At 60.5% G+C, this 56,100-nt stretch carries 57 protein-coding genes, 1 tRNA gene and 1 pseudogene (1 of these 59 only partly in view); 36 read left to right on the top strand and 23 right to left on the bottom strand.

Annotation, left to right across the window (positions count from 1 at the left end; translation table 11 throughout):
• Together pta and P3C29_RS22170 are read left to right on the top strand one after the other, a co-directional pair.
• A protein-coding gene (gene pta / locus P3C29_RS22175; protein WP_010176998.1) for a phosphate acetyltransferase crosses the window boundary here: on the top strand, positions 1-1,869 show its 3' portion. 231 nt of this gene lie to the left of the window's left edge; only the last 1,869 of its 2,100 coding nucleotides appear in the window; its start codon lies beyond the left edge, outside the window; it ends in the stop codon at positions 1,867-1,869.
• Complete coding sequence (locus tag P3C29_RS22170) at positions 1,870-2,769, top strand: acyltransferase (protein ID WP_275965444.1); 900 nt, start codon at positions 1,870-1,872, stop codon at positions 2,767-2,769. It begins immediately after the preceding gene.
• A 170-nt stretch (positions 2,770-2,939) separates the two neighbouring features.
• Here P3C29_RS22170 and cysN read toward each other — a convergent pair whose 3' ends face one another.
• The 3 genes from cysN to P3C29_RS22155 all read right to left on the bottom strand — a co-directional run bounded on the left by cysN (position 2,940) and on the right by P3C29_RS22155 (position 6,683).
• Positions 2,940-4,838 carry a sulfate adenylyltransferase subunit CysN gene (gene cysN, locus P3C29_RS22165; RefSeq protein ID WP_010177001.1) on the bottom strand — a complete coding sequence of 633 codons (1,899 nt, stop codon included), beginning with the start codon at positions 4,836-4,838 and terminating at the stop codon, positions 2,940-2,942.
• Positions 4,839-4,847: 9 nt separating this feature from the next.
• Positions 4,848-5,765 carry a sulfate adenylyltransferase subunit CysD gene (gene cysD / locus P3C29_RS22160; RefSeq protein WP_005784641.1) on the bottom strand — a complete coding sequence of 306 codons (918 nt, stop codon included), beginning with the start codon at positions 5,763-5,765 and terminating at the stop codon, positions 4,848-4,850.
• A gap of 159 nt (positions 5,766-5,924) precedes the next feature.
• On the bottom strand, positions 5,925-6,683 hold the full coding sequence (locus P3C29_RS22155; RefSeq protein WP_063033108.1) for a Nif3-like dinuclear metal center hexameric protein: 759 nt from the start codon (positions 6,681-6,683) through the stop codon (positions 5,925-5,927).
• A gap of 103 nt (positions 6,684-6,786) precedes the next feature.
• Between P3C29_RS22155 and algW the strand changes: the two genes are divergently transcribed.
• The 3 genes and pseudogenes from algW (at position 6,787) to P3C29_RS22140 (ending at position 10,894) form a co-directional block, all read left to right on the top strand.
• Positions 6,787-7,941 (top strand): Do family serine endopeptidase AlgW, encoded by a 1,155-nt coding sequence (gene algW / locus P3C29_RS22150; protein WP_010177003.1) that lies wholly within the window; start codon positions 6,787-6,789, stop codon positions 7,939-7,941.
• Positions 7,942-8,049: 108 nt separating this feature from the next.
• A pseudogene (locus P3C29_RS22145) lies at positions 8,050-10,162 on the top strand (TonB-dependent siderophore receptor).
• A gap of 12 nt (positions 10,163-10,174) precedes the next feature.
• A complete protein-coding gene (locus P3C29_RS22140; protein WP_010177007.1) occupies positions 10,175-10,894 on the top strand; it encodes a DUF4198 domain-containing protein in 720 nt (239 codons plus the stop codon).
• A 133-nt stretch (positions 10,895-11,027) separates the two neighbouring features.
• Here the strand turns inward: P3C29_RS22140 and hemH are convergent, their stop codons facing one another.
• Complete coding sequence (gene hemH, locus P3C29_RS22135) at positions 11,028-12,053, bottom strand: ferrochelatase (RefSeq protein WP_275965443.1); 1,026 nt, start codon at positions 12,051-12,053, stop codon at positions 11,028-11,030.
• A 14-nt stretch (positions 12,054-12,067) separates the two neighbouring features.
• Positions 12,068-12,967: a TIGR01777 family oxidoreductase gene (locus P3C29_RS22130; RefSeq protein ID WP_201121759.1), complete on the bottom strand. Its 900-nt coding sequence runs from the start codon at positions 12,965-12,967 to the stop codon at positions 12,068-12,070.
• Between the two features lie 209 nt (positions 12,968-13,176).
• On the opposite strand from P3C29_RS22130, the gene P3C29_RS22125 reads away from it, so the two are divergent.
• The 12 genes from P3C29_RS22125 (at position 13,177) to P3C29_RS22070 (ending at position 23,191) form a co-directional block, all read left to right on the top strand.
• Positions 13,177-14,163 (top strand): FAD-dependent oxidoreductase, encoded by a 987-nt coding sequence (locus P3C29_RS22125; protein ID WP_010177010.1) that lies wholly within the window; start codon positions 13,177-13,179, stop codon positions 14,161-14,163.
• Positions 14,160-14,375, top strand: a complete 216-nt coding sequence (locus P3C29_RS22120; protein WP_010177011.1) for a TIGR02450 family Trp-rich protein — start codon at positions 14,160-14,162, stop codon at positions 14,373-14,375. The genes P3C29_RS22125 and P3C29_RS22120 overlap by 4 nt, the downstream gene beginning before the upstream one ends.
• A gap of 113 nt (positions 14,376-14,488) precedes the next feature.
• Positions 14,489-15,460, top strand: coding sequence for a DUF523 and DUF1722 domain-containing protein (locus P3C29_RS22115; RefSeq protein WP_275965442.1), 972 nt, complete (start codon positions 14,489-14,491; stop codon positions 15,458-15,460).
• A gap of 3 nt (positions 15,461-15,463) precedes the next feature.
• Entirely contained in the window at positions 15,464-16,402 is a 939-nt protein-coding gene (locus tag P3C29_RS22110) for a MerR family transcriptional regulator (RefSeq protein ID WP_010177013.1), read from the top strand.
• Positions 16,403-17,848 (top strand): deoxyribodipyrimidine photo-lyase, encoded by a 1,446-nt coding sequence (phrB, locus tag P3C29_RS22105; protein ID WP_201121761.1) that lies wholly within the window; start codon positions 16,403-16,405, stop codon positions 17,846-17,848.
• Positions 17,841-18,263: a nuclear transport factor 2 family protein gene (locus P3C29_RS22100; RefSeq protein WP_275965441.1), complete on the top strand. Its 423-nt coding sequence runs from the start codon at positions 17,841-17,843 to the stop codon at positions 18,261-18,263. Before phrB ends, P3C29_RS22100 begins: the two co-directional genes overlap by 8 nt.
• Entirely contained in the window at positions 18,260-19,042 is a 783-nt protein-coding gene (locus P3C29_RS22095; RefSeq protein WP_010177017.1) for an SDR family NAD(P)-dependent oxidoreductase, read from the top strand. The genes P3C29_RS22100 and P3C29_RS22095 overlap by 4 nt, the downstream gene beginning before the upstream one ends.
• Entirely contained in the window at positions 19,039-20,286 is a 1,248-nt protein-coding gene (locus P3C29_RS22090) for an FAD-dependent oxidoreductase (RefSeq protein ID WP_275965440.1), read from the top strand. The genes P3C29_RS22095 and P3C29_RS22090 overlap by 4 nt, the downstream gene beginning before the upstream one ends.
• On the top strand, positions 20,283-21,089 hold the full coding sequence (locus P3C29_RS22085; RefSeq protein WP_010177019.1) for a DUF1365 domain-containing protein: 807 nt from the start codon (positions 20,283-20,285) through the stop codon (positions 21,087-21,089). Before P3C29_RS22090 ends, P3C29_RS22085 begins: the two co-directional genes overlap by 4 nt.
• Positions 21,076-22,347, top strand: a complete 1,272-nt coding sequence (locus tag P3C29_RS22080; RefSeq protein ID WP_275965439.1) for a cyclopropane-fatty-acyl-phospholipid synthase family protein — start codon at positions 21,076-21,078, stop codon at positions 22,345-22,347. Before P3C29_RS22085 ends, P3C29_RS22080 begins: the two co-directional genes overlap by 14 nt.
• Complete coding sequence (locus P3C29_RS22075; protein ID WP_275965438.1) at positions 22,340-22,831, top strand: DUF2878 domain-containing protein; 492 nt, start codon at positions 22,340-22,342, stop codon at positions 22,829-22,831. The genes P3C29_RS22080 and P3C29_RS22075 overlap by 8 nt, the downstream gene beginning before the upstream one ends.
• 54 nt (positions 22,832-22,885) lie before the next feature.
• Entirely contained in the window at positions 22,886-23,191 is a 306-nt protein-coding gene (locus P3C29_RS22070; protein WP_003208416.1) for a YkgJ family cysteine cluster protein, read from the top strand.
• Between the two features lie 134 nt (positions 23,192-23,325).
• On the opposite strand, the gene P3C29_RS22065 is transcribed toward P3C29_RS22070, so the two are convergent.
• From P3C29_RS22065 to hemA, 6 genes are all read right to left on the bottom strand, one after another.
• On the bottom strand, positions 23,326-23,844 hold the full coding sequence (locus P3C29_RS22065; protein WP_169387103.1) for an acyloxyacyl hydrolase: 519 nt from the start codon (positions 23,842-23,844) through the stop codon (positions 23,326-23,328).
• A gap of 111 nt (positions 23,845-23,955) precedes the next feature.
• Positions 23,956-24,750 carry a glutamate racemase gene (gene murI, locus P3C29_RS22060; RefSeq protein ID WP_275965437.1) on the bottom strand — a complete coding sequence of 265 codons (795 nt, stop codon included), beginning with the start codon at positions 24,748-24,750 and terminating at the stop codon, positions 23,956-23,958.
• A complete protein-coding gene (locus tag P3C29_RS22055; protein ID WP_169387101.1) occupies positions 24,743-25,498 on the bottom strand; it encodes a molybdopterin-synthase adenylyltransferase MoeB in 756 nt (251 codons plus the stop codon). The genes murI and P3C29_RS22055 overlap by 8 nt, the downstream gene beginning before the upstream one ends.
• Positions 25,495-26,322, bottom strand: coding sequence for a peptide chain release factor N(5)-glutamine methyltransferase (gene prmC / locus P3C29_RS22050; protein WP_177120332.1), 828 nt, complete (start codon positions 26,320-26,322; stop codon positions 25,495-25,497). The genes P3C29_RS22055 and prmC overlap by 4 nt, the downstream gene beginning before the upstream one ends.
• Positions 26,323-27,405, bottom strand: a complete 1,083-nt coding sequence (prfA, locus tag P3C29_RS22045) for a peptide chain release factor 1 (RefSeq protein ID WP_169387099.1) — start codon at positions 27,403-27,405, stop codon at positions 26,323-26,325.
• Positions 27,402-28,691 carry a glutamyl-tRNA reductase gene (gene hemA / locus P3C29_RS22040; RefSeq protein WP_008432265.1) on the bottom strand — a complete coding sequence of 430 codons (1,290 nt, stop codon included), beginning with the start codon at positions 28,689-28,691 and terminating at the stop codon, positions 27,402-27,404. Before hemA ends, prfA begins: the two co-directional genes overlap by 4 nt.
• Positions 28,692-28,873: 182 nt before the next feature.
• On the opposite strand from hemA, the gene P3C29_RS22035 reads away from it, so the two are divergent.
• The 18 genes from P3C29_RS22035 to P3C29_RS21950 all read left to right on the top strand — a co-directional run bounded on the left by P3C29_RS22035 (position 28,874) and on the right by P3C29_RS21950 (position 43,352).
• Positions 28,874-30,598: a tetratricopeptide repeat protein gene (locus tag P3C29_RS22035; RefSeq protein WP_201121775.1), complete on the top strand. Its 1,725-nt coding sequence runs from the start codon at positions 28,874-28,876 to the stop codon at positions 30,596-30,598.
• A 4-nt stretch (positions 30,599-30,602) separates the two neighbouring features.
• On the top strand, positions 30,603-31,220 hold the full coding sequence (gene lolB / locus P3C29_RS22030; protein ID WP_008432261.1) for a lipoprotein insertase outer membrane protein LolB: 618 nt from the start codon (positions 30,603-30,605) through the stop codon (positions 31,218-31,220).
• A 1-nt stretch (position 31,221) separates the two neighbouring features.
• Complete coding sequence (gene ispE, locus P3C29_RS22025) at positions 31,222-32,073, top strand: 4-(cytidine 5'-diphospho)-2-C-methyl-D-erythritol kinase (protein WP_275965436.1); 852 nt, start codon at positions 31,222-31,224, stop codon at positions 32,071-32,073.
• Positions 32,074-32,109: 36 nt separating this feature from the next.
• A tRNA-Gln gene (locus P3C29_RS22020) sits at positions 32,110-32,184 on the top strand.
• A gap of 45 nt (positions 32,185-32,229) precedes the next feature.
• A complete protein-coding gene (locus P3C29_RS22015) occupies positions 32,230-33,171 on the top strand; it encodes a ribose-phosphate pyrophosphokinase (protein WP_003208392.1) in 942 nt (313 codons plus the stop codon).
• A gap of 138 nt (positions 33,172-33,309) precedes the next feature.
• On the top strand, positions 33,310-33,909 hold the full coding sequence (locus P3C29_RS22010; RefSeq protein ID WP_010177032.1) for a 50S ribosomal protein L25/general stress protein Ctc: 600 nt from the start codon (positions 33,310-33,312) through the stop codon (positions 33,907-33,909).
• Positions 33,910-34,074: 165 nt separating this feature from the next.
• The gene (gene pth, locus P3C29_RS22005; RefSeq protein WP_003208389.1) at positions 34,075-34,659 is read left to right on the top strand and encodes an aminoacyl-tRNA hydrolase; all 585 of its coding nucleotides are present in this window, start codon (positions 34,075-34,077) and stop codon (positions 34,657-34,659) included.
• Positions 34,660-34,682: 23 nt separating this feature from the next.
• Positions 34,683-35,783 carry a redox-regulated ATPase YchF gene (gene ychF / locus P3C29_RS22000; RefSeq protein WP_010177033.1) on the top strand — a complete coding sequence of 367 codons (1,101 nt, stop codon included), beginning with the start codon at positions 34,683-34,685 and terminating at the stop codon, positions 35,781-35,783.
• Positions 35,784-36,194: 411 nt separating this feature from the next.
• Positions 36,195-37,133 (top strand): sigma 54-interacting transcriptional regulator, encoded by a 939-nt coding sequence (locus P3C29_RS21995; protein WP_201121777.1) that lies wholly within the window; start codon positions 36,195-36,197, stop codon positions 37,131-37,133.
• Between the two features lie 482 nt (positions 37,134-37,615).
• Positions 37,616-37,984 carry an EscI/YscI/HrpB family type III secretion system inner rod protein gene (locus P3C29_RS21990; RefSeq protein WP_275965435.1) on the top strand — a complete coding sequence of 123 codons (369 nt, stop codon included), beginning with the start codon at positions 37,616-37,618 and terminating at the stop codon, positions 37,982-37,984.
• A 5-nt stretch (positions 37,985-37,989) separates the two neighbouring features.
• The gene (gene sctJ, locus P3C29_RS21985; protein ID WP_201121782.1) at positions 37,990-38,790 is read left to right on the top strand and encodes a type III secretion inner membrane ring lipoprotein SctJ; all 801 of its coding nucleotides are present in this window, start codon (positions 37,990-37,992) and stop codon (positions 38,788-38,790) included.
• A 13-nt stretch (positions 38,791-38,803) separates the two neighbouring features.
• Positions 38,804-39,352, top strand: a complete 549-nt coding sequence (locus tag P3C29_RS21980; protein ID WP_201121784.1) for a type III secretion protein — start codon at positions 38,804-38,806, stop codon at positions 39,350-39,352.
• An 11-nt stretch (positions 39,353-39,363) separates the two neighbouring features.
• Positions 39,364-39,957, top strand: a complete 594-nt coding sequence (sctL, locus tag P3C29_RS21975; protein WP_275965433.1) for a type III secretion system stator protein SctL — start codon at positions 39,364-39,366, stop codon at positions 39,955-39,957.
• A 61-nt stretch (positions 39,958-40,018) separates the two neighbouring features.
• Entirely contained in the window at positions 40,019-40,237 is a 219-nt protein-coding gene (locus tag P3C29_RS21970) for a hypothetical protein (protein WP_201121788.1), read from the top strand.
• Complete coding sequence (locus P3C29_RS21965; RefSeq protein WP_345952311.1) at positions 40,221-40,631, top strand: type III secretion protein; 411 nt, start codon at positions 40,221-40,223, stop codon at positions 40,629-40,631. The genes P3C29_RS21970 and P3C29_RS21965 overlap by 17 nt, the downstream gene beginning before the upstream one ends.
• A gap of 14 nt (positions 40,632-40,645) precedes the next feature.
• Positions 40,646-42,787, top strand: a complete 2,142-nt coding sequence (gene sctC / locus P3C29_RS21960; RefSeq protein WP_275965432.1) for a type III secretion system outer membrane ring subunit SctC — start codon at positions 40,646-40,648, stop codon at positions 42,785-42,787.
• Entirely contained in the window at positions 42,784-42,987 is a 204-nt protein-coding gene (gene hrpT / locus P3C29_RS21955) for an HrpT family type III secretion system protein (protein ID WP_201121792.1), read from the top strand. Before sctC ends, hrpT begins: the two co-directional genes overlap by 4 nt.
• A 5-nt stretch (positions 42,988-42,992) precedes the next feature.
• Positions 42,993-43,352, top strand: a complete 360-nt coding sequence (locus tag P3C29_RS21950) for a transcriptional regulator (RefSeq protein ID WP_201121794.1) — start codon at positions 42,993-42,995, stop codon at positions 43,350-43,352.
• A 3-nt stretch (positions 43,353-43,355) separates the two neighbouring features.
• Here the strand turns inward: P3C29_RS21950 and sctU are convergent, their stop codons facing one another.
• The 11 genes from sctU to sctW all read right to left on the bottom strand — a co-directional run bounded on the left by sctU (position 43,356) and on the right by sctW (position 53,570).
• A complete protein-coding gene (gene sctU / locus P3C29_RS21945) occupies positions 43,356-44,453 on the bottom strand; it encodes a type III secretion system export apparatus subunit SctU (RefSeq protein ID WP_275965431.1) in 1,098 nt (365 codons plus the stop codon).
• Positions 44,450-45,238: a type III secretion system export apparatus subunit SctT gene (sctT, locus tag P3C29_RS21940; RefSeq protein ID WP_275965430.1), complete on the bottom strand. Its 789-nt coding sequence runs from the start codon at positions 45,236-45,238 to the stop codon at positions 44,450-44,452. Before sctT ends, sctU begins: the two co-directional genes overlap by 4 nt.
• Positions 45,239-45,248: 10 nt before the next feature.
• The gene (gene sctS / locus P3C29_RS21935) at positions 45,249-45,512 is read right to left on the bottom strand and encodes a type III secretion system export apparatus subunit SctS (protein WP_010177045.1); all 264 of its coding nucleotides are present in this window, start codon (positions 45,510-45,512) and stop codon (positions 45,249-45,251) included.
• Positions 45,513-45,519: 7 nt separating this feature from the next.
• A complete protein-coding gene (sctR, locus tag P3C29_RS21930) occupies positions 45,520-46,173 on the bottom strand; it encodes a type III secretion system export apparatus subunit SctR (RefSeq protein WP_275965429.1) in 654 nt (217 codons plus the stop codon).
• Positions 46,170-47,183, bottom strand: coding sequence for a FliM/FliN family flagellar motor switch protein (locus tag P3C29_RS21925; RefSeq protein WP_275965428.1), 1,014 nt, complete (start codon positions 47,181-47,183; stop codon positions 46,170-46,172). The genes sctR and P3C29_RS21925 overlap by 4 nt, the downstream gene beginning before the upstream one ends.
• A complete protein-coding gene (locus tag P3C29_RS21920) occupies positions 47,180-47,638 on the bottom strand; it encodes a type III secretion system HrpP C-terminal domain-containing protein (RefSeq protein ID WP_201121805.1) in 459 nt (152 codons plus the stop codon). The genes P3C29_RS21925 and P3C29_RS21920 overlap by 4 nt, the downstream gene beginning before the upstream one ends.
• A complete protein-coding gene (locus P3C29_RS21915) occupies positions 47,635-48,063 on the bottom strand; it encodes a YscO family type III secretion system apparatus protein (RefSeq protein ID WP_201121807.1) in 429 nt (142 codons plus the stop codon). The genes P3C29_RS21920 and P3C29_RS21915 overlap by 4 nt, the downstream gene beginning before the upstream one ends.
• Entirely contained in the window at positions 48,050-49,408 is a 1,359-nt protein-coding gene (locus P3C29_RS21910; RefSeq protein WP_201121809.1) for a FliI/YscN family ATPase, read from the bottom strand. Before P3C29_RS21910 ends, P3C29_RS21915 begins: the two co-directional genes overlap by 14 nt.
• Complete coding sequence (locus P3C29_RS21905; RefSeq protein WP_275965427.1) at positions 49,405-50,304, bottom strand: FHA domain-containing protein; 900 nt, start codon at positions 50,302-50,304, stop codon at positions 49,405-49,407. The genes P3C29_RS21910 and P3C29_RS21905 overlap by 4 nt, the downstream gene beginning before the upstream one ends.
• Before the next feature lie 84 nt (positions 50,305-50,388).
• A complete protein-coding gene (gene sctV / locus P3C29_RS21900) occupies positions 50,389-52,485 on the bottom strand; it encodes a type III secretion system export apparatus subunit SctV (protein ID WP_275965426.1) in 2,097 nt (698 codons plus the stop codon).
• Positions 52,482-53,570 (bottom strand): type III secretion system gatekeeper subunit SctW, encoded by a 1,089-nt coding sequence (sctW, locus tag P3C29_RS21895; RefSeq protein ID WP_201121978.1) that lies wholly within the window; start codon positions 53,568-53,570, stop codon positions 52,482-52,484. The genes sctV and sctW overlap by 4 nt, the downstream gene beginning before the upstream one ends.
• A gap of 269 nt (positions 53,571-53,839) precedes the next feature.
• On the opposite strand from sctW, the gene P3C29_RS21890 reads away from it, so the two are divergent.
• Positions 53,840-54,391, top strand: a complete 552-nt coding sequence (locus P3C29_RS21890) for an RNA polymerase sigma factor (RefSeq protein ID WP_201121815.1) — start codon at positions 53,840-53,842, stop codon at positions 54,389-54,391.
• 108 nt (positions 54,392-54,499) lie between these two features.
• Here the strand turns inward: P3C29_RS21890 and P3C29_RS21885 are convergent, their stop codons facing one another.
• Positions 54,500-55,717 carry an MFS transporter gene (locus P3C29_RS21885; RefSeq protein WP_169387095.1) on the bottom strand — a complete coding sequence of 406 codons (1,218 nt, stop codon included), beginning with the start codon at positions 55,715-55,717 and terminating at the stop codon, positions 54,500-54,502.
• Between the last annotated feature and the right edge of the window lie 383 nt (positions 55,718-56,100).

The following is a 56,100-nucleotide window of genomic DNA, read 5'->3' as shown; positions in this document are numbered from 1 at the left end:
GGCGACGGCCAGCTGGATGAGCTGCTGGAGGAAATCATCACCCTTTACCAGCAAGCCGCCGTGGGCAAGGACGTGTTGATCGTCGAAGGCATGGTGCCGACCCGCAGCGCCAGCTATGCGGCCCGGGTCAACCTGCACCTGGCCAAGAGCCTGGACGCCGAAGTGATCCTGGTCTCGGCCCCGGAAAACGAAGTGCTCACCGAACTCTCCGGCCGCGTGGAACTGCAGGCCCAGCTGTTCGGCGGCCCGAAAGACCCAAAAGTGCTGGGCGTGATCCTCAACAAGGTGCGCACCGACGAAAGCATGGAAGCGTTCTCGGCGCGGCTCAAAGAGCATTCGCCGTTGTTGCGCAGCGGCGATTTCCGCCTGTTGGGCTGCATCCCGTACCAACCGGAACTCAACGCCCCGCGCACCCGCGACGTGGCCGACCTGATGGGCGCGCAGATCCTCAACGCCGGTGATTACGAAAGCCGGCGCATGACCAAAATCATCATCTGTGCGCGCACCATGCGCAACACCGTGGAGCTGCTCAAGCCCGGCGTATTGGTCGTGACACCCGGCGACCGCGACGACATCATCCTCGCCGTCAGCCTGGCCGCCATCAACGGCGTGCCGCTGGCCGGTTTGCTGCTGACCAGCGACACCCTGCCCGACCCACGGATCATGGACCTGTGCCGGGGCGCCTTCCAGGCCGGGCTGCCGGTGTTGTCGGTGAGCACCGGCTCCTACGACACCGCCAACCAGCTCAACAGCCTGAACAAGGAAATCCCGATTGATGACCGCGAACGTGCGGAGATCATCACCGACTTCGTCGCCAGCCACCTCGACGCCCGCTGGCTGCACCAACGCTGCGGCACGCCGCGGGAAATGCGCCTGTCGCCGGCGGTGTTCCGTTATCAACTGATCCAGCGCGCCCAGGCTGCCAACAAGCGCATCGTGCTGCCCGAAGGCAGCGAGCCGCTGACCGTGCAGGCCGCGGCCATCTGCCAGGCACGCGGGATTGCCCGTTGCGTGCTGCTGGCCAAGCCGGCCGACGTGGAAGCCGTGGCCCGCGCCCATGGCATCGAGCTGCCCGAAGGCCTGGAGATTCTCGACCCCGACCTGATTCGCCAGCGTTATGTGGAACCGATGGTAGCGCTGCGCAAAACCAAAAGCCTCAACGCGCCGATGGCCGAGCAACAACTGGAAGACACCGTGGTGATCGCCACCATGATGCTCGCCCTGGATGAAGTCGACGGCCTGGTCTCCGGCGTCATCCACTCCACCGCCAACACCATTCGCCCGGCCTTGCAGCTGATCAAGACTGCACCGGGCTGCACCCTGGTTTCGTCGGTGTTCTTCATGCTGTTCCCGGAGCAAGTGCTGGTGTACGGCGACTGCGTGATGAACCCGCACCCCAGCGCAGCAGAGCTGGCGGAAATCGCCCTGCAAAGTGCCGACTCGGCCGCCGCATTCGGTATCACGCCGCGAGTGGCGATGATCAGTTATTCCAGTGGTGACTCCGCCACGGGAGAAGAGGTCGAGAAGGTCCGCGAAGCCACGCTGCTCGCCCACGAAGCCCAAAGTTCGCTGTTGATCGACGGCCCGTTGCAATACGACGCCGCCGCCAACGAAACCGTGGCCCGGCAACTGGCGCCCAACAGCCTGGTAGCGGGCAAGGCCACGGTGTTTGTGTTCCCCGACCTGAACACCGGCAACACCACCCACAAGGCGGTGCAGCGCAGCGCCGATTGCGTGAGCCTCGGGCCGATGCTGCAAGGCCTGCGCAAACCGGTCAACGACCTGCCCCGTGGGGCGCAGGTGGACGACATCGTGTACACGATCGCATTGACCGCGATTCAAGCCGCCAACCGACCTATGGATGTCTAAATGCTGGATTTTCTACCTGCCGCCGTGCGCGGGGTGATCGCCTCGCTGTTGCTGGCGTTGAACACGATCCTGCTGTGCTCGTTCCTGTTTATCGTGGCGCTGTTCAAGGCGTTGCCGTTTGCCAAGCGCTTCAGCGAGTGGCTGATGAACCAGACCCACGAGGCCTGGATCAGCAACAACAAGGCCTGGATGAACCTGGTGCGCCGCACCCGCTGGCACATCAAGGGCCTCGAAGGCCTGGACTATCAGCACTCGTACCTGGTGACCAGTAACCACCAGAGCTGGGTCGATATCATGGTGCTGCAATACGTGCTCAACCGGCGTATTCGTCCGCTGAAGTTTTTCCTCAAGCAGGAGCTGATCTGGGTCCCGGTGATCGGCCTGGCGTGGTGGGCCCTGGGCTTCCCGTTCATGAAGCGCTACACCAAGGCGTACCTGGAAAAGCACCCGGAGAAGAAAGGCAAAGACCTGGAAACCACCCGCAAGACCTGCGCGAAGTTTCGCCACAACCCGGTGGGCATCTTCAACTTTGCCGAAGGCACGCGATTTACCCCCGGCAAGCATGCGCAGCAGAAGTCACCGTTTCGTTATCTGCTCAAGCCCAAGGCGGGCGGCATTGCGTTTGTGCTGGATGCCATGGGCGAGCAGTTGAAGTCGCTGGTGAACGTGACCATTCACTACCCTGCCGGGCGCCCGGGTTATTGGGCTTTGCTCTGCGGCAATGTGAAGGACGTTGTCGTGCAGTTTGAAGAGGTGCAGATTCCGCCCGGTTTTATCGGCAAGAATTATGAGCAGGATGGGGAGTATCGGTTGGCGTTCCAGGGCTGGATCAACCGGTTGTGGGAAGAGAAGGACGAATTGCTCGCCAAATTGCACACAGATTATCCCGCCAGTCACTGATCAAAATGTAGGAGCGGGCTTGCTCGCGAATGCGGTGTGTCCGTTTATGCCTGTGGCGGCTGACACTCTGCTTTCGCGAGTAAGCCCGCTCCCACATTTGACCGAGTTGTTTTCAAGGCTCCATAAAAAAGCCCGCCAACGTGGCGGGCTTTTTTGTGCGGATCTAAAGCTTAGATCGCGCCGCGCTGACGCAGCAGCTCCAGCACTTGCTTGACGCTGTCTTCCAGCGACAGTGCCTGGGTATCGATCACCAGGTCGGCGTTCAACGGCACGTCATACGGGAAGGATTCGCCCGGGATGTTATCCCCGCCCGCCGCGTACAAGCCTTGCGGATCGCGCTCGGCGCACACCAGCGGCGAAGCCTGCACGTACACGGTCAGCAGACGATCACCGCCGATCAGTGCCTTGGCCTGTTCGCGCCCTTCAGCATCCGGGGCAACGAACGCAGCCAGGGTCAGCAAGCCCGCTTCGTTGAACTGACGCGCCACGTGGGCGGCACGACGCCAGTTCTCGGTACGCCCGGCACGGTCCTGCGGCAGGCCCTTGTTCAGGTCATGGCGCAGGTTCTGGCCATCCAGCACAAACACCGCACGGCCCATGTCGAACAACTTGCGCTCGACCGCGTAGGCCAGGGTGCTTTTGCCGGCGCCCGACAAACCGCTGAACAACACGGTCGCCGGTTGCTGGCCGAAGCGCTGGGCACGTTCTTCGGTGGCCACGTGGGCCAGCTTGCCATGCTGAGCCGCGCTGCCATGGGTCACCGGCGGCGCGATGATCATGCCCGCGGCCACAGTGCCGTTGGTCAAACGGTCGATGACGATGAACGAACCGGTGGTGCGGTTGCTCGCGTAACCGTCCAGGGCGATGACAGCGTCGAGGCTGACCTTCACCCGGCCGATCTCGTTCAACTGCAAGGCGCTCGCCGGGCCTTCTTCCAGGGTGTTCACGTCCACGCGATGCACGATGCTGGTGATGGAACCCGGCACGTAGCTGGTGGCGCGCTTGATGTCGTATTTCTTGCCCGGCAGCATCGGTTCTTCAGCCATCCACACCAGCATGGCGTCGAAGGCGTCGGTCACTTGCGGCACGTTGTCGGCGTGTACCAACAGGTCGCCACGGGAAATGTCGATCTCGTCTTCCATGGTCAGGGTCACGGCCTGGCCAGGACCTGCGTTTTCCAGTTCACCTTCAAAGGTGACGATGGATTTGACGCGGCTACTCTTGCCCGACGGCAGCACCACGACTTCGTCGCCCTTGTGCACGATGCCGCTGGCCAGGGTGCCGGCGAAACCACGGAAGTTCAGGTTCGGACGGTTGACGTACTGCACCGGGAAACGCAGGTCGGTGTAGTTGCGGTCGTTGGCGATCTCGACGGTCTCGAGGATTTCCATCAGCGACTGGCCGGTGTACCAGGGCGAACGCTCGCTCTTGTTCACCACGTTGTCGCCCTTGAGCGCCGACATGGGTACGAAGGCCAGGGTGCTCGGCTTGAACGCGATACCGTCGGCGAACTTCAGGTAATCGGCCTTGATCGACTCGAACACGCTTTGGTCAAAGCCGTTGATGTCCATCTTGTTGATGGCCACCACGATGTGTTTGATGCCCAGCAACGAGGCGATAAAGCTGTGGCGACGGGTCTGGGTCTGCACGCCGTAGCGGGCGTCGATCAGGATGATCGCCAGGTCACAGGTAGACGCACCGGTGGCCATGTTGCGGGTGTACTGCTCATGGCCGGGGGTGTCGGCGATGATGAATTTGCGCTTGGCGGTGGAGAAGTAGCGGTAGGCAACATCGATGGTGATGCCCTGCTCACGCTCGGCCTGCAGGCCGTCGACCAGCAAAGCCAGGTCGATATCGTCGCCAGTGGTGCCGGATTTTTTCGAATCGCGGGTGATGGCTTCCAGATGGTCTTCGTAGATCATCTTGGAGTCGTGCAGCAGGCGCCCGATCAGGGTGCTCTTGCCGTCGTCGACGTTGCCACAGGTCAGGAAGCGCAACATTTCCTTGCGCTCGTGCTGGCCCAGGTAGGCGAGGATGTCCTCGCTGATCAAATCAGATTGATGCGACATGACAGCCCCTTAGAAATAGCCTTGACGTTTTTTATCTTCCATCGAGCCTGCACCATCGTGGTCGATGACACGGCCCTGGCGCTCGGAAGTTCGCGTCAGGAGCATTTCCTGAATGATGTCCGTCAGCGTCTCGGCTTCGGACTCCACCGCGCCCGTCAACGGGTAGCAGCCAAGGGTACGGAAACGTACTTTCTTTTTGACGATTCGGGCTTTGTCTTCGTCGGACAGGTGCTCGAGGATCCGGTCGTCGTCGATCATGATCAACGTGCCGTTCTTCTCGATCACTTCACGCTCGGCGGCGAAGTACAGCGGAACAATCGGGATGCCTTCCAGGTAGATGTACTGCCAGATGTCCAGCTCGGTCCAGTTGGACAGCGGGAACACACGAATCGACTCGCCCTTGTTGACGTTGCCGTTGTAGACGTTCCACAGCTCCGGGCGCTGGTTTTTCGGGTCCCAGCGGTGCTTGCTGTCGCGGAACGAGTACACACGCTCTTTGGCGCGGGACTTTTCTTCATCACGACGGGCACCGCCGAATGCAGCGTCGAAGCCATGCTTGTCGAGCGCCTGTTTCAGGCCCTCGGTCTTCATGATGTCGGTGTGCTTGGCGCTGCCGTGGGTGAACGGGTTGATGCCCTGCGCCACGCCGTCCGGGTTGACGTGGGTGATCAGGTCCAGGCCCAGCTCTTCGACCATTTTGTCGCGGAACTTGTACATCTCCTGGAATTTCCAGCGGGTGTCGACGTGCATCACCGGAAACGGCAGCTTGCCCGGGAAAAATGCCTTGCGCGCCAGGTGCAGCATCACGGCGGAGTCTTTACCGATCGAGTAGAGCATCACCGGGTTATCGAACTCGGCGGCGACCTCGCGGATGATGTGGATGCTTTCCGCCTCCAGCTGTTTCAGATGCGTCAGTTTGTCGACCATGGTTACTCACGGAAAAACGATCTTATGGACGGCCAGCGGGCCGTGTTCGAGCGGGGCATGCTAGCACAGCGCCTGATTCTATTGAGGGAGCCAGCTAGATCGAAACGGTATATGAATATACCGCCGGGTTTGGCTCGACTCGATCAAATGTGGTGTTCGTTAGATCGGGTTAGGGCAATCAATGAACAGGTGTTCCAAGGCAAAACGCCTTGCCAGGTAATCACCCAACGCCTGCACACCATATCGCTCAGTGGCGTGATGCCCGGCCGCGATAAAGCTGATGTCGTTTTCCCGGGCACTGTGGAACGTCTGCTCCGACGCTTCGCCACTCAGGTACAAGTCCACCCCGGCCAGTACCGCCTGGTCGATATACCCCTGGCCACCCCCGGTGCACCAGCCGACGCGGCGAATCATCTCGCTGCCTTCGATCAGCAGCGGCTCGCGGCCCATGGCTTCCTGCACGCGGCGGGCGAAGTCGCGGGGCGACACCGGCTCGGCCAGGGAACCCACCAGCCCGACGATCTTGAGGTTGTCCGGGTCCAGCGGGCCTTCGACGGTGATGTCCAGTTGCCGGGCCAGTTGCACGTTGTTGCCGACTTCCGGGTGCAGGTCCAGGGGCAAGTGGTAGGCCAGCAGGCTGATGTCGTGCTTGAGCAGGGTTTTCAGGCGGCGCTGCTTCATGCCGGTGATGCACGGGCTTTCGCCTTTCCAGAAATAACCGTGGTGCACCAGCACCAGGTCGGCCTGGGCTTCGACGGCGGCGTCCAGCAATGCCTGGCTGGCGGTCACGCCGCTGACGATGCGCAGCACCTGCGGCCGACCCTCGACCTGCAGGCCGTTGGGGCAGTAATCGGCGATTTTTGCACTATTAAGGTAGCGGTCCGCTTCCTCGACTAAGGTGCTCAGGGCTACGGCCATAAAAGACTCCTAAATATCCCGTTCAGAGGCGCTCACGGCCTCGTATAATGCGCGACATTATGGGCGCTCTCCCGTCCCCTGCAACCTGTCAGGATTTTTCTTAATGCTCAAGGCACTGCGTTTTTTTGGATGGCCATTGTTGGCTGGCGTGCTGATCGCGATGCTGATTATTCAGCGTTATCCACAACTGGTCGGCCTGCCGACTTTCGATGTCAACCTGCAACAGGCACCGCAGACCAGCGCGGTGGTACAGGGCCCGGTGACTTACGCCGACGCGGTGGTGATCGCCGCGCCCGCCGTGGTCAACCTGTACACCACCAAAGTCATCAACAAGCCGGCGCACCCGCTGTTTGAAGACCCGCAATTTCGCCGCTATTTCGGCGACAACGGGCCCAAGCAGCGGCGCATGGAATCCAGCCTCGGCTCCGGCGTGATCATGAGCCCGGAAGGCTACATCCTCACCAACAACCACGTGACCACCGGCGCCGACCAGATCGTGGTGGCCCTGCGCGATGGCCGGGAAACCCTGGCCCGTGTGGTCGGCAGCGACCCGGAAACCGACCTCGCGGTACTGAAAATCGATTTGAAAGGCCTGCCTTCGATCACCATCGGCCGCTCCGAAGGACTGCGCGTGGGTGACGTGGCGCTGGCCATCGGCAACCCGTTCGGCGTCGGCCAGACGGTGACCATGGGCATCATCAGCGCCACCGGGCGTAACCAGCTGGGCCTCAACAGCTACGAAGACTTTATCCAGACCGACGCGGCGATCAACCCGGGCAACTCCGGCGGCGCGCTGGTGGATGCCAACGGCAACCTGACCGGTATCAACACCGCGATCTTCTCCAAGTCCGGCGGCTCCCAGGGCATCGGTTTCGCCATCCCGGTGAAGCTGGCCACTGAGGTGATGAAGTCGATCATCGAGCATGGCCAGGTGATTCGCGGCTGGCTGGGGATTGAAGTGCAGCCGCTGACCAAGGAACTGGCCGAGTCGTTTGGCCTGACCGGACGCCCTGGCATCGTGGTCGCCGGGATCTTCCGCGACGGCCCGGCGCAGAAAGCCGGCCTGCAACTGGGTGACGTGATCCTCAGCATCGACGGCGAACCGGCCGGCGATGGCCGCAAGTCGATGAACCAGGTGGCGCGGATCAAGCCGACCGACAAGGTGGCGATCCAGGTGATGCGCAATGGCAAGGAAATCAAGCTGCAGGCAGAAGTGGGCCTGCGTCCGCCGCCTGCGCCGGTGAAAGAAGAAGAATAACGGCTTCGGGAGCCCGCTCGCGGGCTCCTGTTACCTAATATTTCAGCGGAAAATTATTCTCATTAGAGATGTTATATTGTTTCAATATTGCTATTGGAACGCTCTATCATGCCGTCTCGAAGATTTGCCCCACTGGCCGGAATCGCCTTGGGTTTACTGGTAGAACCGGCCTACGCCGAAGACAACACCCCGCTTGAACTGGACGCCACCCGCATCACCAGCGAGGCGTACGAATCGGCCACCGGCCAGGTCAAGGGCTATCGCGCCACCCGCTCCGCCAGCGCTACCAAGACCGACACCGCCCTGCGCGATATCCCACAGTCCATCAGCGTGATTCCCGCCTCGGTGCTCAAGGACCTGGGCAGCACCCACGTCGAGCGTGCCCTGGAGTTTGCCGGTGGCGTGTCCAAACAGAACAACTTCGGCGGCCTGACGCTTTACGAATACAGCGTTCGCGGCTTCACGACGTCAGAGTTCTACGTGGACGGTTTCAGCGCCAACCGCGGTTACCCGAGCACGCCGGACGCGGCCAATATCGAACGCATCGAAGTGCTCAAGGGCCCCCGCAGCCAGCCTTTATGGCCGGGGCGATCCGGGCGGCACGGTGAACATCGTCAGCAAAAAGCCGCAGCCCGAGGCCTTCACCATCCTGCAGACCAGCGCCGGTAGTTGGGACCGCTATCGCACCGCGCTGGACGTGAACACACCGCTGGACAGCGAGGGTAATGTCTTGTCGCGGGTCAACCTGGCGGTGGAAGACAACCACAGCTTCCGCGACCACGTGGACGCCAAGCGGGTCTTCGTCGCGCCCTCCATCAGTTGGCAACTGGACCCGGACACCCGCCTGCTGGTGGAAAGCGAATTCGTGCGCCACCGTTCCACTTTCGACCGTGGCATCGTCGCCCCGAATAACCACTGGAGCGGCGTCTCCCGCTCGACCTTCCTCGGCGAGCCCAACGACGGCGATATCCGCAACCACAACAACCGCCTGCAAGCCACCCTTGAGCATCACCTCAACGATGCCTGGCAACTGCGCCTGGCCAGTCATTACAAACAAGGCAGCCTGTGGGGCGACGCTTCGGAAAACCGCCCGCTGGATGCCGATGGCCACACCCTCAGCCGCCGCTACCGCGAACGCTCCACCGGTTGGCACGACAGCATCACCCAGCTCGAACTGCGCGGGCGGTTCGACATCGGCAGTTGGCAGCATGAGTTGCTGATCGGCACCGAGTACGAGGACTACCGCAAGAAAGAACGGGTGACCACCATCGCCGGCGGTCCCTATGCCGTAGACCTGTATAACCCGGTCTACGGCCAGCCAAAACCCAACGACAAACGCTCCGGCACCGACTTCTTCGAACAGGTGAAAAGCCAGGCGCTGAACCTGCAGGACCAGATCGTCTTCACCGACCGCCTGCGCGGGATGATTGGCGCGCGTTTCGAACACGTTGAGCAACACACCGACGACTTCGCCCGCAACCATGCGAAAAGCCGGCAAACCCACGACGCCCTGACCCAACGCGCCGGCCTGCTCTACCAGCTGACGCCTGAAGTGGGCCTGTTCGCCAATGCCTCCACCTCGTTCAAACCCAACAATGGCCTGGACGCCGGCGGCAAATCCTTCAAGCCGGAAGAAGGCGTGGGCTATGAAATCGGGATCAAGAGCGAGTTGTTCGACGACCGCCTGAGCACCACCCTCGCCGCCTTCCATATCGAGAAGGAAAATGTCCTGGCCCTGGACCCGGCCACCGACACCCAGCGCGCCATGGGCAAGGCCCGCAGCCAGGGCTTTGACCTGCAACTGACCGGGCAAGTGTCCGACGCCGTACGGGTGATCGGTGCCTTTGCCTACATCGACGCCGAAGTGACCAAAGGCGACAAAGTCATCCCCACCGGCAGCCGGATTCTCGGCGTGGCCAAACGCAGCGGCAGCTTGCTGGGGGTGTATGAATTCCAGGATGGCCTGCTGCGTGGCTCAGACCTTGGCGCGGCCTTTACCTACGTTGGCGATCGCTCGGGTGAAGCCGGTGGGCGCTTTGAGTTACCCGCCTACCACACCGTCGATTTGCTGGCCCATTACAAGGCCAGCGATAACGTCACCGTGGGCCTGAACCTCAACAACCTGTTCGATGAAAAGTACTACGAGCGCTCCTACAGCAATTACTGGGTCAACCCCGGTGAGCCGCGCAATTTCACCGTCAGCCTGACCCTCAACCTGTAAAAGGACGTCACCATGCAAGCCTTCAAATCCCTGGCCGTGCTCGGCCTGCTATTTGCCACCCAGGTCTCGGCCCACGGTCTGTGGACCGAACAACGACGCGGCAATATCGAAGTGATCTACGGCCACGGTGCCGAAGACAATGCGTTCAAGGCGCAGAAAATCAGCGGCGCCTGGGCTTATGACGCCAGCGGCAAAATGATCCCGGTGACCGTGGAACGCCTGCCCGACCATGCGCGCCTGAAGCCGCTCAAGTCGCCGGCCGTCTTGGCCGTGGCGCTGGATAACGGAATGTGGTCGCAGACTGCTGACAAGAAGTGGATCAACCAAGGCCGCAGCAAAGTGCCGGGGGCGATCGAGTCGACCCAGACCTTCAAGTACAGCCTGGCGATTTACCAGCCGGGGGCGAAGTTGCCCAAGCTGGATCAGATCAAGCTGCTGATCTTGCCGGAAGTTGATCCGCTGACCGTAGGGCCGGGCAAGTCACTGCCGGTGCGGGTGCTGCTGGATGGCAAACCCGCGGCGGGGATCAAATTGATTGGGGATTATCGCAATGCACCGAACACCTTGAGCACAGAGACCGATAAGGACGGCCGCGCCCAGGTGCTGGTGAGGAATGAAGGGTTGAATGTGATTGCGGCGCAGGTGGAGATCCCGCTGAAGGACAATGCCGATGTAGCGACTCGCGGACTGTTCAGTTCACTGACCTTCCTGGGCGAGCCGCATCACGAATAACCCCGCAAAACAATGTAGGAGCCGGGCTTGCCCGCGATGGCGATTTTTCAGTCGAGGCATCTGGTGACTGATCCACCGCTATCGCGGGCAAGCCCGGCTCCCACATTTGATCTCTATCGTTTCGACAATCGGATCACAGTGCAACCGGCGCTCTTTCACACAAGGTATTGAGCGCCACCGCCCACTGCGGGTCGTCATTCAAGCAAGGCACCAACACCAACTCCTCGCCCCCCGCCTCGCGGAACTGTTCCAACCCGCGATCACCAATCTCTTCCAACGTCTCGATGCAGTCCGCGACAAACGCCGGGCACATCACCAGCAGCTTCTTCACGCCTTGTTGAGCCAACGCTTCAAGGCGTGCCTCGGTGTAGGGTTCGATCCACTTGGCCCGGCCCAGACGCGACTGGAACGCCACCGACCACTTGCCCTCCGGCAAACCCAGGCGCTCGGCGAAATCCCGCGCCACGCTGAAGCATTGGGCGCGATAGCAGGTGGCAAGCACTTCGGGAGAGGCGTTCTGGCAGCAGTCGGCATCCTTGAAACAGTGTTGCCCGGTAGGGTCGAGCTTTTTCAGGTGACGCTCGGGCAAGCCGTGGAAACTCAGCAGCAGATGATCGAAATCCTGCTCCACGTAGGCCCTGGCACTGTTGGCCAGCGCATCAAGGTATTCCGGCTGATCGTAAAACGGCTGCAGAATCGAAAACTCGATCGCCAGCTTTTTGTCCCGCACCACGCGCCGGGCTTCTTCAATCACCGTGGTCACGGTGCTGTCGGCAAACTGCGGGTACAACGGCGCCAGGGTGACTTTCCTGATGCCCTGGCCGGCCAATCGCACAAGCACCGTTTCAATCGACGGTTCGCCATAACGCATCGCCAGTTCCACCGGGCCCTGGGTCCATTGCGAAGTCATTTGTTGTTGCAAGCGACGGCTGAGGACTACCAGCGGCGAGCCTTCGTCCCACCAGATCGAGGCGTAGGCATGGGCCGACTGCTCGGGGCGCTTGATCAGGATCAGCGACACCAGCAAACGCCGCACCGGCCACGGCAGGTCGATGACATAAGGGTCCATCAGGAATTGATTAAGGTAGCTGCGCACATCCGCCACCGATGTGGACGCCGGTGAACCCAGGTTGACCAGTAACAACGCGTGATCCGTCATGCAACATCCTATTTCTAGAGGCGGCTGGACAAGTCGTCCAGGGCCGCGTGCAACTCAGTGAACTGGAAAGTGAAACCGGCTGCCAACAGCCGCTGCGGCAACGCCCGCTGGCCACCCAGCAACAAGCCCGACAACTCACCCAGGCCGATGCGCAAGGCAAACGCCGGCATGGGCATGAACGCCGGGCGGTGCAGCACCTTGCCCAGGGTCTTGGCGAACTCAAGGTTGCGCACCGGGTGTGGCGCGCAGGCATTATAAGGACCGCTGGCGCCTTCCTTGTGCAGAAGAAAATCAATCAGGGCGATTTGATCCTTTATATGGACCCACGGCATCCACTGCCGACCATTGCCGATAGGCCCGCCCAGCGCCAGTTTGAACGGCAGCAACAGCCGCGACAAAAAGCCGCCCTCGGCCGCCAGCACCAACCCGGTTCGCACCAGCACCACGCGGATCCCCAATGCTTCGGCGCGCTGGGCCGTTTCCTCCCAGGCGATCGATAGCTGGCTGCCAAAGTCGTCCTGCACCGGGCCACTGTCTTCGGTCAGCTCACGCTCGCCGCCGTCGCCGTACCAACCCACCGCAGAGCCGGAGATCAACACCGCCGGTTTTTGCTCAAGGCCCTCAAGCCAGGCCAACAACGTTTCGGTGAGACCGATACGGCTGCTCCACAGCAGCGCCTTGCGTTTATGGGTCCAGGGGCGGTCGGCAATCGGCGCGCCGGCCAGGTTGACCACGGCGTCCAACGGCTCGTTTACATCTTGCAGGCGGGCAATGCCGTGCACCTGGGCACCGCACAATTTAGCCACTTGTTCGGGATGGCGGCTCCAGACCGTAAGGCGATGGCCCTGGGCAAGCCAGTATTGGCAGAGTTGACGGCCGATCAAACCCGTACCGCCGGTCAGCAAAATGTGCATGAGTTGTTCCTCGTGTAACGTTCGCCGACCACCGTTAGTCTATTTTATAGACAGGGATGTTTTAATCGGGCGCAACGCTGGTTAAACCTTCAGGTTTAACCATAGGTCACGCCAAACGATCAGGTACGCCAAAACTTATACCAAAAAACAATATTGTACAGCTATTGGTGTCGGCGTAGTCTGTACCCAACGGTAAAACGAGGCCTCCCATGACTGTTCCCATCGCGATCATTGGCACCGGCATCGCCGGTCTCTCCGCCGCCCGAGCGTTAAAAGACGCGGGGCACGCTGTACAACTCTTCGATAAAAGCCGCGGCAGTGGCGGTCGCATGTCCAGCAAGCGCAGCGATGCCGGGGCACTGGACATGGGCGCGCAGTACTTCACCGCCCGCGACCGGCGCTTCGTCAACGAGGTGCAACGCTGGCAGGCCCAGGGTTGCGCCGAGCAATGGAAACCGCAGCTGTACAACTTCAAGTCCGGGCAACTCACGCCCTCCCCCGATGAACAGATCCGCTGGGTCGGCACGCCGCGCATGAGCGCGATCACCCGCGCCCTGCTGGATGACTTGCCGGTGCACTTCGGTTGCCGCATCACCGAAGTGTTCCAGGGCAAACACCACTGGAACCTGCTGGACGCCGACGGTGAAAACCATGGCCCGTTCAGCCACGTGATCATCGCCACCCCGGCGCCGCAAGCCACCGCTTTGCTGGCCGCCGCGCCCAAGCTGGCAAGTGCCGCCGCCGGGGTGAAGATGGACCCGACCTGGGCCATCGCGCTGGCCTTCGACAAGCCGTTGGACACCCCCATGGAAGGCTGCTTCGTGCAGGACAGCCCGCTGGACTGGCTGGCCCGCAACCGCAGCAAACCAGGGCGCGACACCACCCTCGACACCTGGGTGCTGCACGCCACCAGCACCTGGAGCAAGCAACACCTGGACCTGTCCAAGGAAGCGGTGATCGAACACCTGCACGGTGCCTTCGCCGAACTGCTGCACAGCGCCATGCCGGCGCCGTCCTTCACCCTCGCCCACCGCTGGCTGTATGCGCGGCCGTCCACCAGCCACGAATTTGGCGTGCTGGCCGACGCCGACCTGGGCTTGTACGTGTGCGGTGACTGGTGCCTGTCGGGCCGTGTGGAAGGCGCCTGGCTCAGCGGCCAGGAAGCGGCGCGGCGATTGATCGAGCACCTGCAGTGAACCGCATCAATCCCGCCAAATTGCTGCTGTCGAAGTGGACGGCAGCCCGCCCGCAGCACAAGGAAAAACACTTCCTGGTGACCCAGTTGCTGCGCGACGACGAAGGCGATGTGCAGGAAATCGAGCTGGAAGCCGTGATCAGCCATCGCGTGCAGCGCCTGCCCTGGCAAACCCTGCAAAACGCCGAAGACTGGAAAATCGGCTGGAAATAGTCATTCCGAAAATACCTGTACAAATTATTTGACTTGTACAGCTTCAAATCTATGATGAGATTAAGTTGTACAGAAATTTAACTCTGTACAGGATTTTTCATAGAGGTTTGGCCATGCCCAGCACCCTGCCCGCCACCGGCAAACCGAAAATCGCCATCAGCGCGTGCCTGTTGGGCGAGAACGTGCGCTTCAACGGCGGGCATAAACAATCCCAGCTGTGCAGCCAGACTCTCGCCGAATATTTCGATTTCGTGCCGCTGTGCCCTGAAGTCGCCATCGGCCTGGGCATTCCCCGCGAGCCCATCCGCCTGGTGGGCGACCCGCTGAACCCTCAGGCCGTCGGCACCGTGCACCGCGAACTCAACGTGACCCGGCCGCTGGACGATTACGGCCAACAAATGGCTGCTGAACACACCGACCTCTGCGGCTACATCTTCATGCAGAAATCCCCGTCCTGCGGCCTGGAGCGGGTCAAGGTCTATCAGGACAACGGCATGCCCATCGACGGCGGCGGGCGCGGCATCTACGCCCAGGCTTTTTGCGCGCGCCACCCCAACCTGCCGGTGGAAGAAGACGGTCGGCTGAACGACCCGGTGCTGCGGGAAAATTTCCTGACCCGGGTGTTCGTCTACGCCACCTGGCAGCAACTGCTCGCCGAAGGCCTGACCCGCCACCGCCTGCTGGAATTTCACTCACGCTACAAATACCTGCTGATGGCCCACAGCCCGGTGCATTACAAAAGCCTGGGCAACCTGCTGGGCGGCATGCGCAAGGACGTCGACCTCGACGCCCTGGCCACCGGCTATTTCAGCGAACTGATGACGGCCCTGAGCAAGTGCGCCACGCGCGGCACCCACACCAACGTGCTGCAACACATCAGCGGCTACCTCAAGCAAGCCATCAGCGCCGAAGACAAACAGGAAGTGCAGACCCTCATTGGCCAATACCGCCAGGGCATCGTGCCGCTGGTGGTGCCACTGACCCTGCTCAAGCACCACTTTCGCCAGCATCCGGACCGCTACATCGCGCAGCAGGCCTACCTGCAACCGCACCCGGAAAACCTCAGCCTGCGTAATGCGATTTAACCCATGAATGTTTCCCTGCAAGACGACAATGACCCCGGCGAAGATTTCGCCCAAGCCCTGCAAGAAGGCTGGCTGCCGATCCGCGAAGTGGCGCGCCAGACCGGCGTCAACGCGGTGACCCTGCGCGCCTGGGAGCGACGCTACGGCCTGATCGTGCCCCAGCGCACGCCCAAGGGGCACCGGCTGTTTTCCGCCGAGCACGTGCAGCGCATCCATACCATCCTGACCTGGCTCAACCGCGGTGTGCCGGTCAGCCAGGTCAAGGGCCTGATCGACACCGCGCACAGCACCAGCGAACCGCCGGTGGAAAACGAATGGCACAACCGGCGCCAGCAGCTGTTGCAGGCCATCAGCGAACTGGCCGAGCGCCGGGTAGATGACGCCTTCAACCAGGCCATGGCGCTGTACCCGCCGCGCACCCTGTGCGAGCAACTTCTGCTGCCGTTGCTCAAGGAGCTTGAACTGCGCTGGCAAGGCCAATTCGGCGCGCAGATGGAACGGGTGTTTTTCTATTCCTGGCTGCGCAGCAAATTCGGCGCGCGGATGTATCACAACAATCGCCAGCTCAACGGTGCGCCGTTGCTGCTGGTCAATCATTCCGACCTGCCGCTGGAGCCGCACCTGTGGCTCACCGCCTGGCTGGCCAGCAGCGCCGATTGCCCGGTGGAAGTCTTCGACTGGCCGTTGCCGGCCGGCGAACTGGCCCTGGCCGTCGAGCACCTGCAACCCCGCGCGGTGTTGCTGTATTCGAGCAAGGCGCTGCATGTGCCGGCGCTGGGCAAACTGTTGAGCGGGTTCAGTTGCCCAAAACTGATAACCGGACCAACGGTATGCATCCACCAGGCCGAGCTGTCCGTATTAACCCAAGACATTCCTGAATTGCTCCTGGCCGAAGACCCGTTGTCGGCCCATCAGGTACTGATCCAGCGTGGACTTATTTAAATGCACTTGATCTGGCTGCGCACCGACCTGCGCCTACATGACAACACCGCCCTCGCCGCCGCTGCACAGCGCGGCCCGACAGCGGCTGTCTACCTGATCAGCCCCGGGCAATGGCTGGCCCACGATGACGCGCCGTGCAAAGTCGACTTCTGGCTGCGTAATCTGCAGAGCTTGAGCGTGGCACTGGGCGAGCTGAACATTCCGCTGTTGATCCGCCATGCCTCGACCTGGGACCAGGCACCGCAAGTCCTGGCTGACCTGTGCCAGGAGCTGTCGGTGGAGTCGGTGCACGTCAATGACGAATACGGCATCCACGAAGAGCGTCGCGACACAGCGGTGGCCACGGCCCTCGAAGCCCAGGGCGTGACGTTCCACAATTATCTGGACCAATTGCTGTTCCAGCCCGGCAGCGTACTGACCAAGACCGGCACGTACTTCCAGGTGTTCAGCCAGTTTCGCAAAGTCTGCTACAGCCGCTTGCACGGCGCGCTTCCCCGCCTGATCGCCGCCCCCAAGGCGCAGGCGCCGCTCAAACTCAAAAGTGACCCAATCCCCGATCAGGTCGACGGTTTTGCTACCCCGAGCGAAGCCTTGCGCGCGCTGTGGCCTGCCGGTGAAACCGAAGCCCGGCGCCGTCTCGACCAGTTTGCCGACGCACAAATCAGCTACTACAAGGACGAACGCGACTTCCCGGCCAAGCCCGGCACCAGCCAGCTCTCGGCTTACCTGGCCGCCGGTGTGATTTCGCCGCGCCAGTGCCTGCACGCCGCGCTGCAAAGCAACCAGGGCGAATTCGAAAGCGGCGACATTGGCGCCATCACCTGGATCAACGAGCTGCTGTGGCGCGAGTTCTACAAACATATCCTGGTGGGCTACCCCCGGGTCTCCCGCCACCGCGCCTTCCGCCCCGAGACCGAAGCCGTGGCCTGGCGCAACAGCCCCGAAGACTTGAAGGCCTGGCAGGAAGCCCGCACCGGCCTGCCGATCATCGATGCGGCCATGCGCCAATTGCTGGAAACCGGCTGGATGCACAACCGCCTGCGTATGGTGGTGGCGATGTTCCTGACCAAAAACCTGCTGATCGACTGGCGTGAAGGCGAGCGTTTTTTCATGCGCCACCTGATCGACGGTGACCTCGCGGCCAACAACGGCGGCTGGCAGTGGAGTTCGTCCACCGGCACCGATTCGGCGCCGTACTTCCGGATTTTCAGCCCCTTGAGCCAATCGGAAAAATTCGACGGCGAAGGCGTGTTTATCAAGCACTGGCTGCCGCAACTGGCGGCGCTGAACAAAAAAGAAGTGCACAACCCCGACGCCGTGGGCGGCCTGTTTGGCGTGGCGGACTATCCTCGTCCTATCGTCGATTTGAAAAAATCCCGCGACCGCGCCCTCGCCGCCTTCCGTAGCCTGCCTTCACGCCAGGCGGCTGGAGGCAGCTATGAGTGATTTCCTGCGCCGCTTCGCCCAAGCCTTTGCCAGTGTGGACAAACACAACCTGCACCTGCTCGACAGCCTGTACAGCAAGGACATCAGCTTCACCGACCCGCTGCACGAGGTGCATGGGCTGACGGCGCTGCACCGTTACTTCGCCGAGCTGTACGACAACGTCACCCAGCTGCGCTTTGACTTCCATGGCTTCGATCAGGTGGCTGAAGGCGAAGGCTACCTGCGCTGGAAAATGAGCTTCTGCCACCCGCGCCTGGCCAAGGGCGAAGTGATTCGCGTCGAAGGCTGCTCGCACCTGCTGTGGCGCGACAAGGTGTACCAGCATCGAGATTATTTCGACGCAGGTGCACTGCTGTATGAGCACGTGCCGGTCCTCGGCGGCGTGGTCAGTTGGCTGAAAAGGAGAATGGGATGAACCTTGTGCCGCCCCGTCGTTATTGGTTGACCGGTGCCAGCAGTGGCATCGGTGCCGAACTGGCCAAAGCGCTGCTCGACAGCGGCGCCCATGTGGCCGTCAGCTCCCGCTCCAAGGCGCCGCTGGAGCAACTCGCCCAGCAATATCCGGGGCAAGTGCTGGTGGTGGCAGGCGACCTGACCAACAGCCAGACCGTGCGCGAAATCGGTGAGCACATCGCCGTGGTCTGGGGCTCGCTGGACACGGTAATCCTTAACGCCGGCACCTGCGAATACGTGGATGCCAAACAGTTCGACGCCTCGATCATCGAACACGTGGTGCGCACCAACCTGTTGGCCAGCAGTTACTGCATCGAGGCCGCCCTGCCGCTGTTGCGCGCCGGTCATAGCCCGCACCTGGTCGGCGTGGCCAGTGCCGTGACGTACCTGCCGATGCCCCGGGCGGAAGCCTACGGCGCCTCCAAGGCCGGCCTGCGCTACCTGTTTGAATCCCTGCGTATCGACCTGTCGCCCGAAGGCATCGACGTGACCGTGGTCAGCCCGGGGTTTGTCGACACGCCGCTGACCGCCCGCAACGATTTCCCGATGCCCCTGAGCTGGCCCGCAGACAAGGCCGCGCGGCATATCTTCGCCAAGCTGCAAAACCGCCCATTGGAAATTGCCTTCCCGGCGCTGTTCATTGCCGCACTCTGGCCGCTGTCAAAACTGCCGAACCGCGCCAAGCTGATCATCGGCAAACGCATGCTGCGCAGCCCGCCACCGAGGAAGGACGACCTGTGAAGATCGCCATCATCGGCAGCGGCATCGCCGGGCTGACCAGTGCTTATCTGCTCAGTCGCCGCCATGACATCACGTTGTTCGAAGCGAGCGACTGCATTGGCGGGCACACCCACACCGCCAATGTCACGGTGGAGGGCAAAAGCTATGCGGTGGACACCGGTTTTATAGTGTTCAACAACTGGACCTACCCCAACTTCATCAAGCTGCTGGGCCAGATCGGCGTGACGTTCAAACCCACCGAGATGAGCTTTTCGGTGTGCGACACGAACGCCGGGTTCGAATACAACGGCAACAACCTCAACAGCCTGTTCGCCCAGCGTCGCAATATTCTGTCGCCGGGTTTCTGGGGCATGTTGCGCGACATCCTGCGCTTCAACCGCCAGGCGCCGCTGGACCTGCAAGAGCAACGCATCAGCGCCGAGATGACCCTGGGCGAGTACCTGCAAGCCGGCGGCTACGGCCAGCGGTTTATCCAGCACTACATCGTGCCGATGGGGGCGGCGATCTGGTCGATGTCCCTGGCGGACATGCTCGGGTTCCCCCTGCAATTCTTCGTACGGTTCTTCAAGAACCATGGTTTGTTGTCGGTGAGTAACCGGCCGCAATGGTGCGTGATCGAAGGCGGCTCCAGCCGCTATATCGAGCCGCTGACTCAGTCCTTCCGCGAAAAAATTCGCATCAATTGCCCGGTTACCCGGGTTGAACGCTCAGCGATCGGCGTGGTTATCCACAGCGCCGCCGGCAGCGAGGCCTTCGACAAGGTGGTGTTCGCCTGCCACAGCGACCAGGCCCTGGCGTTGCTGGGCGACGCGAGCCCGGCCGAGCAACAGATCCTCGGCGCCCTGCCCTACGCCGACAACGACGTAGTCCTGCACACCGACACCCGCTTGCTGCCCGACCGCAGACTGGCCTGGGCCAGCTGGAACTATCGCCTGGACGGCAGCGCGCACAAACAGGCTGCCGTGACCTACGACATGAACATCCTGCAGGGCATCGACAGCGCCACGACTTTTTGCGTGAGCCTCAACCAGACGGCGATGATCAACCCGCTCAAAGTCCTTGCCCGCTACACCTACGCCCACCCGCAATACAGCCTGGCCGCCGTGGCCGCACAAGCGCGCTGGGAAGAACTGCACGGCGCGCAGCACACCTACTATTGCGGCGCCTACTGGGCCAACGGTTTCCACGAAGACGGCGTGGTCAGCGCGTTGCGTGTGGCCAAGGCGTTTGGGGAAATCCTGTGAACAGCGCCCTCTACAGCGGCTGGATCGCCCATCGGCGGTTTACGCCCAAGGGCCATGCCTTTCGCTACCGGATCGGCCTGCTGTACCTGGACCTCAGCGAACAGCACGAAGTGTTCGGCTTGTCGCCACTGGCGGGCGAGCGCTGGGCGCCGTTCGCGTTTCGCCAGCAGGATTACCTGCGTGAATTGACCCGTCACGGCATGAGCTTGACCGATGCCGTACGCCAAGAAGTCGGCAAGGCCCTGGGGCGCATCCCCCTGGGCGCAATCTGCCTGCTGACCCAGGCTCGCAGTTGGGGCCTGGCTTTTAATCCGGTGAGTTTCTTCTACTGCTTCGAGGCCGATGGAACACTGGCCGCGATCCTCTGTGAAGTGACCAACACCCCGTGGCGCGAGCGCTATCACTACGTGCTGCCGGCCCAGGCGTTGCCTGCCGACGAGCACCAGCACTTCGCCGTGGCCAAGGCGTTTCATGTGTCGCCGTTTTTGCCCCGGGACCTGGAATACCGCATGAGCTTCAGCCCGCCCGCCGCGAAACTCGGCGTGCACATGGCCGACTGGCAAGGCGAGCTGAAAGTCTTCGACGCCACCTTGAGCCTGCAGCGCGAAGCCTTGAACCGCGCCAGCCTGCACCGCTACCTGTGGCGCTTCCCGTGGATGACCGCCAAGACTTGCCTGGCCATTTACTGGCAGGCCCTGCGCCTTTTACTTAAACGCACGCCGATTTTTTCCCATCACGCCGCCGAAGGCGCTTCTCGCACCGCAGTCGGGTACACCAAGGATCGCCGCCATGAAATCCCCTAGCTTATCGGTCAAATCCAACCGCTTGAACGTCAACGGCATGACCGCCGCACTGCTGCGTAAAGCGGTGCTGCGCCAGCTCGGCCAACTGCGCCACGGCCAGTTGGTGGTGATTGAGGACGGCGAACGGCAAGTCTTCGGCGCACGGGAAGCGCACCTGCTGGGGGAAATCCAGATCCTCGACTCGGCGGTGTGGGGGCTGGTGGCGGCCAACGGTTCCATCGGCGCCGGCGAGGCGTTTATTCATGGTTACTGGAGCAGCCCGGACCTCACCGCCGTGGTGCGGGTGATGGTCAGCAACCTCGACGTGCTGGATGCGCTGGAAGGTGGCCTGGCCAAACTGGCGCGGCCCTTCACCCAAAGCCTGCACTGGCTCAACCGCAATACGCGCAAGGGCTCGCAGAAAAACATCGCCGCCCACTACGACCTGGGCAACGACCTGTTCGAAGAATTCCTCGACCCGACCATGATGTATTCGGCCGCACAATTCCTCACCGCTGACGACACCCTGGAACAGGCCCAGTTGAACAAACTGGAACGCATCTGCCAGAAGCTTGCGCTGAAACCCTCCGATCACCTGCTGGAAATCGGCACCGGCTGGGGCAGCATGGCGATTTATGCGGCGCAGCAATATGGCTGCAAGGTCACCACCACGACCTTGTCCAAGGAGCAGTTTGCCTACACCGAAAAACGCATCGAGGCCCTGGGTTTGCAGAACCAGGTGACACTGCTGCTGGAGGACTACCGCGACCTGACCGGGCAGTACGACAAGCTGGTGTCCATCGAGATGATCGAAGCGGTGGGCCATCGCTTCCTGCCGACCTATTTCAAGCAGTGCGCGCAGTTGCTCAAGGGCAACGGCCTGATGTTGCTGCAAGCCATCACCATTCGTGAACAACGCTACGAACAGGCCAAGAGCAGCGTGGACTTTATCCAGCGCTACATCTTCCCCGGCGGCGCCCTGCCCTGCGTACAGAAAATGCTTGAGATCGTCAGCCGCGACACCGACATGAACCTGCTGCACATGGAGGATTTCGGCCTGCACTACGCGCGAACCTTGCGCCTGTGGCATGAGAACTTTCGCCGCGCCCACAGCCGCCTGACGGAAATGGGCTACGACGAATACTTCCTGCGGCTGTGGGAGTTTTACCTGTGCTACTGCGAAGGCGGTTTTATGGAGCGCACCATCGGCACCGCACAGATGCTGCTGGCCAAGCCGGCGGCGCTGACACAGCCACTGCTCGGGCGTTTTAATGCTTAAACCGCTGGCGAATGCCGTGCTGTTCCAGTGCGGCTGGTTTGCCTGTGTGCTGGGCGGCGACAGCCTGTGGCTATTGGTGGGAGTGGCCGTGCTGGCGGTCCACCTGCTGTGGATAAGTTCGTGGTCCGAGGAAGGCCAGGTGATCCTGGCCGTCACCCTGCTGGGCACGGTGATCGACACCGCGCTGCGCGCGTTTGGCGTGTTTCACTTCAGCCTGCCCGGGCCGTGGGCGCCGGTGTGGCTGATCCTGTTGTGGGCATTGCTGGCGACCACGCTGCGCCATTGCCTGGCCTGGAGCGCACAGCCCTGGTGGCGCGCAAGCCTGCTGGGCGCGGTGGGCGGGCCATTGTCTTATTACGCCGGCAGCCAGTTGGCCGGGGTCAGTTTCGGCTATGGCACCGTGGCGACCCTCCTCGGCCTGGCGTTAATTTGGGGCATGATCTTTCCATTGCTGCACTGGGTCGCCAGGCAGTTGGCACACTGACGTCCGTCAGGCCTTTCACACACGCATAAGCCGCTTGCCTTACACTGCGCGCCTATGACCAACATCCCCCACACCCAAATCGCCGAACCTGCCGTCACCTGCTCCACCTGCGCCGCATGCTGCTGCCAGTTGGAAGTCATGCTGATCACCGACACCGGCGTGCCTGATCGCTTTATCGACACCGACGACTGGGGCGGCGAAGTCATGCTGCGCCTGGATGACGGCTGGTGCGCGGCGCTGGATCGCGACACGATGATGTGCACGATTTATGAGAAGCGGCCGCTGATCTGCCGGGAGTTCGAGATGGGCGCGCCGGAGTGCATTGATGAGCGCCAGGGGATTGCGACGGTGTATCGCTGATTTCGGAACCGATACAGATCAACTGTGGGAGCTGGCTCGCCTGCGATAGCGTCAACTCGGTGCAACTGATGCACCGAGGTGCCTGCATCGCTGGCAAGCCAGCTCCTACAGGGGTTTTGCGGTGTTCTTGAGAATTACAACGGCATCGTGTAGTGCAGCGAATAGCTCTCGACACCATCGTTATTGCTGCTGATCCCGGCATTGGAGTAATGGGTGGCCCGAATGCCCACTTCGCTCCCACCGACAAAGCGCAAGCCAAAGCCCAGTCGGTCTTCAAACTGGAAAGCCTGGCCGATGTTATTGTCTTCAACCCGCGTGCGGGAGAACACCGCCACGCCAACCCCAGCCTCGATGTACGGCTTCACCTTCTCCCCGGCAAACTCATACACAAACACCGGCGAGAACGACAAGCTGCTGACACTGGCGCGCTTGTCACCGTCCCAGTAGGTGTAGGCGCCGCTCCAGTAACCGGTCACGCGGCCCGTATCGGTCTGCCACCAGCTTTTATCCCAATCCGAGGTCAGCCCCAACCGATAGGTCATGGTCGAATCGCTGGTACTCCCCACTCCAAATTCCAGGCCCGCGGCCTGCGCAGAAAAAGAGTGCCCCAACATTGCGGCCGCAATCGCAGCCAAACAGAACAAGCGCTTCATATAGAAACATCCTTTCCGAACGAAGTTGTATGATTTTGTACAGGCTAACTCGCTATAGAAGCTGTCGCACACGCGGAAGTTCAGCGAAAAACGAGCTATTTCACGTTTTTTTCACAGGCCAAAATTACGCACAACGCCGGGGGATTTCCATAGGGTCGGTAGGATATTTCTGAAGTGCACTGGATCGCCGCTGGTCCAGAACTGTGCAGGCTCGGGATTGCCGGAGGCCAGCAGCTCGCGCTCGCCCAAAAGGCGCTGCAATTGACGCGCTACCGCAGCGCCGGTGTCGATCAGAATAATCGTCGGCGGGAGCATCTCGGCGAGCAATGGCTTGAGGAAGGGATAGTGGGTGCAGCCGAGGATGATGGTGTCGCAACCGGCCGCAATCAGCGGTTCGACATAGCCCTGCAACAGCAGGCGCAACGCCGGGCTGTTCAAGTCGCCGGTCTCGATCAGCTCCACCAGGCCTGGGCACGGCTGGGTGATCACCCGCACATCGGTGGCGAAACGGTCGAGCAACGCGGCGAACTTGGCGCTTTGCAGGGTGCCGGTGGTCGCCAGCACGCCGACCACACCACTGCGGGTCGCGGCGGCGGCGGGCTTAACCGCAGGCTCCATGCCCACCAGCGGCCAGTCGGGATAGTCCTGGCGCAAATCGGCGACGGCGGCGACGGTCGCCGTATTGCAGGCAATCACAAAGGCTTTGGCGCCTTTTTCGCGGAAAAACTCCGCCACCCGTCGCGAGCGATCCAGGATGAATGCCGGGGTTTTCTCGCCGTAGGGGATATTCCCGCCATCCGCCACGTACAGCAGCGACTCATGGGGCAGCAGCCGCTGGATTTCGTCCAGCACCGACAGGCCGCCGACACCGGAGTCGAACACACCAATGGGCGCGTCCTTAACCATGTTGGCTACCGCAGACGCTGCAACCGGGATCGCGCTTGACCCGCAACTCGCGAAAACGCGTGGTCAGGGCGTCGATCAACAACAGCCGCCCCACCAGTGGCTCGCCGAAACCGGCCAGCAATTTCAAGGCTTCCAGGGCTTGCAGGCTTCCCACCAACCCCACCAGCGGGCCGATGACGCCGGCTTCGCTGCAGGTCAGTTCGGCCTCGCTGCCGTGCCCGTATAAACAGTGGTAGCACGGGCTTTCGGCGCGGCGCGGGTCGAACACCGACAGCTGGCCTTCCAGGCGAATCGCGGCGCCGCTGACCAGCGGTTTGCCGGCAGCGACACACGCCGCATTGACCGCTTCTCGGGTGGAGAAGTTATCGCTGCAATCCAGTACGACGTCGACCGCCGTCACGGCGGCCGCGAGGGAATCCTCATCCAGCGCGCTGCGATGGGCGACCAACTGTATTTCAGGATTGATCGCGCTCAGGCGGCGAATCGCCGAGTCGACCTTGCTCAGGCCGACACTGTCGGTGTCATGAATGATCTGGCGTTGCAGGTTGGTCAGGTCGACGCTGTCGAAGTCCGCCAAATGCAGCTCACCCACGCCCGCCGCTGCCAGGTACAGCGCCACCGGGGAACCGAGGCCACCGAGCCCGACAATCAGCGCGCGGCTGTTTTTCAGGCGCAACTGGCCTTCAATGTCGACATGCTGCAACAGAATCTGCCGGCTATAGCGCAACAGCTCCTGATCATTCATCACGGCCGGCGTCCCAAAGTGATGCGTTCGTGGCCACCCAGGTCGATGCGGCTGTGAACCTCTTCAAAGCCTTCGCCCAGCAGCAGGTCGCGCACGGCGGGCGCCTGGTCGTAACCGTGTTCCAGCAGCAACCAGCCCGCGGCGTCGAGATGCGCAGGCGCCTGGGCGATGATCAGCCGCAGGTCGTCCAGGCCATCGTGCCCGGCCACCAGCGCACTGGCGGGTTCAAAGCGCACGTCACCGGCCACCAGATGGGGGTCGGTGTCGGCTATATAAGGCGGGTTGCTGATGATCAGGTTGTAGGTGTGGCCTTCGAGAGCGCTGAACCAATGGCTGTTCAGCACCGTGGCGTTGTTCAGGTGCAGGCGCTGACGGTTGCGTTCGGCCAGCGCCACGGCTTCCAGCACGCGGTCGACGGCGGTGACTTGCCAGGCCGGGCGTTCGCTGGCCAGGGCCAGGGCAATCGCGCCGCTGCCGGTGCCCAGGTCGAGGACCTTGGCCGGGGTGGCCGGCAGCAATTCCAGGGCGGCTTCCACCAGCATCTCGGTTTCCGGACGCGGGATCAGCGTGTGAGGTGCCACTTCCAGGTCGAGCTTCCAGAAGCCTTGCTGGCCGAGGATGTAGGCCACGGGCTCGCCTGTGCGGCGGCGTTGCAGGTAGTCGGCGAAGGTCAGTGCGTCTTCGCTGCTGACGATTTTTTCGGGCCAGGTGTGCAGGTAGCTGCGGGACTTGCCCAGGGCCGCGGCCAGCAACAATTCCACGTCCAGGCGCGCAGTGGGCGAGTCCGGCAGGTCGGCGGCGCGTAACAGGCTGGCAATAATGGTCATTTATTCACCTATCGCCGCCAACTGGTCGGCCTGGTACTCGGCCAACAACGGCTCGATGACCGCATCAACGCCACCGGCAAGGATTTCATCCAGGGAATACAGCGTCAGGTTGACGCGGTGGTCGGTGACCCGGCCCTGGGCAAAGTTGTACGTACGGATACGCTCGGAACGGTCGCCCGAGCCCACCAGCAATTTACGCTCGCTGGCAATTGCGTTGGCGGCGGCGCTGGTCTGCTGGTCGTTGAGCTTGGCCGACAGCCAGGACATGGCCCGCGCACGGTTCTTGTGCTGGGAACGTTCTTCCTGGCACTCCACCACGATGCCCGAGGGCAAGTGGGTGATGCGAATCGCGGAGTCGGTCTTGTTGACGTGCTGGCCACCGGCGCCCGATGAACGGTAGGTGTCGACCCGCAGGTCTGCCGGGTTGATCTCGATCGCTTCCTGCTCGTCCGGCTCGGGCAACACGGCCACGGTGCACGCGGAGGTGTGGATACGGCCCTGGGATTCGGTGGCCGGCACCCGCTGCACGCGGTGTACGCCAGACTCGAACTTCAGCTTGCCGTAGACATTTTCGCCTTCGACCCGGGCGATGACTTCTTTATAACCGCCGTGTTCGCCTTCGTTCTCGGACAGGATCTCGACCCGCCAGCCACGACGTTCGGCATAGCGCGAGTACATGCGGAACAGGTCACCGGAGAAAATCGCCGCCTCGTCACCGCCGGTGCCGGCGCGGATTTCAAGGAACACGTTGCGCCCGTCGTTGGGGTCCTTGGGCAGCAGCATGCGTTGCAGGTCGCCTTCCAGTTCGATCAGCTTGTCCTTGGCTTCACGCACTTCTTCAACGGCCATTTCGCGCATGTCCGGGTCACTGTCCTTGAGCAGCGCCTGGGCGCCTTCGAGGTCAGCCTGAACCTTGAGCAACTGTGTATAGGTGGCCACAATCGGTTCAACTTCCGCGTACTCCTTGGAATAGGTGCGGAACTTGGTCTGATCGGAGATGACCTCGCCGTCGCCGAGCAAGGCGGTCAGTTCTTCGAAACGGTCCTGAAGGACGTCCAGTTTATTGAGCAGTGACGCTTTCATTGCGGTTTTTTATCCGAAGAGCTTTCTGTCGCGCCCTCACCGAGGGCAAAGAGTTCCTGGGCCATGGCCAGCGCATCGAGGCGGCCTTCGGCGGTAAGCTTTTTCAATTGAACACTGGGGGCATGCAGCAATTTGTTGGTCAGGCCGCGCGCCAGTTGCATCAGCACGTCTTCGGCGCTGCTGCCGTTGGCGAGCATACGCTGGGCCTTGATCAATTCCTCGTCCCGCAGGCGTTCGCCTTGCTGACGATAGGCCTTGAGCACGTCCACCGCCGCCAGTTCACGCAGGCGCACCATGAAATCGTCGGCACCGGTGCTGACCATTTCCTCGGCGGCCTGGGCTGCGCCCTGGCGACTTTTGAGATTTTCGGCGACCACTTCGTGCAGGTCGTCGACGCTGTAGAGGTAAACGTCGTCCAACTCGCCGACTTCAGGCTCGATATCCCGGGGAACGGCGATGTCCACCATGAAGATCGGCTTGTGCTTGCGCAGTTTCAGGGCGCTTTCCACCGCGCCTTTACCCAGGATCGGCAATTGGCTGGCGGTGGAGCTGATGACGATGTCGCTGCGCACCAGTTCGGCCGGGATGTCGGAGAGCAACACCGCGTGGGCACCGAACTGCTCGGCAAGGATGCTCGCACGCTCCAGGGTACGGTTGGCGACGACGATGCGCTTCACACCCAGCTCGTGCAGATGGCGGGCGACCAGGGTGATGGTCTCGCCGGCGCCGATCAGCAGGGCCTGGCTGCGTTGCAAGTCACTGAAAATCTGTTTGGCCAGGCTGACGGCGGCAAACGCCACGGACACCGGGTTTTCACCGATGGCGGTGTCGGTGCGCACCTGCTTGGCCGAATTGAAGGTGGCCTGGAACAGGCGCCCCAGCAACGGGCCGATGGTGCCGGCCTCGCGAGCCACGGCGTAGGCCGATTTCATCTGGCCGAGGATCTGCGGTTCGCCCAACACCAGCGAGTCGAGCCCGGAAGCGACGCGCATCATGTGACGAACTGCCGCATCCTCTTCGTGCACATATGAGCTTTGGCGCAGCTCATCGAGGCTCAAATGGTGGTAATCGGCCAGCCAGCGCAGCACCACATCCGCTGAAAGATGTTCCTGCTCTATATAGAGCTCGCTGCGATTGCAGGTCGAAAGGATCGCAGCTTCGCGACTGTCGGTAAGCCGGCAGAGCTGCTGCAAGGCCTCAACCAACTGCTCTGGAGTAAAAGCCACGCGCTCGCGGACGTCTACAGAAGCAGTCTTGTGGTTAATACCGAGTGCAAGGAAGGCCATTCAATATCGCTGATGATGTCGGGAAGCCGACAATTGTCCTACTTCGAATGATTCAGAACAACCACCGTAGGCTATTGTCCTAATGCCTTGTGTCTATAAAGGCATCCACTGAGACTCGGTTATGTTTGGCCGAAGGCTTGTGTCATGATGATCCGACCGCAGGTTAGTCGTCCTCTTCCTATATGAATAGATCTTCCGCGTTGCTCCTTGCTTTTGTCTTCCTCAGCGGCTGCCAGGCCTTGGCACCCGTGTCGCCGGACGGTACGCCGCCGGTAGAAGACAGCACCCCCGCCCCTGAAAAGCCCAAGGTTTATTCCTCGTTCAGTGAAGAGACGGTCTTCAGTCTGCTGAGCGCGGAGCTGGCCGGCCAGCGCAATCGTTTCGACATTGCCCTGGATAACTACGTGACCCAGGCCATCAATACTCAGGATCCGGGGATTTCGGAGCGGGCGTTTCGCATCGCCGAGTACCTGGGCGCCGATCAGGCGGCCCTGGACACCTCGCTGATCTGGGCGAAAAACGCCCCGGACGATCTCGAAGCGCAACGGGCAGCCGCCATTCAACTGGCCCGCGCCGGGCGCTATGACGACTCCATGGTGTATATGGAGAAAGTCCTGCAGGGCAAGGGCGACACGCATTTCGACTTCCTCGCGCTGTCGGCCGCCGACACCGATCAGGACACCCGCAACGGCCTGATGAAGAGTTTCGACCGCCTGCTGCAAAAACACCCGAACAACAGCCAGCTGATTTTCGGCAAGGCGCTGTTGCTGCAACAGGATGATGAGCCCGAGGCAGCCTTGAAGCTGCTGGAGCAACACCCGCCGGAAGACGGCGAGATAGCGCCTATCCTGCTGCGTGCGCGCCTGCTGCAAAACCTCAACCGCGGCAAGGAAGCGATTCCGCTGCTGGAAAAAAGCATCAAGAAGTACCCGGGCGACAAGCGTCTGCTGCTGACCTATGCGCGCACGCTGGTTGAACAGGACCGCATGGAAGACGCCAAGGTGCAGTTCGCCAACCTCGTCCAGCAATACCCGGACGACGACGAATTGCGTTACTCCCTGGCGCTGGTGTGCCTGGAAGCCAAGGCGTGGGATGAAGCCAAGGGTTACCTGGAAGACCTGATCGCCCGCGAGAGCCACGTTGATTCGGCGCACCTGAACCTGGGCCGTATCGCTGAAGAGCGTAACGACCCGCAGGCCGCGCTGCTTGAGTACGCCCAGGTTGGTCCCGGCAACGACTACCTGCCGGCGCAACTGCGCCAGGCCGATATCCTGATGAACAACGGTCGCACCGACGAAGCCGAAAAACGCCTGGCCGCCGCACGGGATGCCGAACCGGACTACGCGATCCAGCTGTATCTGATCCAGGCCGAGACCTTGTCGGCCAACAAGCAGGGCGATCGCGCCTGGAAAATCCTGCAGCAAGCCTTGCTGCAATACCCTGACGACTTGAACCTGCTGTACACCCGCGCCATGCAGGCGGAAAAACGCAATGACCTGGCGCAGATGGAAAAAGACCTGCGCCTGATCATCAAGCGCGACCCGGACAACGCCATGGCACTGAACGCCCTGGGTTACACCTTGTCCGACCGTACAACGCGTTACGCCGAAGCCAAGGAGCTGATTGAAAAGGCTCACCAGCTCAACCCGGAAGACCCGGCCGTACTCGACAGCCTCGGCTGGGTGAACTACCGCCTGGGCAACCTGGATGAAGCCGAACGCTTGCTGCGCCAGGCGCTGGAGCGCTTTCCCGATCAGGAAGTGGCCGCGCACCTGGGCGAAGTGCTCTGGGCCAATGGCAAGCAACGCGAAGCGCGACAAATCTGGGAGAAGTTCCTCAAGGAACAACCCGAAAGCCCAATCCTGCGCAGCACCATCAAGCGCCTGACCGGATCCGAGACCCTTTAATTTTATGTTTTTGCGCCACGTCATCGTTTTCAGCTTTATCGCCCTGCTCGCCGGCTGTTCGGGCCTTGGCACCCGTGAATCTGTCGAAGGCCCGGGCAACCCGGCGCAATGGCAGCAACACAAGGATCAACTGAGCAGCCTCGATGGCTGGCAGATTGAAGGCAAGGTTGGCATTCGCGCCCCGAAGGATTCGGGCAGCGGTACCTTGTTCTGGCTGCAACGCCAGGACTATTACGATATTCGCCTGTCTGGCCCGCTGGGCCGCGGTGCGGCACGCCTGACCGGCCGACCGGGGCAAGTCAGCCTGGAAGTGGCCAATCAGGGCCGCTATGAAGCCCCTACGCCGGAAGCCCTGCTGGAAGAACAGATGGGTTGGAAACTGCCCGTCTCGCACCTGGTGTGGTGGGTACGTGGCCTGCCCGCACCGGACAGCAAGAGCCGCCTGAGCCTCAACGGCGACAGCCGCCTGGCCTCGCTGGAACAGGATGGCTGGCAGGTCGAGTACCTGAGTTATGTGCAACAGAACGGTTACTGGCTGCCCGAGCGCATCAAGCTGCATGGCACCGACCTTGACGTCACGCTGGTGATCAAGGACTGGCAACCTCGCAAACTGGGGCAGTGACATGACCGCGCAACGCTTGACCCTGCCCTCCCCGGCCAAACTCAATCTGATGCTGCACATTCTCGGTCGCCGTGAAGACGGCTATCACGAGTTGCAGACGATTTTTCAGTTTCTCGACTACGGCGATGAGCTGACCTTCGCCGTTCGCGATGACGGCCTGATCCGACTGCACACCGAATTCGAAGGTGTGCCTCACGACAGCAACCTGATTGTGAAGGCCGCGAAAAAACTTCAGGAACAATCCGGTTGCCCGCTGGGCATCGACATCTGGATCGAAAAAATCCTGCCCATGGGCGGCGGCATCGGTGGCGGCAGCTCGAATGCCGCGACGACGTTGCTCGGCCTGAATCACTTGTGGCAGCTGGGCTGGGACCACGATCGCCTGGCCGCGCTGGGCCTGACGCTCGGCGCCGACGTCCCGGTTTTCGTGCGTGGGCACGCCGCTTTTGCCGAGGGCGTGGGGGAGAAACTCACCCCTGTAGACCCCGAAGAGCCGTGGTATGTCGTGCTTGTTCCGCAAGTATCTGTAAGTACAGCAGAAATTTTTTCAGATCCACTGTTGACACGTAACTCTCCTCCCATTAAAGTGCGCCCCGTTCCCAAGGGAAACAGTCGAAATGACTGCTTACCGGTTGTAGCAAGGCGTTATCCAGATGTACGTAACGCTTTGAATTTGTTAGGTAATTTTACCGAAGCAAAATTAACCGGAACTGGAAGTTGTGTGTTTGGGGGCTTCCCAAGCAAAGCTGAAGCTGATAAAGTCTCGGCCCTTCTTACAGAGACCCTTACAGGGTTTGTAGCAAAGGGAAGCAACGTTTCGATGTTGCATCGCAAGCTGCAAAGTCTGCTCTAAAGGAACCGAGTACTGGGTACTCGTTGCAACAGATACAGGGGCGTCGCCAAGCGGTAAGGCAGCAGGTTTTGATCCTGCCATGCGTTGGTTCGAATCCAGCCGCCCCTGCCATTTTCTATACTCATCCAGGTTACCCTCAGCCTCTAGGTACTGCGCGTGTCCAAGATGATGGTCTTTACGGGGAATGCTAACCCCGATCTGGCTCGGCGTGTTGTACGTCAGCTGCATATCCCTCTCGGTGACATCTCTGTCGGTAAGTTCTCCGACGGCGAAATTACAGCCGAGATCAATGAAAACGTCCGCGGTAAAGACGTCTTCATTATTCAGCCGACTTGCGCTCCGACCAACGATAACCTGATGGAACTCGTCGTGATGGCTGATGCCTTCCGCCGCTCCTCAGCGACTCGAATCACAGCTGTAATCCCTTACTTTGGTTATGCCCGTCAGGATCGCCGTCCGCGTTCCGCACGTGTGGCTATCAGCGCGAAAGTCGTTGCTGACATGCTGACCGTGGTAGGCATCGACCGTGTTCTCACGGTTGACCTGCACGCTGACCAAATCCAGGGGTTCTTCGATATTCCGGTAGATAACATCTACGGCTCCCCCGTCCTGGTGGATGACATCGAAGACCAGCGCTTTGAAAACCTGATGATCGTGTCCCCGGACATTGGTGGCGTCGTGCGTGCACGGGCTGTTGCCAAGTCCCTGGGCGTTGATCTCGGGATCATCGACAAACGCCGTGAGAAAGCCAATCACTCTGAAGTGATGCATATCATCGGTGATGTCGAAGGGCGTACCTGTATTCTGGTTGATGACATGGTCGACACCGCCGGCACCCTGTGCCACGCGGCGAAAGCCCTGAAAGAGCACGGTGCAGCAAAAGTCTTCGCCTACTGCACACACCCTGTGCTGTCGGGCCGAGCGATCGAGAACATCGAGAACTCAATGCTGGACGAACTGGTGGTGACCAACACCATCCCGTTGTCCGCTGCAGCTCAAGCCTGTTCGCGTATCCGTCAACTGGATATCGCACCGGTAGTTGCCGAAGCGGTTCGCCGCATCAGCAACGAAGAATCGATCAGCGCGATGTTCCGTTAAGGGTCAGACCTTAGCGACATCAACCTGACGAAAAGCGCCCCGCCCCAGCATTCTGTTGGGGCGGGGCTTTTTTGCCCATATCGCCTTTAGCGCTGGTCGCAAACGCTAGGGCGAATGTGGTTATTTTGGAGATACAACATGAACGATTTTACTTTGAATGCTGAACTGCGTTCCGACCTGGGGAAAGGTGCGAGCCGCCGCCTGCGTCGTCTCGCAAGCCTGGTTCCAGCTGTAGTTTACGGTGGCGAAAAAGCCCCTGAATCCATCAGCATGCTGGCTAAAGAAATCGCCAAACTGCTCGAAAACGATGCGGCCTACAGCCACATCATCGAGCTGAACGTTGGTGGCACCAAGCAGAACGTCATCATCAAGGCACTGCAACGTCACCCAGCTAAAGGCCACGTGCTGCACGCTGACTTCGTTCGCGTAGTTGCCGGTCAGAAACTGACCGCTGTCGTGCCTGTGCACTTCGTTGGCGAAGCTGCTCCGATCAAGAAAGGCGGCGAAATCTCGCACGTTGTAGCCGAGATCGAAGTGACCTGCCTGCCGAAAGACCTGCCTGAGTTCATCGAAGTCGACCTGTCGGCTGCTGAAATCGGCGACATCATCCACCTGTCCGACCTCAAAGCCCCTAAAGGCGTTGAGTTTGTTGCACTGGCTCACGGTGATGACAAAGCTGTTGCAAACGTACACGCTCCACGCGTTGCACCAGAAGCTGAAGAAGGCGCTGCAGAGTAATTCACTCTGTAATGCCGGAGCTTGAGGAAACATCGCGGACCGGAACGTAGCGAGAAAGCGGGCGAGAATGCGAAGTTGGCCTCTAACGGTTAATCAGCGTTTGTCGTCCACTTTCGCCGCACCAACGGCGATGTTATCCACAACTCCAAAGGAAGGGCCCCTGTCGTGACTGCCATTAAACTGATCGTTGGCCTGGGAAATCCAGGCGCCGAATACGAACAGACCCGGCATAACGCGGGGGCCCTTTTTGTTGAGCGCATCGCCCACGCCCAAGGCGTCAATCTTGTGGCCGATCGCAAATATTTCGGCCTGACCGGGCGCTTTTCGCACCAGGGTCAGGATGTTCGTCTGTTGATTCCCACCACCTACATGAACCGCAGCGGCCAGGCTGTCGCGGCGCTTGCGGGCTTCTTCCGGATCAAACCCGAAGAAATCCTGGTGGCCCATGACGAACTTGACCTGCCACCCGGTGTTGCCAAGCTCAAGCAAGGCGGCGGCCATGGCGGGCATAATGGCCTGCGCGACATCATCGCGCAGTTGGGCAATCAGAATACGTTCTACCGCTTGCGGCTTGGCATTGGCCACCCGGGCGTTGCCAGTATGGTTTCAAATTTCGTCCTGGGTCGTGCGCCACGCGCCGAACAGGAAAAACTCGATGCCAGCATCGATTTTGCCCTCGGCGTGCTGCCGGATATCTTCGCCGGTGAATGGAACCGTGCGATGAAAAACCTGCACAGCCAGAAGGCCTGACTCTTTACCCGAGGGGAAACACCATGGGATTCAATTGCGGCATCGTCGGCCTACCTAACGTCGGCAAGTCCACCCTGTTCAACGCCCTGACCAAATCCGGCATTGCGGCGGAGAACTTCCCCTTCTGCACCATCGAACCGAACACCGGTATCGTGCCGATGCCCGATACACGCCTGGACGCCCTGGCGGCCATCGTGAATCCAAAGCGCATCCTGCCGACCACCATGGAGTTCGTCGACATCGCAGGCCTGGTAGCCGGCGCGTCGAAAGGTGAAGGCCTGGGCAACAAGTTCCTCGCCAACATCCGTGAGACCGATGCCATCGCTCACGTGGTCCGCTGCTTCGAAGACGAGAACGTGATTCACGTCTCCAACAGCGTCGACCCGAAACGCGACATCGAGATCATCGACCTGGAACTGATCTTCGCCGACCTCGACAGCTGCGAGAAGCAACTGCAAAAGGTCACGCGTAACGCCAAGGGCGGCGACAAGGACGCAGTGGTCCAGAAAGCCTTGCTGGAGCAGTTGATTGCTCACTTCACCCTGGGCAAGCCGGCACGCAGCCTGATGAAGAACATGAGCACCGACGAAAAGGCGGTGATCAAGGGCTTCCACCTGCTGACCACCAAGCCGGTGATGTACATCGCCAACGTGGCTGAAGACGGTTTCGAGAACAACCCGCTGCTCGACGTGGTCATGGCCATTGCCGAAGAAGAAGGCGCAATGGTTGTTCCGGTGTGCAACAAGATCGAAGCGGAAATCGCCGAGCTGGAAGACGGCGAAGAAAAAGACATGTTCCTTGAGGCCCTGGGCCTCGAAGAGCCTGGCCTGAACCGTGTGATCCGTGCCGGCTACGAAATGCTGCACCTGCAGACCTACTTCACCGCCGGTGTTGAAGAAGTACGCGCGTGGACCGTCAAGGTCGGTGCCACTGCCCCGCAAGCGGCTGGCGTGATCCACACCGACTTCGAAAAAGGCTTTATCCGCGCCGAAGTCATCGCCTACAACGACTTCATCCAGTTCAAGGGTGAAGCCGGTGCCAAGGAAGCCGGTAAATGGCGCCTGGAAGGCAAGGAATACATCGTCAAGGATGGCGACGTGATGCACTTCCGTTTCAACGTCTAAGCGTCATCTGCGGCCAATGCCGCAAAACAAAAAAGCCGATGCAGTGCATCGGCTTTTTTGTGGGCGCTCACTTCCGAACTTAACAAAAAAGCATCACGACACATTAATTAACTTTATATATTAAAAATATAAAACACTCAAAACGCCGATTGACAACCCCCCAACAGCATCCCACCCCACCTACATAAAAAGACAAGCCGTCTTTAGGATTTATCCTTCAAACAAAAAGAAAATAACAGCGTAGAAACACTTGAGCTTTCATCAGCCTCTTGAACTATAGATTTCAATACCCCTCCGATATTTCTTGACCAAGGTGACAAAATAAACAATTTCCGGTTTACTTCCCTGTATTCGAATGGACTCAAATAGTCTGAAAATAGTGATGCGATCCAATATTGGAGCAATAGCAATATGTCGCTTTCCTATCACCCTAAGTATGTTACAGACGCGCCACTTACCGAATGCCCAGCGATCGAGGCTACTGTCCAGAACACGGCCGCTCTTAATATCGATATGCTACTGCTGGGTGAAACAGGGACAGGTAAAGATACGTTGGCACAACGCATACATCTGTTATCCGGAAGAAAGGGAAACTTTGTTGCCGTCAACTGCGCGGCGATCCCGGAAAGCCTGGCTGAAAGCCAACTGTTTGGTGTCAACAGCGGTGCCTATACCGGTGCGATGCAATCACGGGCCGGTTTTATCGAAGCCGCCCACCTGGGCACCTTGTACCTCGACGAAATTGACAGCATGCCCCTCAACCTGCAGGCCAAGTTGCTGCGAGCACTGGAGTGCCGGGGCGTTGAGCGCCTGGGCTCCACCCGTTTTATCCCGGTGGACATGCGAGTGATCGCCTCCGCACAGCAATCACTGGAGGAGATGGTCGAACAAGGGGCCTTCAGGCGCGACCTGTACTTTCGGCTGAACGTTGTCGATATCCGGCTCCCGCCCCTGCGCGAACGCCGTGAGCAGATCATTCCATTGTTCTTGAACATGATTCAACAAGAGGCAGAGCACTTCAAGTGCACGTTCCCTGCCCCATCCAGCGCACTGCTGCAACGGTTGCTCTGCCACCCCTGGCTGGGAAATGTTCGCGAACTGCGTTCGACAGCCAAGCGGTTTGTGCTGGGTCTGCCACCGATTGCAAACCCGATAAGCGAACAACAGGATACCCAGACAGGCCTGAAGGCACGTCTGCGACACATTGAAAAAGCACTGATTCAGGAATCGCTGAGCCGCCATCACCACTGTGTAGACACTGTGGCGGCTGAACTGGGGGTTGCAAGGCGCACGCTGTATTACAGGATTAAACAACTGGGCATCGTCACTCTCCAGGCACCCACTGCGTAAAAGCCAAACATTTGGAAAAATCTAAAAAACGCTGGAACGCTTTAGTCGTATCGACCACACAGTCGTAGCGTGATTACAAAATGCGAGAAACACGGAACCCGTATCACTGATCACGACCAAAAAGCCAACGACTAACGATTGAAGAACCTGGAGTTTAATTATGTCAAGTGTTGGACCCTACAATAGCGCCAGCAACGCTTACTCTTCATTGGAGAATACCCTTAACAACGGAACGGGTGCTGGTAGTGGTGGCAGTACTTCTGCGTCTGATCGAGCAGAAGCCGTTGCCGAAGCAACTTTCCAAGAAAGTTTGAAAGCAAAAATGATCTCGGGTTTATACGCCGCAGCTAAAGAGATCCGTTCGTAACACAACGGCCTCCCCAGCTCATCTGCCGGGGAGGCAGTCCTATGCGCTGAAGCAGAAAAGTCTGCATCAGCCATTATTAGCAAATGGTTTCACACACTCACGCAGCAGGCCTTATATGCAGATAGAAGCATTTGCCCCTTCAACACTTTCTAATCGCCGAGAAGGTGCCAACAGCGCGCGAGAACCTTCAGCGTCCAGGACAGATGTTGCCTTTTTCACGTCAATGCTCGAGCCCTCAACAGCGAAGTCAACTGCCTCCGTCAACAACAGTGTATCGACGATGCTGACGGAGACATCGAACCACCTCACTGCGGCGAAAAGCCGCCTCGCGCGAGCGTTGAAAGCTTCAACCAACGGCCTGGACGCAGACACACTCAGAAAATACCCACGGGAACTGTCTCACACGACGCTCACTTCCCAGTTGCTGACCAAGAGCCTTGGCAAGGCAACCCAATGCATCGACAAAATTTGCAACTTGCAATAGTGAACATGACCCGATCCCTGCCTGTCGCTTTACTTCTGACGGTGGCATTTATGTTGACCGGTTGCGGCGACCGCGTTGAACTTCATCGCCAGCTCTCTGAGCAAGAGGCCAATGAAGTGATCGCCGAGTTGGCGGACAAGCATATTCGTGCCCAGAAGATTCCGGCCAAAGACGGTGTCGTCGTAGCGGTTAACGCTATCGATATCGGGCGCGCGGTGCGCACACTGGAAGCCGCCGGGCTACCCAGAGTGGCGCGGACCACACTGGGCGATACGTTTCGCAAGGAGGGGGTTATTTCAACTCCGCTGGAAGAGCGGGCACGCTACATCTATGCCTTGTCCCAGGAGCTTGAGGCCACACTGTCCAACATTGACGGCGTCATCGTAGCCCGAGTGCACGTGGTACTGCCCGAACGCATCGCACCGGGAGAGCCTGTCCAACCCGCATCCGCATCCGTATTCATCAAACATGATCCGCGCCTGGATCCCGACAACATTCGCGCACGGGTTCGCAGGATGGTCGCGAGCAGCATTCCGGGCATGACCACCGCGGTGGACAACCCGCAAAAACTGACCGTGATATTCGTGCCTGCCACCGCTTACCAGGATCCGCAACGGCTGGTGTATTTCGGCCCTTTTCTGGTCCCCGGCGATGATCTCGGGTTTTGGCGAGGCAGCCTTATCATTTCCCTGCTCGCCTTGATGTTGACCGTGATTGGCGCCCTGTTTCTACACAACAGGCGCCAGCGTCTTGTGCGAGGGGCGCCCGTGACAGCCGAATTGGCCGGCCCCACTCATGACGCTTAGACCTGATCAGCCCTTGAGCGAACATCTGGCCTGGGCTCAATGGTGGGCATTTCCCTGGAAGCACGCCCTCCAGGGCTGGAAGGATGGCAAGTACCCTGCGATTAACGCGCTGTATCGCATCGGTCGGTCAGCACCGGACGACCTCACGGGGATTGCAGCCTGCTTGCCGCCAGCACCGGATCCCACCGTGCTTCGCCTGGTTTTGGCCACGACGGAACAGCTCGACCTGGCGCTGACACTGGTTCACGACACGTTCAACCCTGACGCCACAGCGCCTTTGAGCGACAGTCAGCACCTGTGGTGCACGCGTCTTTCCAAGGCTCTGCCCCCCGCCATGCTGTCGCCTGGTGCGGATCCGTTGCAACTGCTCCACAGCTGGACAGGGCCCGAGACCTGGCAGCGCCTTCGACTACGGTTCCCCCGTGAGCGCGTACACAAGGTTGAGCAGAACAATGCCTCACTCGAGAACGCCAGCAGCCGACTGAACATGCTATGGCAAGCCGTCGTCTGGCGTGTGACGACACCGGAAAACGACCCTATGCCCCCTGACTCGAACGGGTAAGGAACACAACGATGCTATGTCAGTACACCATTGAGTTGCTCAAGGACAAACCTGGGTTGCCACGCAGCCTGATCCCCCGAGAGGAACTCGCGACCTGGGAGCAAGCCAGCCAGCTCATCAGTCGCGCCAATGCGCAGGCCGATGAACTGATAGCCCAGACAGAGAAGAAATGCGAAGCGCTGCTGGAGCAGGCCTCGCTGGAAGTCTGGCAGCGCGCGGATGCCCAATTCAAGCGATGGGAACGTGATCGCCAAGCCATGTGCGACAGCCTGGAGCAGTACGCAACATCAATCACCAACCAGGCGATTCGCTCCCTGCTTGACGCAACGGTAGCTCCGCAAAGGCTGGCCGCCCTGTTGAGGCAATTACTGGCGAACCAGGTCCAGGAGATCGATGCGTCGCTGCTCTGCCACCCTCATGACCTTGAGGAGATAAAACAGTGTCTCGCTAATCGCAAGGCCACGATCTGGAAGCTTCACGCCGACGAGACGATTCCCCCTCAAACACTTGTGTTGAAAACCGACGAGGGGGATTTCCGTATCAGTTGGCACTCGATGCTCGAGCTTTTTTTCAATCAGGCCCAAGAGCACCGGATAAGCGCTTGACGACATACACCTGGAAAAATTGATTTTTCAATGCACACCCACCCATGACAAAGGAACGCCCATGAGCCTTTTCAATGATCTGTCGCGCGAACTTTTAAGAACCAGCAGTACCTCCCATAAGCTTTTTAAATCAAGTTCCGGGGTGGCTGCGCAAGAGGGGGCAGACGCAGAATTATTCTATGAACTGGCAGTAAAGAGCACCGTGTCCCAGATGGCGTACCTGGAACATAACCGCGTTGAGCATATGCTGCTCAAAAGTACCTTTGACAGCTTTCAATAAAATGCAGGAGCTCGTCAGTCACTGGCTGAACAGCCGTAAAGAACAGCTCTCGCTGTTTGAAGGCGATGATGAACTCATGCTGAAACATCAGGGAGACGCGTTGTTGCTCGGGGCTCAACTGACCTCAAGCCGGCCAGATAACACGACCTTGCAAAACTGGATGCGCCTGGGCGCCGCCAGCCTGAATCATTTCCAGGGCGCGCTTTCCCAAAAGCCTGACAGCGGTGCGTTATGGCTGATTCAAAGCGTTCAGGATTCGCAGGGTTTGGACTCCGTGCTGCGTTGCATTGAATCCCTGCTCAACCAGCGTGACACATGGCGCTCCCTGTTCGCCCGCCTTGCGCAGCCTGCCCAAAACCTCAAACCCACCTCACTACGTTCGCTGTCGTACTAATCAGAGAACCCTCAATGTATAACAAGACCCACAAGCGCACCGGCTTGCAGATTGACTTGCCTGGTGTTCCATCAAAACGCGCCGACTGGCGCTACCTGATCGCACTGACCTGCCTGTTGGCCCCCGTGGAAAGCACCCTGGCTGCCGTCCCCAGCGAATGGAAAAACACCGCCTACGCCTATGAGGCAGAGCATAAGCCCCTGCGGGATGTACTGGAGGACTTCGCCCAGACCTTCGGCACCCAACTGCAAATCGATGGCCTCCTGGAAGGCAATGTCAATGGCAAGATACGCGCCAATACCCCGCAATCGTTGCTCGACAGGCTCGGCGTAGAGCACCGCTTCCAGTGGTACCTGTACAACAACACCCTGTACATCAGTACCCTGGACCAACAAGAGTCTGCGCGCCTGGAGGTTTCGTCCGAAACCATCACCGACCTGAAGCAGGCATTGACCGATATCGGCCTGCTCGACAGTCGTTTCGGCTGGGGGGAGTTACCTGAAGACGGCGTCGTGCTGATCTCGGGGCCCAAGCGCTATATCGAACAGGTCAGGCAATTCAGCAGCCAGCGAAAATCCCCCGACGAAAAGCAGAGCGTTCTCACTTACCCGCTGAAATTCGCCAACGCGGCAGACCGCCATATTGATTATCGCGGCGAAAAGCTGACCATCCCCGGCGTCGCGAGCATGCTGCGGGGCTTGCTGGAACCTCGCACCCCCTCGGCCCTCTCGACGCTGAGCCAGCGCCCTGGGTCAGCTTCACAACCCTCGCCCATCACGCCGGCTTTTCCACGGCTGGGCAACCCGATGCTGGGGCAAATGCTCGGCCCGACCGCAAACCTTGGGCAGTTGGACAGCGGCGTGGCGCTCACCCCGCGCGCGCCTGCCAACTCCAGCCGGATCCGCGTCGAAGCCGATGTGCGTAACAACGCCATCCTGATCTACGACCTGCCGGAACGCCAGGCGATGTACCGCGAGTTGATCGCCCAACTCGACGTGGCGCGCAAACTGGTGGAAATCGACGCAATCATCCTCGATATCGAGCGCACTCAATTGCGTGAATTCGGCGTCAACTGGGGCTTTCAAAACAGCCGCTTCCGTGGCGGCGTGAACATGGCACCCGGTACGTCATCGCAGCTGTCGATCGAAAACCGCGACCGTTTCTATGCCGATGTCCGGGCACTGGAACAACGGGGCCTGGCGACCATGGTGTCCAACCCGTCCGTGCTCACTCTTGAAAACCAGCCGGCCGTGATCGACTTCAACCGCACCCAATACCTTACCGCCGGCACAGAGGCCGCCACCATCTTGCCCATCACGGTGGGTACCAGCTTCCAGGTGGTGCCCCGGGTGATCACCACCCGCGGCCAGCACCAGATCCACCTGGTAGTGGATATCGAGGACGGTAATTTCGACGAGTCCAACCCCGAGCGCACCGGGCCCGATGTACGTCGGGGCAAGGTCAGCACCCAGGCAGTGATGGCAGAAAAGCGCTCGCTGGTGGTCGGAGGCTTCCATGTCACTGAAAGCACCGACAAGCAAAACAAGGTGCCGTTGCTGGGGGACATCCCTCTGCTGGGCAAGGCGCTGTTCTCCTCCACCGAACGCCAGAACAACCGCCGCGAACGCCTGTTTATCCTGACACCGCGCGTCATCGGTGATCAGGCCGACCCTTCGCGTTACTTGCCACAGGAAGACCAGGCCGAACTTCAGGCGGCTCTCAAGCCCCTGGCCCGGCGCTACGCCGAGCATCAGCCGGTGATCAAGCGCAGTGATATCACCAGCACCCTGGCTCACCTCGTCAGCGGGCAAGTGCCCACCGCTTTCAAGGCGGCGCCGATGCCACTGGGGCTGGGCACTCTGTGCGCCACCCGGGACCTGTTGGCACTCAATACCGAGCGCAGCCAGTGGTATGCCGGCCCGCAGTTCAACGTCGCCGTGGTGGTGCTGCGCAACCAGTTCAATCGCAACGTGCGCATTGATGAAAAGGAATGCAGCAACTCCCAGACCCTGGCAGTGAGCGTCTGGCCGCGTGCCTGGCTCAAACCGGGTGAAGAGGCCGAAGTATTCATCGCCATGCGTCCCGTCACCAAAGATGAACACATCGGTGTGCCCCGCCCCTCCCTGCTCACGCCTGCCCGGAATAACGCCCAATGAAACATCGACTGTCCTGCGTCACCTTGATTGGCCTGGCCCTGCTTATCGTCGGTTGCACGCCAACGTGCAAGGGCGACTCCTGCTCACGCCCGCAATCGAGCGCGGAGAAGATGGTGGTCTGGTGGCCGCCGCAGATGCGCATCGAGCCCGGCCCTGCGGGTGAGCGATCGGATTATCAGACCGTGTCCCTGGAACGGTGAACCCCATGGGATTGCCCGACGATGATCAACATCGCCAGGTGTTCCTGGACAACCTGGTGAGCGGCGATGACGCTCACCTGCTCCTGTCTCCGGGTATTACCCTGCTCCCCATCAAGTCCGGTACACAGCGGGGCCTGGCGTTGCAGATAACCCCCGAGGCGCTGCAGGCCGGGCAGTTGCAGCAAGTGCTCGAACGCCGTTTTGAGCATGCGCTGGCATTCGACGGTTGTTTTATCTATCTGGATGCCAAGGCCGCGCTGGTAATCTGGCACGCGCTACCGGCGAGCGGCGCACTCAATGGCGCCGTCAGCCGGATGCTGTCCCTGGCCAGGCTGGAAGCGCTGGATGGACACCGCACCCGCTGACACCTAGCGCTGCTCCAGCTCCGGCAAGTGCAGCGTGTCGCGCTTGGCCTCATCGTCAAGCTCACGCAGGGTGCGGTAGATGACGGCCACCGCCTGTAACGCCTCCCGAGGGATGTTCGCCCCGAGCTTCTTCTCATACAACAGGCGCGCCAGCCACACGCACTGGATGACCGGTACGTCGGCCGCCTTGGCCCGCTCAATCAGTTTGCGCGCCTCGGCATCCGTGCCCTTGTCCACCAACAGCGGCAACGGCGTTTTCCCGGGGCGATAGTAAAGCGCGACGGCAAAGTGCGTGGGGTTAACCACCAACATGTCGGACTCTTCAAGCTTGGGCAGCTTGACCTTCGGTTCTTCCTGGGCCAATTGATAAGCCAGTTGACGCCGCTGGCCCTTGACGTGTGGGTCGCCTTCCATGTCCTTGTATTCCTTCATCACCTCCACCTGGGTCATGCGCATGCGCTTGGCGAAGAAGTGTTTTTGCAACGTCATGTCGATCAGCGCAAGCACCAGCAGCAACCCAAGGGTGGCGTGCAGCAAATGCCGGAACAAGGTGATCAGCGCCAGGATATAGCTCTGCAGGTCGCTGGTGGCCAGGTTGATCAACGCCGCCAACGACGGCCCGATCACCACATACAACACCAGGGTCAGCAGCAGCGCCTTGCCCAGCCCCATCAACAGGTTCATCACCGACTGTGCGGAAAACATCTGCTTGATCTGGCTGAGAGGGTTGAGACGGCTAAAGTTCGGCTTCAAGCTTTCCGGCGCGAACAGGAACCCGAACTGCAACCAACCGCTGATCAGCTTCACCGCAATGGCTACCCCCGCCATCAACAGGGCGAACGAGAAAAACATCACCAGGCCCTCCAACAGCACTTCCTCCAGGGCACGCACAAAGGGCCGGCCAATGCCCGACATCGCCAGCATCATCAATTGCTGGAGACGCTGCAGGCTGGTTTCAGCGGTGAACAGGGCGATTTCACTCAAGGCAGTCAGCACCAATAACTTGCCGACGTCCTGGCTTTGGGCGACCTGGCCTTTCTTGCGCTGATCCTTCAGCTTCTTGGGGGTGGCGGCGTGTTTTTTCTCCCCCGAATCACTCATGGTGCAGCGCCCTGAAACATCAGGCCAATGGCGTGTTTGAGGTCTGCCAACTGTGCCATGCGGGTGACGATCAAATCCTGCAACAGTGGAAAGTACAGCAGCAGTATTCCCAGCCCGGCGAGGCTCTTGACCGGCGTTGCCAGGGTCGAGACTTGCAACTGCGGGCTGTACAGGCCCAACACCGCGAAGCCGAATTCCAGAAACAGCAGCACCGCGATAAACGGCGCGGCGTACAGCATCATGTGGGTAAAGGTGTCGCCCAACACGCCGAGGAAAACACTGAAGCCATTGACCGCCGGCAGCGGCACCCAGGCGGTCGCCGGCCAGATCAGGTAGCTGTCCCAGATCACCTGGGTCAACACGCTCAACCCCAGGACCGCGATCAGCAGGTAAATCACCAACTGCTTGAACAGATGGCCGATGGGCGTGGCGTCCGGGCCCAGCGACGGGTTGAGCTGGCCACCCGCCAACGCGCCGCGCTGGTTATCCAGCAGCGCCCCCACCGACTCGAACATCCAGAACGGCATCGCCAGCAAGATCCCCAGTAAAAAGCCCAGGGCCGCCTCCTTGAGGACCAACCCGCTGATCATCAGCGCGGAGTAATCCTGGCCTGCCAGTACAGCATGGATACCAGGCGCCGGGATCAACGCCATGACCATCACGATGACGTGCCGAAGCATGCCTTTTATGTGCTGGAAACAAAACGCCGGCACCAGAATCGCGACAGGATAAATGCGCGCCATGGCCACCAGCAGGCTCGGCAAATATTCTAGATAGAGCAGCACGCGCAGTCCCTCAGTTCAATGCCGAGCGGGCGATCATGTCGAACATCAGGTTGATCAACTGGATCAACTCCAGGCCGATCCAGCGGCCGGTCAATACCAGCGTGATGCCCACCGCGACCAGCTTGATGCCAAAGGGCAGCGTCTGGTCCTGTATCTGCATCAGGGCCTGCACCAGGGAGGTCAGCACGCCGACGATCACCGCCACGATCAGCGGTGGTGCCGACAGCACCACCACCAGCAGCATGCCCTGCTTGAACAGCACGATCGGTTCCATAGGTCACTCAGAGGTAGGAAAGGAACAGGCTGTCGAGCAACCGTGACCACCCGGAAACCATCACGAACAACAGCAGTTTGAGCGGCAGTGAAATGGTCATGGGCGAGACCATTTGCATCCCCAGGGCCAACAGCAGGTTGGACACGATCAGGTCGATGACGATGAACGGAATGTAGATCAGGAAGCCGATCTCGAACCCCGCCTGCAATTGCGACAACACAAACGCCGGGATCAACAGGATCAGGTCTTCACGCTGGGTGCCTTGGGCCATTTCAGGCGGCCACATGCGTGCGCTGTTTTCCAGCAGGTGGGTCAACACGTCCGCGTCGGTGTTGCGCAGCATGAATGCGCGCAACGGCTGTATGGCCCCAAGCCCGGTGTCCAAAAGCGTCTGGACGTTACTCATGTCCACCGGCGTTGCCTTGACGTTCTGGGCGATCTCGTACCCCACCGGCGCCATGATAAACAGCGTCGCGGCCAGCGCGATTCCATTGATGGCCATGCTCGGCGGCACCTGCTGCACGCCGATGGCGTTGCGGGTAATCATCAGCACGATGACGATCTTCAAAAAAGCCGTACAGATGATCAACAGCATCGGCATCAACGACAAGGCGCCGAGAAACATCGCCAGCACAAGAGGGTCGACCCCCTGGAGCGTCATCGGGAGAAAATCACACGTGACAACTGCAGCCCCAGGCGCCCGTCCACTTCCACCAACTGCCCCTGGCCAATCGGCCGGTCGCCGTAGTAAAGCCCTGCCATGCCGGGGGCGTAACCGGAGATGCCCAGCACCGCGCCGGGGGCCAGGTTGCGCAGCTCGCCCAAGGTCAGGCTCAGGGTGCCACAGCGCACATTCAACGCCATGCTCAACTCGTCGAAAGGCTCATGGCCGAAGACATCCACTACCGGCTCATCCAACTCATGCTCCGGGTATTGCGGTATTGCAAAATCCTCGTCCACGGACGTTTCCTCGATCGAAATAAGCGTCAGGCACAACGGCCCGGAATCATCGTCAATACGCACGTGCAGCCGACGCTTGCCGATGTGCAAGTAACCATTGCCCTGCCTATCGAAAAGGGGCTGCTCAAGCATCACCACGTCACCGGCCCGTACGCCGCGCAACTGCGTGATGGGCAACTTCAAGCGCCCCAGGGTCACCGCCACTGCCAACTGGAACGAAGCCGGCAAAGGCTCCGCTATGGGATGCCAGGGACCGGTCTCGCACAGTGCCAGCAAGCTCTCAGGGGTCAGCCACAGGTAACCCACAACCCTGGACGGTCCCAACGTCACGGTGAAACGACAGCCGAAGTTCAGTTTCCTGGGGGCCGGCAGTAACCGCAGGAAGCCAAACAACCCGCGTACCTGCGGGCTCAGGTGGTGCTGGAATAAGTCCCAGAACCACGAGCCCGGATCGTTGCCGGCCTCTGCCAGCGTCACCGGGCACTCTCCCAGCAGGCTGAACAGCGGCCCTGGTTCGGCGAAAGCCAACACCCCGCAGGCACTCTCGAAAAACAGCGGTGTCACGCCCGCGGGGGCACGGCCCGGCTCCATCAACAACTCACCGTTGTGCCCCGCCACCTGAAACGGCATGCGCAAGCCACGACCCAACCGGCGCCGCGCCGCAACATTGGCGCCGCTGACAATGGGCAACGTTAAAATCTGCAAAATCATGTGGGCGCCACGTGTACCCGTTGTACCTGGACCGGCTTCGCCAACACGTTGGCCAGCCCGTCTTCAAGGCGTTGACACACATCCCCCAGCCAACGCGCAGTGCGCTCTTCCTCCGCGTCCAGCTCAACGTTCCACACACCCTGTTCACGTCGCACACTGGCGTTGATCCGCCCCAGGCGCGGCAGGTAAAGCACCGCCTGCAGCGGCCACTGCATGGCGCCTTGTATGCGCGGCGCCAACTGCTCGGCCATTGCCTCAATCATCAGCGCCTCGGTCGACGCCGACATCGACGTCGGGGAGGAGCCGTAGCCACCGCCCTCATGGTCACTGGTAAACAGCTGGGTAAATAACAGTCCCTGCTGCCAGGGCACAGACGTCCCGGGGCCTGGTTCACGTTCATCCCGGGGCTCACGCAAAGGCGCACGCTCAGGCCTGCTCACTGGAACCTGCGTCATATTTCTTCCTGCGCCGTGTCTTCCTGTACCAACAAAAGGGATAACTCCTGGAGTTTTTCAACCTCACGCAAACACTGAGTAACGTGCTTCTGCGCGCTGTCGATGTGGGTCAACTGCTCGTCGCGCTGTCCGTGCAGGTCGTGTAACTGTCCTTCTTCGCGGCGGGTGTCGGCAGACAACGTGCGCTCCTCGGTATTCCAGGATTTGATGTCGCCGAACGAGATCACCTGGCCTTGATGCTTGCCCAAAAGCTCGGCGGACTTGCGGGCTTCGTCCAGCCGGGTTTGTTCCAGGGCCTCTGCTGCCTGCCGGATTTGCACCAGCAGCGCTTGCTGTTGCCTTTTGGCAGCACTCAACGCGCGCTCGGCCCGATCGGCCCGATGCTTGCGCAAACGCCGCAACGTATCGATTTCAGAAAGGGACATTGGTGGTCAACTCCATCAGTTGGTCCAGGGTCATTGCCATCGGTGCGGGCTCCCGCAGGTCCTGGCGCAGAAACCCGTCGACCGCCTGACGGCTGTCCACCGCCAGGTCAGTCAGGGCATCACTGCCGGGTTGGTATTCACCCAGCTTGAGCATCAGCTCGATCTGCTGGTAGGCCGACAACAAACGGCGCAAGGCGGTACCGGCCTGGATATGCTCGGGCGAAGCGACGTTGCTCAGGATTCGCGAAAGGCTGGCCAATACGTCAACCGCCGGGTAATGGCCACGCTCGGCCAGCTTGCGGGACAACACGATATGGCCATCGAGCAGTGAGCGAACTTCATCCGCCACCGGGTCATTCATCGAATCCTGCTCGATCAGCACGGTGTAGATGGCGGTGATCACGCCGTCGCGAGTCAAGCCGGCCCGCTCCACCAGGCGGGGCATCAGGCTGTAGACCGACGGAGGCAAGCCGCCACGTCCCAGGGGTTCGCCCGCGGCCAGGCCGATTTCACGCTGGGCTCGGGCAAATCGGGTCAAGGAGTCAATCAGCAGTAATACCCGCTTGCCCTTGCGCCGGAACCCTTCGGCCAGCGCGGTCGCGGTGAATGCCGCGCGGGCGCGCTCCATGCTTGAGCGATCGGAGGTTGCACACACCAGCACCGCCTTGGCCCGCAGTTGATCATCCAGCTCGTGGTCAAGAAACTCACGCAGCTCACGACCACGCTCGCCAATCAGCCCGAACACGATCACATCACACTCGACGTTACGCGCGATCTCCGCCAACAAGGTGGTCTTGCCGCAGCCGGCACCGGCGAACAGGCCGACACGCTGCCCTTCACCCAGCGTGATCAGCCCATCGATCGAACGCACACCGGTGGACAAGGCCCGGTTGATCCGGGGGCGTTCGGTAGGCAGCGGCGCCTCGCACAACACAGTGCTCGCCTCCGGCGTGTCGTCATCCACAAAGGCGCTGGGGCCGTCACCCGCGATCGGTCGCCCAAAGCCATCGAGTACCTGGCCCAGCAATTCATCGCTGACCCGTACCCGGTGGGGTACTCCCAGCCGTTGCACACTGGCGCCCACGCGCACGCCTTCAAGATTGCCCAGGGCACTGAGCACGGCATCCTGCTGGTCGAAACCGATGATCTCGGCCAGCATATATTCGCCGGCGGATTTTTCGACCTGGCACAAATCGCCGATGCAGGCCTCGGGCAGCCGGCATTGCAGCAACATGCCATTGACGCGCTGGACACGGCCGCGCATCGCCACCGGTGCAAAGCTGGCCAGCGCACGCGACTGACGCTGCTCCCAGGCTTCAAGACGCGACTGCAGGTCCTGGGTCACCAGCGCACCTCAAAGCGTTGCTGACCCTCGAAGACTACTTTGGTGTTATCGATCAGCACCAGGCGCAAGCCGTCCATTTCATCGCCGACAAACAGCCGGTTCCCCTGTTCCAGCACCACGTGCCCGTTGGGCCCGCCGACGATCTGCAGAATCTTGAAAGGAAACGTTGTGTCGCGGACCTTGACCCGGCTCATCACCGGAACGGCGGTATCAAACTGTTCGCCAAACCGGCTGAGCATGCGCGATACCAACTCCACGTCGTCCTGGGAACCATTGCCGTCGAGCAGCACCTGGCCATTGATCAACTGAATGCTGATGCGGTTGGTCAACTCGCGCTCATTGAGCATCTTCAGCAATTGCTGGCGTACGTCGTAAGGCGAGCCCAGCTCGTTTTTCCGGGTCATCGGTGGCATCAGCGATGCCTGGGCCTCGCGCTCTCCCGAAGAGGACATGCCCAGCGCCGTGACAATGACGGCAACCACGACCACGAGGCTTATCAACCGCTTCTGTTGCGTTCTCGAGATTGACGACAGCGCCAGCGTGGCGGGCGCCTCACTCGGTGGCGCAGGTGCTTGATGCACAGGCGCCGGCGCCTGGGGCCAGGGCTGATCGGTGCGGGAGACGCAGAGCCGAACGTTGCCAATCGAAAACGTTGAGTTGAATTCCAGGTCAGCGATCTGTGCCAGGATCAACCCGTCGGCATCCTGTATCACCCCTTCCTCGGCCTGCACCGACCAGCGCCGCTCGACACACTGCAGCCGCACATGGCGCTCGGCAATGCCCGGGTCGTAGAGCGCGAGGTCGGCGTCAGGGTGTGCACCTACGCTCCACTGCTCGCCGAACAACGGCAACGCCGCCCCCTGGTGCAAGCCATCGAGTACGCGTAGCTCAAACATCGTCAGGCCTCATTGCCGCAAGAGACAGCCTGCCCCGCGCAGCACCTTCCGATGCAAACCAACGGGCAATCGCCAAAAGAGTGGTCATGCCACCGCCCCACGCAGCAGATCGTCCTGGCTCAGGTCAAACCGTCCCAGCACCTTGACCTTGGACGAACTGCCCAACTCGGCAAACGACAACACCGGCACATGGTTGAACTCTTCCAGCAGCAATGTGCGCAAGGGGCTACGCAAGTCTTGCGCGACCAACAGCACACTTTTGCTCTTGGCACGCACGCTGAAGGCCTGCTTGAGCAAGCTCACCAGTACCGCACTGCTGTCGTTGTCGAGGGAAAAGAACACTCCGGTCTGAGTCTGGCGCAGTGCATCGCGCAGCACGTTTTCGCTGTGGGGCGACAACAACCAGGCATGCAGGCCATCGGCTTCGCTGTATTGGTGAAAAATCTGCGACTTGAGGGCGATGCGCGCATAGTCGGCCAACGCGTCCGGCTCACGCTCATGCTGGCCATACTCGATCAGCGCCTCAACGATCAGGCGTACGGCGCGCAGTGGCACACCTTCGCTGGCCAGGCGCTGCAACACTGCCGAGAAACGCGAAAGCGGCATGATGCGTTGCAACTCCTGCACCAGCTCCGGTTGGTTGAACTCAAGCCAGCTGAGAATCGACTTGCTCTCCTGGATCCCGAGAAACTGCGGCCCGCTCAGCAGCATCGCCCGGGTCATGCGCTCGATGATCAAACCCTCTGCCGTGGAGCGCTCCAGTTGCTCATCGTTGAGCAATGGATCATCCGGCGCCAACCATACCCAGTCTTGTTCGTCGCGCTCAGACAGGCCCTTGGTGCCCTCTTCAGGTTCAGTCGCGAGCGCGTCGTGGGCCACCGCAACCCGGTCCCCCAGAGTGGCCTTGATCATCGGCACTTCATGCACACAAAAACGGAACTCATCATCGGCCAGCGCGGGCGTGAACTCGACTTCAAACGGCGGCAGCGTCAGGCCAATTTGCGTGACCAGGCCATTGCGGGCCTGGCGAATGTCATGGGTGATCTGCGCCACCTGCGCACTGCCGTGCAAAGCGGCCGGGTACTGCAACAGGTAAGGCCGCGACGGATCAAAGCCGCGCAGATCTTCCTCACCATTGTTTTGTGGGGCGACCACGTCGGTGTTCGCGTGCTCCGGCTGCTCTCGCCTCTGGCGCTGACGCACCAGAAAGTAACCCAGGGAGCCGGTGATCAGCGAGATGAGGATAAACACCACCGTCGGCATCCCGGGAAGCGCCGCAAAGGCGAGCATCCCGACCGAGGCGATGATCCAGCTCTTGGGTTCGCTGGTCATTTGCCGGGCGATCTCTGCGCCCATGTTGTTGGTGCCCTTGTTACGCCCGGAAGGCGCCACACGGGTGATGATCATGCCGGCGGTCAAGGAAATCAGCAGCGCAGGAATCTGCGCAATCAGGCCATCACCGATGGTCAAAACGGAGTACAGCGCCATGGAATCGCCGGCACTCATGCCATGCTGGAACATGCCGGTGGAGAACCCGCCCAGCAAGTTGATCACCACGATAATCAGCCCGGCAACGGCGTCGCCCTTGACGAATTTCATCGCCCCGTCCATTGCCCCGAACAACTGGCTCTCGCGGGACAACTGCTCGCGTTTATCCCGGGCTTGCTCGCCATCGATCAGGCCGGCGCGCAAATCACTGTCGATGGACATTTGCTTGCCGGGCATCGCATCCAGGCTGAAGCGCGCCGCCACTTCGGCCACACGCTCCGAGCCCTTGGTAATCACCAGGAAGTTGACGATGGTCAGGATCATGAAGATCACCAACCCCACCGCCAGGTTACCGCCCACCACGAAGTTGCCGAAGGCCTCCACAATGTCGCCGGCGTCCTGCTCCAGCAGGATCAGGCGTGTGGTCGCAATCGACAACGCCAGGCGAAACATGGTGGTCAACAGCAGGATCGACGGAAACGAGGAAAACGCCAGCGGCCCAGGCAGGTACAGCGCCAGCACGATCAACAGGCACGAAATGCAAATGTTGACGGCAATCAGGATATCGACCAGCCAGGTCGGCAACGGCACGATAAAGATGAACACAATGCCCATGATCACGACCGCACCCAGCACCTCGGCGCGTTGTGCAACCTTGAGCAGCACCGTGTTGATTGCCCGCAATGCACTCATGGATGGTTGCTCGGCCACGCACCGACGTGCCGGAAACCTCGCTCACTGAGCGCGTACTCATCCATCACCACCATAAAACCCAGCAGGGCTTCCTGGCGCCCCTTGCTGTCGCGCCACAGGGCCAGGGGCAGGCTCCCGAACACGGGATAGAGGCTATTGAGCGACACCAACTGGTCGGATAGCGCCGCGCCACCCAACTCACTGGCCAGGCGCTGAATCTCGGCAGGCGCGATGCCCGTGCTCACGTACCCCAATAAACGCTGCAGCAGCGCGACGGCGTCCCGATCAATGCCCGGATGCACAGCGGCCATTCGAGCAATCAACCCCTGGCAACTCGACAAGACACTGCCCAACTGGCCGCAACTGCGCAGCCCCATCAGCAAGGTGCGCAACTGCGCAGTAGGCAGCGAAGGGCTATGCGCCGCAATGTCGTCAGCCAGGGCCCGGCGCATCAACTTCAACCCGTGGCCAAATTCATTGCCACCGAATAACCCCAACAACGCATTCATCATGCTGGCCAGCGATTGCCGGGCGACCACGCTGGCGTAATACACACTGCGTACCGCCTGCCGCAAGTGAGGGTCATCCATGCTCGCCTGCAACGCCAGCGCGATGTTCAAGCCCGCCTGGATTTGTGGCTTGAAGCGGATCTCCAGCCGGGCAAGCGCGTCGTTGGCCAGAGCCGCCTCGTTAGTGCGCGCTTGCGCTTGCGCCTGCGCGGCCACCTGCTTGAGCACAACAAAGGTACGGGCCGGGTCGTTTCCTGTCAGGTCCAGCAGCTTGTCGACGCTGGGCTTGAGCAACAGTTGAACCCTGACGTTGCGGGCGATGGTCGCCAGTGTCGCCTGTGCCGGATGGCCCAGCTGCTCATAGAGCTGGGTCAACTGCTCCACAGGCGTCACGCGCGTCCCCAACTGGCGCCGGCCCAAGCCCATACTGTTGAGTTCGACCTCCTGGCTAAACAGCGCCGCAAGGTCGTCGACGCCCGTCGTGCCGGACGCCTGGGAGCGTGGCCTCACATCGACGTTCGCAGGCGTATCCAGGCGCTGGGGCTTTTGTGCTTCAACGGGGGAATTGACGTTCATGTTCATGAGAAATGCCAGCACAGGAAGTTTCGTATCCGTGTGTGGCAAGCAACCCCGTTACGGTTCCATCTTTATCGGCGATACCGGGGCCTATGAAAAGATCGGCGCAAACCCGCGATGCTTTGTGCAAACACTTGCACAAAAAGGCACTGAAACAAGATATTTACCTAACATTATCAACGACTTATGAGTTTTTTTCGTTTGGCACAGGCAGTGCTAACAGGGTTCCCGTCGAAATCATTTCGACCGTCTACCCTGAGGAGAAAATCATGGATATTCCTATCGATGTTTTAGTTCACCTTACACCTGACCCGCACCGCTCCATCCAGAACCTGTCGGAAGACCACCACAAGAAACTCCGACGATTCATTCATAAACGCGTGCTCAACCCGGAAGATGCAGACGATATTCTGCAGCTGACGTACCTGGAAGCCTGGCGCAACCGGGACCGCTTCAGCGGCCAGGCCACACTCAGCACCTGGATGTGCGGAATTGCCCAGAACCTGATTCGCAATCACTTTCGGCGCCTGTACGCCAAACCCGTGCATTGCGAGTTCGATGAAGCCCTGTGGCATGGGCAGGAAGACAACAACAACCTGGACTGGCAGTTCGAGGTCAACCGCAAGCTCGAAAGAACCCTGCGGGCGATCACGCATTTGCCGGTGGAAATGCGCAAAACCCTCTACGCCTCGCTGGAGACCGACGGCAGTTACCAGGACACCGCCGACGCCATGGACATCCCCATTGGCACCGTGCGCTCACGGTTGTCCCGGGCGCGCGAACAACTGAAACGGGCCACCTACAACCCGCTACAGCCGTAAATCGGGGCACCGACACAACGCCGATACCCTTTGCAGGAGCAACTGATTTACCCGTTTGATGCAAGCGTTGGGCAGCAAGGATACCTGCCCGACTCGATTGGCTTGAAGTCAGGCCTTTTTGGTACGCGGCAACAGAATCGCCAACACCCCGAACAGCGGCAGGAACGAGCACAACGTGTACACGTACTCGATACCGTGGATGTCTGCCAGGTGCCCCAGCAGCGCCGCACCAATCCCGCCAAAACCAAACATCAAACCGAAGAACACCCCGGCGATCATCCCCACATTGCCCGGCACCAGCTCCTGCGCGTACACCACAATCGCCGAGAATGCCGAGGCCAGGATAAAGCCGATCACCACACTCAGGATGCTGGTCCAGAACAGGTCCACATGGGGCAAGATCAGGGTGAACGGTGCAACGCCGAGGATCGAGAACCAGATCACCGCCTTACGGCCGATCTTGTCGCCAATCGGCCCGCCAAAGAACGTCCCCGCCGCCACCGCGCCCAGGAACAGGAACAGATGCAGCTGGGAACTGGCCACCGACAGGTCGAACTTCTCGATCAGGTAGAAGGTGAAGTAACTGGTGAAACTGGCCATGTAGAAGTACTTGGAAAACACCAGCAGGCCCAGCACCACCAGCGCGCTCAGCACCCGCCCCTTGGACAGGCCATGAGTGGCCGCCTGGCCTTGCTTGAGCTTGAACAGGTTCAAGTGGTTGGCGTACCAACGGCTGATCGCATACAGCACAAACAACGCAAACACCGCGAACAGGCCGAACCAGGCCACATTGCCCTGGCCGAACGGAATGATGATCGCCGCCGCCAGCAACGGGCCAAAGGCCGAGCCGGCGTTACCGCCCACCTGGAAGGTCGACTGCGCCAGACCATAACGACCGCCCGACGCCAGACGCGCCACGCGGGAGGCTTCCGGGTGGAAGGTCGACGACCCGATACCAATCAACCCCGCCGCCAGCAGGATCAACGGGAAGCTGCCCACCTGGGACATCATCAAGATGCCCACCAGCGTGCAGATCATCCCGCAGGGCAACAGGTACGGCTTGGGATGGCGGTCGGTGTAATAACCCACCCATGGCTGCAACAAGGATGCGGTGAGCTGGAACGTGAGGGTGATCAGGCCGACCTGGGTGAACGTCAGGCCGTAATTGGCCTTGAGCATCGGGTAGATCGAAGGCAGTACCGACTGGATCAAGTCATTGATCAAATGCGCCAGCGCCACCGCGCCGATCACACGCATCACCAACGGGCTGGTTTGCCCGGCAGCAGGCGTCGTAGCCACGGAGGGCTGGGAATTGCTCAGAGCCATGGGAGGTTTTCCGTACAGCAGATGGATGCACAGGTGCAGGTGCGACAATGTGCCACTTTTGGGGGCAGGAAGGCTATCCCGTTAGCAGGCTAACGACTAGATGAATCGATGCAGCGGTCATGGTTTGTAAAGGGCCAGCAAGATGAATCCCTTTAATTTGCGGGACGTTTCCTAGAGAATCTTTCGGCCTTGTGCCTGGGGGAGTCGGTGGCTAGTCTTCGGTCCGTCGCTGGTTTTCAGTGATCGGGTTTAGTCGCCCGGACCTATATCAGGCGCATGTTCCCATGAGGTTTCATGGTGGCTGTGCGCAGGGCACCTTCGGGTGCGCCGGGTTTTCCTGATTAGCCGGTCGACTAACCTGCGTACAGCCGCCACCCTTCGTT

Source organism: Pseudomonas sp. 1912-s, from assembly GCF_029269205.1.
In the GTDB taxonomy this organism is placed as follows: Bacteria; Pseudomonadota; Gammaproteobacteria; order Pseudomonadales; family Pseudomonadaceae; genus Aquipseudomonas.
Note: the sequence above shows the minus strand (reverse complement) of the source record. Positions and strands in the feature narration are given on the sequence as shown.

What these genes read in the sequence shown, in the direction of transcription:
- P3C29_RS22170 (WP_275965444.1), top strand. Translation starts at nt 1,870, where the DNA reads ATGCTGGATTTTCTACCTGCCGCCGTGCGCGGGGTGATCGCCTCGCTG.
- cysN (WP_010177001.1), bottom strand. Translation starts at nt 4,838, where the DNA reads ATGTCGCATCAATCTGATTTGATCAGCGAGGACATCCTCGCCTACCTG.
- cysD (WP_005784641.1), bottom strand. Translation starts at nt 5,765, where the DNA reads ATGGTCGACAAACTGACGCATCTGAAACAGCTGGAGGCGGAAAGCATC.
- P3C29_RS22155 (WP_063033108.1), bottom strand. Translation starts at nt 6,683, where the DNA reads ATGGCCGTAGCCCTGAGCACCTTAGTCGAGGAAGCGGACCGCTACCTT.
- algW (WP_010177003.1), top strand. Translation starts at nt 6,787, where the DNA reads ATGCTCAAGGCACTGCGTTTTTTTGGATGGCCATTGTTGGCTGGCGTG.
- P3C29_RS22140 (WP_010177007.1), top strand. Translation starts at nt 10,175, where the DNA reads ATGCAAGCCTTCAAATCCCTGGCCGTGCTCGGCCTGCTATTTGCCACC.
- hemH (WP_275965443.1), bottom strand. Translation starts at nt 12,053, where the DNA reads ATGACGGATCACGCGTTGTTACTGGTCAACCTGGGTTCACCGGCGTCC.
- P3C29_RS22130 (WP_201121759.1), bottom strand. Translation starts at nt 12,967, where the DNA reads ATGCACATTTTGCTGACCGGCGGTACGGGTTTGATCGGCCGTCAACTC.
- P3C29_RS22125 (WP_010177010.1), top strand. Translation starts at nt 13,177, where the DNA reads ATGACTGTTCCCATCGCGATCATTGGCACCGGCATCGCCGGTCTCTCC.
- P3C29_RS22115 (WP_275965442.1), top strand. Translation starts at nt 14,489, where the DNA reads ATGCCCAGCACCCTGCCCGCCACCGGCAAACCGAAAATCGCCATCAGC.
- P3C29_RS22110 (WP_010177013.1), top strand. Translation starts at nt 15,464, where the DNA reads ATGAATGTTTCCCTGCAAGACGACAATGACCCCGGCGAAGATTTCGCC.
- phrB (WP_201121761.1), top strand. Translation starts at nt 16,403, where the DNA reads ATGCACTTGATCTGGCTGCGCACCGACCTGCGCCTACATGACAACACC.
- P3C29_RS22100 (WP_275965441.1), top strand. Translation starts at nt 17,841, where the DNA reads ATGAGTGATTTCCTGCGCCGCTTCGCCCAAGCCTTTGCCAGTGTGGAC.
- P3C29_RS22095 (WP_010177017.1), top strand. Translation starts at nt 18,260, where the DNA reads ATGAACCTTGTGCCGCCCCGTCGTTATTGGTTGACCGGTGCCAGCAGT.
- P3C29_RS22080 (WP_275965439.1), top strand. Translation starts at nt 21,076, where the DNA reads ATGAAATCCCCTAGCTTATCGGTCAAATCCAACCGCTTGAACGTCAAC.
- P3C29_RS22075 (WP_275965438.1), top strand. Translation starts at nt 22,340, where the DNA reads ATGCTTAAACCGCTGGCGAATGCCGTGCTGTTCCAGTGCGGCTGGTTT.
- P3C29_RS22070 (WP_003208416.1), top strand. Translation starts at nt 22,886, where the DNA reads ATGACCAACATCCCCCACACCCAAATCGCCGAACCTGCCGTCACCTGC.
- P3C29_RS22065 (WP_169387103.1), bottom strand. Translation starts at nt 23,844, where the DNA reads ATGAAGCGCTTGTTCTGTTTGGCTGCGATTGCGGCCGCAATGTTGGGG.
- murI (WP_275965437.1), bottom strand. Translation starts at nt 24,750, where the DNA reads ATGGTTAAGGACGCGCCCATTGGTGTGTTCGACTCCGGTGTCGGCGGC.
- prmC (WP_177120332.1), bottom strand. Translation starts at nt 26,322, where the DNA reads ATGACCATTATTGCCAGCCTGTTACGCGCCGCCGACCTGCCGGACTCG.
- prfA (WP_169387099.1), bottom strand. Translation starts at nt 27,405, where the DNA reads ATGAAAGCGTCACTGCTCAATAAACTGGACGTCCTTCAGGACCGTTTC.
- hemA (WP_008432265.1), bottom strand. Translation starts at nt 28,691, where the DNA reads ATGGCCTTCCTTGCACTCGGTATTAACCACAAGACTGCTTCTGTAGAC.
- P3C29_RS22035 (WP_201121775.1), top strand. Translation starts at nt 28,874, where the DNA reads ATGAATAGATCTTCCGCGTTGCTCCTTGCTTTTGTCTTCCTCAGCGGC.
- lolB (WP_008432261.1), top strand. Translation starts at nt 30,603, where the DNA reads ATGTTTTTGCGCCACGTCATCGTTTTCAGCTTTATCGCCCTGCTCGCC.
- ispE (WP_275965436.1), top strand. Translation starts at nt 31,222, where the DNA reads ATGACCGCGCAACGCTTGACCCTGCCCTCCCCGGCCAAACTCAATCTG.
- P3C29_RS22010 (WP_010177032.1), top strand. Translation starts at nt 33,310, where the DNA reads ATGAACGATTTTACTTTGAATGCTGAACTGCGTTCCGACCTGGGGAAA.
- ychF (WP_010177033.1), top strand. Translation starts at nt 34,683, where the DNA reads ATGGGATTCAATTGCGGCATCGTCGGCCTACCTAACGTCGGCAAGTCC.
- P3C29_RS21995 (WP_201121777.1), top strand. Translation starts at nt 36,195, where the DNA reads ATGTCGCTTTCCTATCACCCTAAGTATGTTACAGACGCGCCACTTACC.
- P3C29_RS21990 (WP_275965435.1), top strand. Translation starts at nt 37,616, where the DNA reads ATGCAGATAGAAGCATTTGCCCCTTCAACACTTTCTAATCGCCGAGAA.
- sctJ (WP_201121782.1), top strand. Translation starts at nt 37,990, where the DNA reads ATGACCCGATCCCTGCCTGTCGCTTTACTTCTGACGGTGGCATTTATG.
- sctL (WP_275965433.1), top strand. Translation starts at nt 39,364, where the DNA reads ATGCTATGTCAGTACACCATTGAGTTGCTCAAGGACAAACCTGGGTTG.
- P3C29_RS21970 (WP_201121788.1), top strand. Translation starts at nt 40,019, where the DNA reads ATGAGCCTTTTCAATGATCTGTCGCGCGAACTTTTAAGAACCAGCAGT.
- sctC (WP_275965432.1), top strand. Translation starts at nt 40,646, where the DNA reads ATGTATAACAAGACCCACAAGCGCACCGGCTTGCAGATTGACTTGCCT.
- hrpT (WP_201121792.1), top strand. Translation starts at nt 42,784, where the DNA reads ATGAAACATCGACTGTCCTGCGTCACCTTGATTGGCCTGGCCCTGCTT.
- P3C29_RS21950 (WP_201121794.1), top strand. Translation starts at nt 42,993, where the DNA reads ATGGGATTGCCCGACGATGATCAACATCGCCAGGTGTTCCTGGACAAC.
- sctU (WP_275965431.1), bottom strand. Translation starts at nt 44,453, where the DNA reads ATGAGTGATTCGGGGGAGAAAAAACACGCCGCCACCCCCAAGAAGCTG.
- sctS (WP_010177045.1), bottom strand. Translation starts at nt 45,512, where the DNA reads ATGGAACCGATCGTGCTGTTCAAGCAGGGCATGCTGCTGGTGGTGGTG.
- sctR (WP_275965429.1), bottom strand. Translation starts at nt 46,173, where the DNA reads ATGACGCTCCAGGGGGTCGACCCTCTTGTGCTGGCGATGTTTCTCGGC.
- P3C29_RS21925 (WP_275965428.1), bottom strand. Translation starts at nt 47,183, where the DNA reads ATGATTTTGCAGATTTTAACGTTGCCCATTGTCAGCGGCGCCAATGTT.
- P3C29_RS21920 (WP_201121805.1), bottom strand. Translation starts at nt 47,638, where the DNA reads ATGACGCAGGTTCCAGTGAGCAGGCCTGAGCGTGCGCCTTTGCGTGAG.
- P3C29_RS21915 (WP_201121807.1), bottom strand. Translation starts at nt 48,063, where the DNA reads ATGTCCCTTTCTGAAATCGATACGTTGCGGCGTTTGCGCAAGCATCGG.
- P3C29_RS21905 (WP_275965427.1), bottom strand. Translation starts at nt 50,304, where the DNA reads ATGTTTGAGCTACGCGTACTCGATGGCTTGCACCAGGGGGCGGCGTTG.
- sctV (WP_275965426.1), bottom strand. Translation starts at nt 52,485, where the DNA reads ATGAGTGCATTGCGGGCAATCAACACGGTGCTGCTCAAGGTTGCACAA.
- sctW (WP_201121978.1), bottom strand. Translation starts at nt 53,570, where the DNA reads ATGAACGTCAATTCCCCCGTTGAAGCACAAAAGCCCCAGCGCCTGGAT.
- P3C29_RS21890 (WP_201121815.1), top strand. Translation starts at nt 53,840, where the DNA reads ATGGATATTCCTATCGATGTTTTAGTTCACCTTACACCTGACCCGCAC.
- P3C29_RS21885 (WP_169387095.1), bottom strand. Translation starts at nt 55,717, where the DNA reads ATGGCTCTGAGCAATTCCCAGCCCTCCGTGGCTACGACGCCTGCTGCC.